Below are 57,671 nucleotides of genomic sequence, written 5' to 3'. Positions count from 1 at the left end.
AAGGCCTTGCGCATCGCCGGAATGGTGTTTTCGGGCATCAGGCCGCGGCTGCCCCGGTGGCCTTGGCGGTCGAAGGCGGTGGGAGCTTGGGCGTTGCCGCGAAGTACAACGAGGAATAAAGCCAGCAAAACAAGAAGCCGCATACTTACTGCTACGTAAAAAGTAGGTGTATCCTGGCAAGGTATAACCCCGCCGCATGTGGTTTGGCGCAGACAGTGTTACGCTATTATTAAACCTGAACTCCTTCAACGCGTGTTAGCCGCCGCCGTACAGCCAAATCTATGCGCTACATTTCCCTCGACCTCGAAACCACCGGCGGCCGGCCCCAGCGCCATCAGATTCTGGAACTGGCCGCCGTAATAGAAGATACCAAGCACCCGCTGCCACTAGCTGAGCTGCCTGCCTTCCGGCGCGTAGTGCGCCACCCCGAGTACGTAGGCACAGCCGGCGCCCTGGCGCTCAATGCCCGTCTGTTGCAGGAATTAGCCGGCAAAGAACCTAACCCCGAGCTGTGCACTCCCGAGGAACTGCTGCCTCAGCTACGCGAGTTTCTGCTGCTCCACGGCTTCCGGCCCGACAAAAAAGACTGCGTAGCCGTAACGATGGCCGGCAAAAACATTGCCTCTTTCGACCTGGGTTTTCTGCGCGAGCTGCCTGGCTATGGCACCCTGGTACGAGCCGAACCCGCCATGCTCGACCCCGCGGCTTTCTACCTCAACTGGCGCAAAGACTCCCGCTTGCCTACCATGCAAATCTGTAAAGCCCGCGCCGCCTTCGAAGACGATACCGTAGCCCATGAAGCCCTGGCCGACGCCCTAGACGTGGTGCAACTGCTGCGCCCGTTCTACGAGCTGCCGCTCTACAAAGAGGTGAAATTGTGAAGTGGTGAAATGGTGAGTTTGACGTTCTAACTGCGCAGCTAGCGCCATCAGAACATCAAACTCACCATTTCACCTCTACCAGTCGCCGCTGGCGCCGCCGCCGCCGGAGCTGCCGCCGCCGAAACCGCCAAAGCCACCGCCGCCGCCACCGAAGCCCCCGCCGCCGCCAAATACGCCGCGGCCACCGGAGAAGTCACCGAAGATGATGGGGGGAATCATGCCGCCGCCCATGCCGCGGTTGTTGCGGCCGCCCCCGCCTTTCGAGCGGAAAATCATGAACAGCACCAGCACCGCAATAATCACCCAGAACGTCCAGCCGGAGCCGCTGCTGTCGTTGCTGCGGCGCTGCCGGGGCGCGGTGGTTTGGTCGGCTTTGTATTCGCCTTTGGCCAGCGCAATCAGTTGGTCCGTAGCTCTATCCAGGCCCTGATAATACTGCTGCTCCCGGAAAGCCGGCACGATGGTATTGGTGATGATGCGCTTAGCCAGCGCATCCGGAATGGCCCCTTCCAGGCCGTAGCCAGTCTGGATGCGGGCCTTCTGCTGCTGCTTAGCTACCAGCACCAGTACGCCGTTGTTGTTGCCTTTCTGCCCGATGCCCCAGCTTTCGTAGAGCTTTTGGGCGTAGTCGGCAATTTCGTAGTCGCCGAGCGTGGGCACGGTCACTACGGCAATCTGCGAGGAAGTGGAATCGTTGTAGGCTACCAGCTTGCGCTCCAAAGCGTCCACTTCGCTGGCGCTCATCATGCCCGCCAAATCATTTACGAGGCGCGGCGGTGAGGGACGAGGGGGCGTATCCTGAGCCCAGGCGCTGAGCTGGCTTAGCAGCAACAACACCAAGACCAACTGCCGAAGCCAGGTCCGGTAAAGTACAGGGAGAGGCTGCATCATGCGCGGGGGGGCTTCGGCGTGCCACTGCCAAATGAAATGGCGTCGTCGAGTTCGTTTGTGTCAGTCACCGCGTTGTAAGGGAAATACCGTTTCAGTTGCTCCCCCACCATCTTGATGCCCTGTTCGAGGCCCACCACGTATTTACCACTCCGAAACTGGCTGAGCACGGTTTCTTTGGTGGTTTCCCAAAATTCGTCGGGCACGGCGGAGTTGATACCCGCGTCGCCGATGACGGCAAACTGCCGGCTTTGCCAGGCCAGGTAGAACAGCACCCCATTGCGCTGGGCGGTGCGGTGCATGTTCAGCTCGGCAAATACCTGCGCCGCTCGGTCGAGGGGCTCGGGGGTGGGGCAGTTGTCTTCCAGGTGCACCCGTATTTCGCCGGATGTGGTGATTTCAGCCTGCCGGATAGCAGCCACTAAGGCGGCTTCCTGCTCGGAGGTGAGGGGGTTGTTCATTTTTAGTGCTTTGTGCCTAGTGCTTCGTGCTTAGTTAAAGGGTGTTCAGGACAAAGCCCTAAGCACGAAGCACTAGGCACAAAGCACTAAATTAAAACTGAACCGTAGGAGCCTTCTGCGAAGCCGCATCAGCCTCAAAATAAGGCTTCTCTTTGAAGCCAAACATACCCGCGAACAAGTTATTCGGGAACGACTTCACGAAGCCGTTGTAGTCGTTGGTAACCGTGTTGAACTTGTTGCGCTCCACATTAATGCGGTTTTCGGTGCCTTCAATCTGGGCTTGTAGCTCCTGGAAGTTGGCGTTGGCTTTTAGCTCGGGGTAGTTTTCCGACACGGCCAGCAACCTACCCAAGCCGCTGCTCAGCTGGCTTTGCGCTTCCTGAAATTGCTTCAGGTTTTCGGGCGTCAGGTTATCGGCGTTGAGTTGCACGCTGGTAGCCTTAGCACGGGCATTCACCACATCGGTCAGGGTGCTTTTCTCGAAGTTGGCGGCCCCTTTCACGGTGTTTACCAAGTTCGGAATCAGGTCGGCGCGGCGCTGGTAGGCACTTTGCACGTTGGCCCACTGGGCTTTCACGGTTTGGTCGCGGCTCACCATGCCGTTGTAGCCGCACGACGATTGCGAGAGCAGAAGCACCAGGCCAGCGAAGTAAAGAAGGAAACGTTTCATAAAAAGAAGGAGGGAGAGAGTTGGTAAATGGAAAGTCGGTGAACAGATGAGAAGCCGGCCCGGTCCGGCCGCTTGCCGCAGCCTCATACGGTGCTTTTGCAATAGTAAATAATATTACCGTTGCATAATATTTTAGGAGTTGCAGAACAGAGCGGCTGGCTTGCGGGTTACGTGCTCTTACAATTCCACTATTTCATCGTGCCAAAGTACGAATTCACGCCCCGACGGTTGTCTATGCGGCCGCTCCCGCCGCTATTCGCTATTTTGCGGACTTACGCCACGCTCTGTTGCTCATGAAAGCTATTATTCCTGTTGCAGGTATTGGGTCGCGTTTGCGCCCACACACGCACACGCAGCCCAAGTCTCTCGTGCCCGTGGCCGGCAACACCATCCTGGGGCACATCATCGACCGCCTAAGCGTGGCCGGGGTGCAGGAATTCGTGTTTATTATCGGGTACCTGGGCGAAAAGATTGAGAACTACGTGCGCCGTGCGTACCCCCAGATAAAGAGCACGTTTGTGGTGCAGGAGCCCCGCGAAGGCATCGGCCACGCCCTGTGGCTGGCCCGCGACACGTTTCGCCACGAAGCCGACGGTATCCTGATTCTGCTCGGCGACACCATCGTGGACGTGGACCTGCCCGCCATGATGCAGACCTCGGGCAACGTGTTGGCCGTGAAGGAAGTGAAAACACCATCCATGTTTGGGCTGGTGGAAACTGCCCTTAATGGCCAGGTAACTAAAGTGGTGGAAAAGCCCCGCATTCCGAAGTCCAACTACGCGCTGGTGGGTCTCTACAAGATTGCCAATGCCGAGTGGCTGGCCGCCGCCCTGGAGCGCCTTATCAGCCAGGAGCTGCGCACCCACGGCGAGTTTCAGCTGACCGATGCCTTGATGATGATGATTCAGGAGGGGGCCGAAATGACCACCGCCGCCGTGGATAACTGGTTTGACTGCGGCCGTAAGGATTCGTTGCTGGAAGCCAACGCCCGCCTGCTCAACCGCCCTGAGTTCCTGGACCGCCGCGAGTTCCCCGAGTTTCCCGATACCATCATCATCCCGCCGGTTAGCATCGGCAAAGACTGCGAAATCAGCAACTCCATCATCGGCCCCAACGTGGCCATCGGCGACCGAACCATCGTCAAGAACACCATCTTGAGCGAGTCCATCATCGGCTCGTACAGTGAGTTGCGCTCCGCCGTCATGCACGACTGCATCGTTGGCTCCGACGCCCTGTTCAAAGGCACCCGCCACAGCCTCAACATCGGCGACAACACCGAAATCGACTATAGCTAAGCGGTGAAATTGTGAGGTGGTGAAATAGTGAATTTGATGTTCTGTTTGCGCAGATTGCGCGGTTGGAACATCAAACTCACTATTTCACCACCTCACAATTTCACCTACTTGCATCCAACGAGCCTATTTTCGGCTGAATTTGGATGATGAAGCGCTTGTTGCGCTGCTCGCGCTGGAAGCCCGTGTAGCGGCCGGCGCCGCGGTAGCCGCTGCCGCCGGGCACCAGCTCCACGTTGCGCGGAAACCGGATGCCCGCTTCGCGCCAGAGGTAGAGTACGGCCAGCGCGCGGTTGTAGCTCAACTGCCGAACGGCTTGTAAATCGGCATTAATGGGGTGGTCGGCGGGGAAGCGTGGGTCCATGGCGGCGCGGCCCTCGATGAGCACCAGGTACTGGATGCCCGCTTCCTGTTTGAGGCTCTGCATCTGGCGCAGCAAAAACCGGCCGGCTTCAATCAAAGGCTGACGTGAGGCAGCAGGTAGCTCGTAACGGCCGGGCCGGAATTCCACCTCGAAATTCAGCTCGTAGCGCTTGAAATCCTTGTTGTACACGAAATAGCGCGGGTCTTCCAGCCGCTTCAGCGCCTCCTTTATTTCATCGATTTTCCGCTTCTCCTTGAGCTGTACTTTCAACTGCGCGTTGGCGGCTATCAACCCCGACTGTTTGTCCTGGAACAGCTTGTAGCTCAGCACAAACAGCACCAGCATGGTCAGGAACAGGGCCGTCATCAGGTCCACGTAGCTGGGCCAGAAAAAATCTTTGCTTTGTTTCACCGGCGGCGGAGGTTAGCGGGGAGAGGAACCGTCGGAGCGCCGGGGCGGGGTTTTCTTGCCCAGAATAGTGCGCTGGAACCAGTTCGGCTCCAAAATGCGGTCCAGCAAATCCTGCGTGCGGTCGGTTTGTTGCAGCAGCCGGGCCTGAATCTGCTGGTTTTGTTCGAGCTGGCGCTGCATGGCTTGCAGGGCCTCGGTGTTGCGCCGGGCCTGGTCTTCCTGCAAGCGGTTGAGCTGCATCTGCTGGGTGGGGAGCTGCTGAAACGGGCTCATGTACTCCACAATCTTCTCGTAGATGTTGTCTTTGTTGAGCTGCCGGAAGTGGGCGCTCCATTGCGCATGCGCCGCCTGGGCCTGCTTCTCGAACTCCTCGCGCCGCTGGTCCAGCGCGGCCCGCATCAAGGTAGCGTCTTCATTCAGCGCCTGGTTCACGCCCTGGCTGATGTTGCGCAGCAGCGCGTGGTGCTCGCCAAAGAACCGCGCCTGCTCCCTGACGCGGTTGTCGTGCTCCTGCAAGTAGCCCGGCACCTGATTCAACGACTGTTCCAAGGCGGTAAGCCGGTTTAATAAGGCGGTAATAGTCGTTACGGTTTCGGCGCCCTTCTCCACCGACACGTTCAGCGCCTCCTGGTACCCCAGAAACTTCTCGAACGAACCCGCACTCTTGTCCACTCTATCGAATACCTTGATGGTGGCGTTGGCCAACTCGGTGTAGCCGATTTGCTGGAGCTTTTCCAGGAAATCTTTCTGAATGCTGATGTTCTCGGTTACGCGGGGCAGGAAATCGGCAATGCGGGTCATGAAATCGTCCTGCACCTTCGAGAAGAACTTCTCATTGAAGGCATCCAGCACGTTCTGCAAGCTGTTCATGCTCCGCTGCATATCGGAGTTGAGCTTGGGCAGCAGCGCCTTTTGCAGGAAGTTGTAGTAGCCGTTCTTGAGCCGGTCACGGGTGGCCCGGGCCGATTTCAGCAGTTGGTTGCCCCACAGCGTGAAACCCAAGCCAAACAAGCTGCCGCACATGGCAATTAGTACGCCGCCCAAAAAGTGCGTCACGTCATCGTTGTTGAACGACGAAGCCGCAGGGTCAGTGACGTCCGTAGCGCCAAACGGATTCACCAGGGCCAGCAAACCCAAGATGGCGCCCGCAAACGTGCCCAGCAGCCCCAGGTACAGCGGCGTGGAAATCTGGGCTTCAATTTCGGCATCCAGCAGCGCCGCTTCCCGCTCGGAAATGTCTCGCAGGGTGTTGAATTCGGCGGCGGCCCCGATGTTGGCCCGCAGGTAGTCGTTGGTATCCGTGACGATGCGGCTGAACTCCGGGCTGGTGCTGGTGGCCGTCACGGCGTCGTATTCCAGCGTCTCGTTGAAATCAGAAATAGTGGTTTGCTCCACGCCCATCTGGTTGGTGGACGGGTACATAGTTTGCACCCGCTCTATCAGGCGCCGGTTGCCAATAAAAATATACACCTGCCAGGCAATGAGCCCGAGAATCAGGAGGATTTCAATAATCTGTAAAACCATGACAATCAGTTACAAGTAGGGCTCAACGAATGATGAGCCGGGCGCGTTCCACCACCTGCCAGCCATCGGCCTGGCGCTGGAGCGTGCCCGCCGCTGCTGCTGCTACGGAGTTGATGCGGCCCACGGGCGGGTCGTACTCGAAAAACTTCTGCAAGCGGTTCAGCCCGTCGCCAATGAGCATGCTTTGGTTGACGTGCGGGTTGAGCGTGAAGCTGGCTTGGTCGGGGTTGCGCGGGTTGATGGTGAGCATCAAGGCCAGCTGCGGCAGCGGGTTGTCCACAATCTTGCGCTCCTCCACAAATGGCGTTTCCTGCACCGGGCCGTAGCGCGTAGCGGGTGGCAACTGTGCGGACGGCTGCTCATACGCAGGCTCCGGCGACGCAATAGTCCCGAGGCCAACGTTCAATAGGTCGTCGTGGTCGTCGGCTGGTGCCTGCACTGGCGGCGGGGGCGGTGGGGTAGAAGCGGTACGTCTGGGCGGTGCGGCTTTGAGGGGGGCAGCAGGTACACCTGTTACGCGTGCTTTCAAGTCGGTTAACTCCTTTTTCAACTGGTCGAGCTGTTTTTGGAGGTCCTGATTCTGCCGTAGCAGCTTCCGGTATTGGGGCGTATTCATAACAGACTGCGTTTCAGGTTCAACGGCGGGGGTAGCCACCATGTGCGACGAAGAGTGCCGCCGACGCTTGCGGCGGGCACTTTCCATGCGGTTGTACGTCAGCCCTGCGCCTACCAAGGCACCGAGCAAGGCCAACAACGTACCCGCCACGGCCGGCGACATGCCCCAGTAAGTAGGTGCTACCTGTACTGGAGCCACCATGGGCTCTGGCCCCGAAGTGGTTTCGGGTATGGTGTCCTGGTAGTCGGTCTGGGCCGGCTGCTCGATTTGGGCCGTTGCGTTGGTGGCCGGGGCCAGAGACTCATCGGGTACGGCGGCGGTATCGGCGGGCGTGGCTAGCTGAATAAACGGAGTCAACTCCGTGTTGAGGGCTACCACGTCCACGCGGGCTAGGGCGCCTACTTTCTTTTCGCGGCGCTGGGCTACTTCGTCTACAATGGCTTGGGCCACCTGCGCCGCGCTACCGGTTTGTCCTTTACCAATCCGCTCGATGACTGCGCCGCGCAGGATACCTAGTTCCGATTTGTCTTGCTTCTGCGCGAGTACCCAGTTGGTGAAGTCGGTGCCAGTGGCCCAGGGCTGGAGTGCCTGGGGCTGCTTGGGCTTCACATCCACCCAAATGCGCCGGGCGGTAACCGTCCAGATTTGGCCCTTCAGGTTATCGTCCTGGCTGGTTGCCACGGGGGCGGTTTGGGCGCGCGTTATCCCTGGCGAACCAGCCAGGCCCAGCACCATCAGCAAGCAAAGTACCCGATAACGTATCGACATAGACGAGGACTTAGCGGGCGGAATCGTGGAGCTTCTGCGACAACACGTAGAACGCGTGCTTGAGTGGCAGGAAAAACAGTGTTTCAGGAATTGGCTCGCCAGCGGGCAGTGTATTAGCGTAGCGTTGGCGGCCCAGGTTGAACGAGTCGGCTAGGGCGTCTTTCAACTCGCGCAGAACCAAACCGGGCGGGTTTTTGATGCCCAGGTTGTTTTGCGCTGCTACCAGTTCCGGGTCGGTGAGCAACAGCGTGAGGCACTTCTCCACGTTGGCCAGCACTGCGTTTTTCACGTCTTCGGTAATGTCGGACGGGAACAGCGGGTGGTTTTCGGCGGCATCGGCCGCGCCGGTGCCAATGGGCTGCACGATGGGCGGCACTTCGGCGGTGCTTTCTGCATCGAGGCCAGTAGCCAGCACGCCCCCGTTGGCGGTGGTTTGCTTTGGGTCGTCGGCCAGCACAATCTTGAAGTTGGCCGGCGCGGGTACGCCCATTACTTTGCTCAGAATCAAGCTAGCTACCTGCTCCAGTGGCCGTAAGTTGCTGGGGCACAGCAGTCGTAGGTACAAGCTGCCGCGGCCTGTGAAGCACAGGTAGCGAGGAGCGGCTAGTCCGCGCAGCGCCGTTACCTGCCCCAAGTGATACACAATGGATCCGAAGTGCAGGTAGAATAACACCCGCAGATGTTGGGCCATAAGCAGCCGCTCCCCAAACTGGAATTCCCGCTCGTAGTTGAACAGCAAACTGGCCACTTCCTCGGAGCCAAACGCCGGGTTGGCCTGCACAACGGCTAGGCACTTCACAGCTATTTCGGCGGCTTTGGTTTGCGGCAGCGGATGAGCATTGATGCTGTCCAGCCCGAAGCGCACGAGGCCGTTGTCTTTGCTGCCGCGCACGTCGGCAGCCCCGTCGCCCCACAGCTCGTTGCCGGCAAACCGGAACGAGGTGCTGAACGCCGGATGGTGCTTGCGCGGGCCGCTGGTATCGGCGGTTTGGTCGGAGTAGAACAGTACATCGGAAGTACCACCCCCAATGTCGATGAAGGCCGCATTTTCGCCGGGGCCGGGCGTCACGAGGCCGCGCCGGGTCAGGAAGAAGTACGGTGCCGACGACTCGGGCAGGTAGGTGGTGCTGCGGTTGGTCTGGAAAATCTCCCGGAACAGCGTGTCCCACTCGCGCTGGTACAAGTCGCGGCTGAAGGCCGAGAAGCTGAGCGGCGCAAACCACACCACTTGGGTGGCGCCAATGTTGCCGCCGTGCAGCGCCGCTTTGTACTTGAACAGCAGCAACATCTCGCGGAAAAACATGCGCACCCGGTGGCGGGCCGCCTCGCCGGTTTCGCCCCACTTCAGGTTGGTGTGGTACGAGTCGTTGGTTTCCTCCTCGGTGTTGATGCCGAAACCTACGTTGATGTTAGCCAGTAACTTAGGTGTCTCGATGGAAAAGCCTGCCGATTCACTGGTGGCGGTGCGGATGGGGAACTGGTACGGCGAACCGGCCGCGCCCACAAACGACGGGACGAACTCGCGCTGCTGATACCGTTGCCAGCGCCGCAACTGAATGCCGTGCGCCGGGTCGTCTTCCACGCCCCGATACAACTGCTCGTACGCGGCATAATCCGATTCTTCCGACGATTTTTTCAGCAGGGCCACCGGCGTATCATCGGGCCCGAAACCGAACGGCTGGGGCGGATGGCTGGGGCCGTCGTGGTAGGCCACATGGGTATTGGTGGTGCCGAAGTCGATGGCGAAGCGGAACTCCTTGGTGCCCTGGCGCACCTCGCGCCACTTGGGCACCACCAGCGCCCGACCCGCAGCCGGCGCGGGGTTACTGATTTGCACGTAGTCGAAGGGCGTGCCTTTCACTTCGTAGTAGGTGCTGCCTTCGTCGGTGCCGGTTTTAGCAGTGCGGCGGTAGGCCGTGGCGCTCTGCTCGGTACCCGTACTCGACAACAGCCGGCCGTTCACCCCGAATTGCAGTTCCACCGGCTTGTTCACCAAGCTCGGGTCGATGTTGTTAGCGTCCACCAGCATCACCTTGTAGAAGTCGTTGAGCTGCGGCGCGTCCAGGATTTTCACAAATGGGAATACCGACAAGCCTACGTTGGTCACCAGCAAACGGCCGAGTCCTTCGGTGCGCGGGTTGGGGTAGTAGGCGCGCTCATAGTCCACGGTGAAACCGCCGGCCACCGGAATCCGCAGCCGCACCCGCACGCATACCGGGTCTAGCTCCATAGTGAGCTGGGTAGCTAGCTCGGCCGGCGTGAAGTAGTCGAAGTACAGCGGCGTTACGGGCAGCAGCGGCCAGCAGGTGGGCTTGTAGCCGGGGGCTACTTTCAGTTGCCCAGTCACGAAACGGCTGCCATCCACCTCGTAGGGCACGGTCAACAGGGTTTCTTCCAGTAGGTCGTTGAGGGTGAGGTAGGGGTAGGCCAGCTCCGGGCCCGGCAGCGTCCGGTCGGCCAGGGCGCGCGGGTCGGCAGCCGGAATCTTGTTGCCACTGTCGCCGAGCTGGGAGTTGTTGTAGTAGAACTTGCCCGGCATTTGCAGGCCCGGCCGCAGCACCAGCGGCAGCGGGTTCGGCAGCGGCCAGCCCGGCGCGGGTTGCCGGTCGGGCCGAATGGTGAAGTCGGAGTTGCGCACAATGCTCTGGTCAGGCCGAATACGCACTGACACGCCCGCCACCACTACCGGGTTGCCGGTCTGGTCGGCTTGCAAGTCGGGGTAATCGGCTAGCTGCGCGGTGCCGTCCAGGCCCCACTTGTTCAGAATGTTGGGGTCGAGGACGTTGCGCACGGCTGGTGCCAGGCGGGCCAGAGCCGTATCCACCACAAACTGCTGGTACACGAAATCCTGAAACGCCTGCTCGCGCTGGTGCAAGCCCACGTAGCGCCCATCGAAATACTGGCCGCCACCTTCGGGCCGCTGCACCGGCAACGCCCGCACCGATGGCGCCGGGAAGAACAGCGTCAGCGGCGACGTACCACCAAGTAGCTGGGGTGCTTCGTTGGGCGTGGCGCCAGGGAAGTGCAACAGGTGCAGCTCGGTGAGGTTGACAAAGCGCTTGTCGTTCAGATACAAACGCAGCGCCTGGGCCAGCGGGCGAGTGGTCGGCTGGGCATCCAGCTTGGCTAGCTCGTTGGCGCGGTTCCAGGTACGTACGCTCAGGCGCTGGCCGGGCTGCCGCCGCTGGAAGTAGTTGAACGTCAGCTCCCACAGGTCCCAAAACTGGCCTACCAGCTGGTGATGCACAGTATCGGTGGGAGCGGAGCTGCCGGCGTTGCTCACGTAAGCCAGCGCCGTTTCTACGAGGTGCAGCCGCGCAAACGGCGACGGAATAGCCACGGCCACTCGCTCGGCCCGGCCCCCTTCGGGGTCCAGGATGCCGCTGGGGCCTTCAATTTCGTTTTTGCCGATTTTGCCGGTCCGGCCCCAGCCTTCGTGGGTGCTGGAACCAGTGCGGTGCAGGCGGAGTATTTTGGCCATTTTTTCTTTAAGCTATTAGCTGATAGCCCTTGGCTATTAGCTTTTGGTATTGATTCTCGTTGTGGCGGGGGCCTCACCCCCTAGCCCCCTCTCCTAGGGGAGAGGGGGGACTAGCTTCTAGCATACTAGAACTAAAATCTATTTCTAGTTCCCCTCTTCTTTTCGGAGAGGGGCTAGGGGTGAGGTGCCCTCTGCAACGAGCTTCTATGAGTATTGCAGCTTGGTATCCACCACTTTATCGGTGGCCTTGTTGAAGGCTTCCACAATCCAGCGAAGGGCACGGGAGGCGTCGGGGTTGTCGAGGTTGGTTTTGCCCACGGCGTCGTTCAGTTCGGCCCGCAGCACGTCGTCGGTGAGGCCTTTGTTGAAGAAGCCGGTGGCAATGATTTTGTCGGCCACCATCTTGTTGAAGTCGGTTTCGTCGGGGTGCAGGGCCCCGAAGCGCCGCTCACTCACGCCCAATTCGCGCAGCCAGCTTTCATACTCCGTGAAGAAGTCGGTGAGGTCGGCGAGGGGGCCGGTGCTGGCGGGCAGGTGCTGAGCCAGCTTGCCGCCTTTGTAGAGCGGCGCGTTTTTCTCTTCCAGCAAGTGCTGCCGGAAATACTTCGCGAAGTAGTGAAACTGAATCATCGGGCGGGCCACGTCGCGGCGCAAAGCCGGGGGCAGCTGCCCGAAATCAAACGTGGCCTTGTCTTCCTTCAAGCCAAACTCGTGGTAGGCCGGGCTGCCCCGGTCGAGCTGATTGGCGGGCTGCCCCAGGAAATGCGGCACCGACAACGCGCCCAGCAATTCCAGCAAATGAGCCTGGTTGCGCTGCTCGGCCCGACCGGGGTTGTTGGGCAGCGGCTGACCGGCCTGGTCGCCGAGGTAGTACAACGACTCCAGCCCATCGAGGTGCTCGGCGTAGTAGCTGAGGGCCGTTTTGGTTTTGGTGATGAACGTGTTGGAGTCGATGAAGTCCTGGCCATCGGCTTTTTCCTGGGCCGAGGGCTGTTGCAGCTTGAAATACGGCAGCAGCACCAGTGCCCCGGCCGGTACCTTGGCCCGCACTGAGGGCTGCGGCAAATCCACGTCCGGGTCGCGCAGGTTTTTCACCAGCAGCGGGAACCCAGCCGCCCCTGTACCACCAAAAATGCTGCTCACGAAAAACACCCGGTCCTCGGAGTTGAGGCTTTGCGCCAGGTAGCGCATTTCCGGCGCCTGCACCAACGAGTTCAGTACCACGCTGCCCACGTTCGGGGAGCCGCGGAAACCCAAATCCAGACTGGCGTTGAGGCTGTCGGGGGTGAAGAGCAGGTCGAGCAGGCCTCGGGTTTCCACCGAGGCCTCGTTGTAGTGAATGTAGTCTTTGAACGACTGATTGATGCCGCCGAAGTCGTACACAAACGAGTCGCGCAGGCCATCAACTCCGGCAGTGTTCAGTTGCGCCAACGTGGTGAGCGGCTGCCCGAAAAAGCCCTGGCCTTTTGGGTGCTGACCATCCTGATACAGGGCGTTATGGATGCGGGAATAGCGCTTCAGCAAATCCACGGTGCGCGTGACGTCCCCGTTCTGGGTGTCGGGGTCAACTAGCACGGGAACCACTTGGTCACAGTCGGGCAGGCGCATGCCAGCGGCCAGCAGCATGGTGAGGGAGCGAAGCACCCGCGCCCCGGTACCACCTACGGCAAAAATGAAAAGACGAGCCATATTCTGGAATTGGAAAGGAAGTCGGAGTTAATATTTGGCTGAAAGCCCGTCATGCTGAGCTTGCCGAAGCATCTCTCCCGCTTCGTTACAACGGTTTAGGCGAAGCGGGAGAGATGCTTCGGCAAGCTCAGCATGACATATAGTTTGGCAACGTCAGCACGCAAGATGTCTCACTCTGTTCGACATGACGTGCCTAAAGTGCTGATGCTGCTAAAAAGGAGTGCGGCGGGCGTGATGGGAGCCCCACTTCAAGGCCACGGAGAACAGCACGAACCACAACGGCGCTATCCAGGTGTTGGTCAGGATGAAGTAGCGCATGTAGGGGTCGGAGGTGGCACCCTGGCCGATACTTACCTGCCACGCCAGCAGCGCGCCCAGACCAGCAACCAGCAAAAGCACCAGCAACCAATGAATGGGACGGTACAGCCCCAGGTGGGTAAGGGCCGGAATGAAATGGTTGAAAACGTAATAAAACACCACCACCAGCGCCAGTACCGTCAGGACGGTGTAGAGGCCGGTGGCGTTGAAGATTTCTGCTTTATAGAGCCCGTAGAGCGGGGTTTTGCGGTCATAGAGCAGCCCAATGGCAACGGTGTACAGGCTGTTGAAGAATTGCTGCATACAGGGATGAGAAGATTAATCTTGATTGGAAAGGGAGAACGAAGCCGTGAATACGGTGGGCAGCTGTTGTGGGAAGGCGTCGCGCAGCCCGGTCATGATTTCCGTGAGCCGGTACGTTTGGTTGAGCGGCCCGGTGCGGTTGTCGTTTTCGGTGCTCCACTGTGTTACCCAGGCCGGAACGTTCGGCGCCGGTAAGCGCAAGGTGAGCGTAGCCGGTTCCTTGGGCAAGCTGGTGAGGTGCACCCGCACGGTGTGCGTGTACGCCGCCAAGCTAGGCGTGCCGCTCACGACTTTCACCGAGTTGGGCACCAGCTTCGCGGCGCCACCGGGCAGGTCGGCTTGCAAGTTGCGGGCCAAAAAGCTGGGTTCCCGCCAAGCGGCAGGCAGCTGCGCTAAATCGAGGGCAACGGTGAAATCCACGCCGTCCTTAACGTCCGACACTTCCAGATTCGTACTTACACCGGCTCCGGCGTAGGAAATAGAGCCGCTGCCCTCGCTCGTTGGGGCTAGCGGGCTGGTGGCGGGCACCTGCGTAAGTACCGCTGCGTAAGGCACTTTCGGGAAGCTCAGCCCGAAATAGGCTTGCTGGGTTTTGGCGTCAACGGCCGGGGCCACTTCGTTGAGATACCGCCCCACGGCCGCGGCTGGCCCGATGATCCAGATGTAATACGGTCGGCTTTCCCCTTTCAGTTGAATCCGTTCTTTGGGCGTTTTCACTGCCGGGTGGAAAGTGCCGTAGAACGCCGAGGTTTCGGCCAGCACGGCCACGGCCAGCTGCTTGCGGGTGGCAGCGGCCAGCGCATCGGTGATGCGGACGCCCATAACGGCTACGTCGGCTTGGCGCTGGGGACCGTAGATGAAGTCGGAGATGACCACATTCACCTTTTGGGCGGCGTTGGGCTGAGCCAGAATGTTTTCCAGCATGGTAGGTAGCTCGGTACCCAGGGCCGCCTCCTTGGTGTCGCCTTGCACTACATCCCGAAAGTGCGCGTAGGTGCTGGTTTGAGGCGTTTTGTTGAGCGACAGCCAGAACTGCGCCTGCTCCACGGCGGGGTTGCTGTTGGTGCGTGAAGCCAGCAGGCTGATGCGCTTCTGGAACGCCGTGGGCTCGGTGGCCGTGGTATTAACCGGCATAAAGCCCTTCATCCCCCCCGACAGCTCCAAAAACACGTTCACCTGTAGCGGCGCGGCCTTGGCCGGCGTGGTTGCTGTGGCCGGCGGGGTAGTAGTGGTGCCGGGGTCAGTGGTTTCGGTGCTGGCAGAGTCGGTGCCGCAGCTGCTTAACGCTACTACCCCCAGAGCGAAAGCGAAATACCAACTTCTTGCGGCCGCTAGCGGTGAAGAAAAAGAAGTGCGCCGCTTGCCGCGCAGAAACAAAGAAACTTCCGACATAGCAGAACCAAGGTTTAGGGTAGCTATTTACAACGAAAATCCGACAACGAAAGTCTAGTGAAAGCGCACGAAATAAAGTGCTGACAGCCATTTGCGTTGGCCCTGCGTAGGAGCCAGGTGGTACGCAATAGGGTTGGATGTTCTATCTTGGAAGCTCCTTCTCGCCTTTCCCGCCTCTTTGCACATATGAGATATTTCCTGTTAGCAGCTCTGTTGCTGAGCCAACTACTGACGCTGAACGCCGCCGCCCAAACGCCCCTCGGCCAGCCCACCCTCGATGAGCAAAAGGTGCAGGTATGGTGCGCAACCGCCCGCTTTGTGTATGAAGACAACGGCCGGCCCAACCTCAAGAACACCTTGAAGTGTGGTGGTACGCTGAAGGAGTTCGAGAAAAGCATCCGGGCTGATAGCCAGCGGGTATTCAGCGCGTTGTACCAGCCGTTGGAAGGACGTGGTGCCATTTATAAAGGGCTGGGCTCCAACCCCTCAAGGCTGCAAAAGCTGAAGACGGAAATCATCAACCGCCTGAAATCCTCCCCGGCCCGCCGCGCCAGTACCGCCCGCATGGCCCGGCTGGCTACCCTCGAAACGGCCCTCACCAACTACGTAGACAACGGCACGCCCATCAGCAGCCAGGCCGAAGAAGCCACTGAGGCCGCCGCCGACCTGGAAGGCGAAGAAATGGCTACCGACAACCCCACCGATGCCGGGCTAGCCGAAGCCGGCGTTGCGCAGCAGCCCGAGCCCGCCCAAGGTTCCGGCGAGGGGCTGATGAGCAAGCTTTTCGCGCCGTTGGCCTTTGTGCTGGCGTTGCTGAGCTTGGTGCTGTACGCGCTGATGCGCCGCAACCTGGCCGTTTTCCAGCAGGAACTAGCCACCCGCATGACCACCCGGCAAGATGAAATAATGGCTTCGCGCCCCGCTCCGGCAACTGTTGCAACGCCCGCCGCTACGCCCGTGCAAACCATAACGCCGGAGCTGCAACTGGAAGTAGAGCGCCTGGTGCAGCAGCGCGTAGCCGCCGAATTGGCTAAGCGGGAGTTACTTACCGAAACCCCGGATGCTCCGGTTGCTACCCCCGAGCCGGTTGCGCCCACCCCCGTAGCGCCCCTCACGGCAGCTATGCCAGTAGCCACCGTGGTTCCTGCTCCCGCCGTTACACCACTTGTGCCCGAAGTAGTTACCGAAACTTCTGCTCCCTCACCAGCGGTTGAAGCCCCTGCGCCTCTAACCGAAATACCCGCCCCGCCCGTGGTACTGCCGCTTGGCTCGCCGGCTACGGCTTTGCGCGAAGAATTTGAAAGCGTAGTGACGCCCACTCCCGTAACTGAGTCGGAGTCGGAACCAGCAGCAGCGCCTCAACCCGAGCAAGCACCCGCATCGGTAACCACGATGCGCTACGCCAGGGCCTCGGCAAACGGCACGCTCAACGAAGCGGATTTCACCGATGAACTGCAAGCCGACAGCGTGTACGAAATCTACCAGGACTCGCAGTGGCCGGCCCTGGCCACCTTCCAGGTGAGCATGGAGCCGGCGGTGCAAACCTACCTGCTGCAAATAGCCCCGCCGGAGCTGCTGGCCGACGCCTGCGAGTATGAGTCGCCCACCGGCCCGGTTTCCGAAATTCTGACGCTGGAAGAAGGTGTGCTCCGCAAAGTAGCCGAGGTGTGGCAAATCGAGCAGAAGGCGGTGGTGCAGTTTGAGGGGTAGGGTGAATGTAGCTTTTAGATTAAGATCAGTAAGAATACTGCCCAACTCCTAATTGGTCATCCTCATTGAGGTATACAATCCAATAATCGTCCCCGGTTTCGTAACGCCAAGGACCGTGTTCCTTGATTTGTTGACCTTGACGCACTTCATATTTGTCGTTAGGATACAGATGTATCGTACAGTCAGAACAATTAGGGTAGGAAGTAAGACTATAGGTTCCTATATGTTCAGCTTTGCCTGACTCATAGTTGTAATGCATCTTACCAGCAAAGCCAGCTAATAATGCAACACCAGCAAGAAGGCGAATAATAGCACCTCCTCTGCGCACTGTTGAATTTGGCTTTAACCACTGAATTAACCAATAAAGAGTATATCCACTCAGTACGCTATAAATAAAGTAGATGAATGCAGTACCGAGAGCTGCCATAGTCACTGAGTGTAGTTGCTGCTATAGATACTTAGTTTGCGTTTGTTAACTCAACAAAATACCTGATTTATCTTCGGCCTTCTCTTTGCCAACTCTTTCCATGCAAAAACGACTACTGCCGGCGCTGGTCCTGATGCTGCTGGCGGGCTGCCGCTCGTCGCAAACGTACTCGCCTTCCACTGCTGGTACTTCTATTCCTGCTTCTTCCCGAATACCTGTGCAATACCCTGAAACCCGTAAATCCGACCACGTAGACGACTATTTTGGGACGCCCGTACCCGACCCGTACCGCTGGCTGGAAGACCCCGATTCGCCGGAAACCAAGGCTTGGGTGACGGCCGAAAACAAGACCTCGTTCGGCTACCTCGAGCAGATTCCGTTCCGTGACAAAATCCGGGACCGGCTCACCACCATCTGGAACTACGAGCGGTTTGGCGTGCCCCAGGAAGAAGGTGGCCAGCTCTACTTCTCGAAAAACGACGGCCTCCAGAACCAAGCGGTGCTCTACACCCAGCAAGACGGACAGGAAGGTCAGCCCGACGTGCTGCTCGACCCCAACAAATTCTCCGCTGATGGCACTACCGCTTTGGCCGGCACCTTCTTCTCCAACGAACACCGCTACATGGCCTACGCCACCAGCGGCGGCGGCTCCGATTGGCAGAAGTACAAGGTGATGGACCTAAAAACCCGCCAGCCCCTCACTGACGAGCTGAATTGGGTGAAAGTATCGGGCGCGGCCTGGTACAAGGATGGTTTCTTTTACAGCCGCTACGACGCGCCTAAAGCTGGCCAGAACAGCCTGGCGGGCAAAAACGAGTACCACAAAGTGTACTACCATAAGCTCGGCGACGCCCAAACCAAGGACCGGCTGGTGTACGAAGACCAGAAAATGGCCCTCGGTTTCCGTACCGTGGGTACCACTGAAGACGAACGGTTTCTGGTGCTCTACCTCACCGATGGCAAAGCCGACGGCAACCGCCTCTCGGTGCGCGACCTGACCGACCCCAAGCAAGCCGACAGCTTCACGCCGCTTGTCAGCAGCTACGAACACAACAACTCGGTGGTGGGTAATATTGGCGGGCAGCTGCTGGTACTTACCAACTACAAAGCGCCGCGCTACCGCGTTGTGCTCATCGACCCGAAAAAGCCGCAGGAAACCAACTGGAAAGAGGTATTGCCCCAGACCGAGCAGAAGCTGGAAGGCGTAGACCAAGTGGGCGGCTACCTGGTGGCTTCGTACCTGAAAGACGCCAGCAGCCTGATTAAAGTATATACCGAGAAGGGCGAGTTCAAGCACGATGTAGCGCTGCCCGCCATTGGCACGGCGGCGGGTTTCGGGGGCAAGCGCACCGCCAAAACGGTGTACTATGCCTTCACCTCGTTCACGTACCCGACCACTATCTATAAGTACGACATTGCCAGCAACACCAGCACCGTGTTCCGGGCCCCGAAAGTGGACGTGAAACCCGAGGACTACGTGACCAGCCAGGTGTTCTACGCCAGCAAGGACGGCACCAAGATTCCGATGTTCATCACCCACAAGAAGGGAGTGAAGCTCAACGGGCAGAACCCTACCTACCTCTATGCCTACGGCGGATTCAACGTTTCGCTCACGCCTTCGTTTTCGGTGGCGCGCATGCTGTGGCTGGAAAATGGCGGCATCTTGGCCATTCCCAACCTGCGGGGCGGTGGCGAGTACGGCGAAGGCTGGCACAAAGCCGGCATGACGCCCAACAAGCAAAACGTATTCGACGACTTTATTGCCGCCGCCGACTACCTGAAAGTGCAGGGCTACACCAACACCGAGCGGCTGGCTATTGCCGGCGGCTCGAACGGCGGTTTGCTGGTAGGTGCCACCATGACCCAGCGCCCCGATCTGTGCGGCGTGGCCTTCCCGGCGGTGGGCGTAATGGACATGCTGCGCTACCAGAAGTTCACCATCGGCTGGAACTGGGCCCCCGAGTACGGCACCAGTGACAGCTACGCGCAGTTCCAGAACCTGTATAAGTTCTCGCCGCTGCACAACCTGAAGCCCGCGGCCTACCCCGCCACCATGATAACCACCGCTGACCACGACGACCGGGTGGTGCCCGCGCACTCGTTTAAGTTTGCGGCCACGCTGCAAGCCGCCAACACCGGCCCGCGCCCCCAGCTCATTCGGGTGGACGTGAATGCCGGCCACGGCGCCGGCAAAAGCACCAAGCTCCAGATTCAGGAATGGGCCGATATCTGGTCGTTTGCCTACCAGAACATGGGCCTGAATCCGTATAAGAAGTAGTGCTTAGTGCTTGGTGCTTAGTGCTTAGGATGTTCTGATTTAAAGAGAGATTCCAAGCACTAGAGCATCGGATATAAGGTGCTATTATATAAGAACGACCTACGCACTAAGCACCAAGCACTAGGCACTATCAACCCTCTCCCGTATCTTCGCGGCCACAACGCGCGTAACTAGTCTGCATCTTTTAGTTTCCACATGAAAAAAACGTTTCTGCTCGGTCTGTTGGCCGCTTCGCTGATGCTGTCCGCCACGTCGTGCAGCAACCCCGATTACACCAAGGAAGAGGATGCGCCTACCAAGCCCCTGCCTCCCATTCCGGCCGCTCCCGACACAACTGGTGGTAAAGCTGCTCCCGAAAACCCTGCTACCCGCGAAATAACGGCCCCCAACGCCACCGAAGACATCAAGAAAATGCAGCCCGTTATGTAGGTTGCTGCATAGCTGATAAACACAGAAGGAGCAATGGCCGCCACGCGCCGTTGCTCCTTCTGTGTTTAGCGGGTAGTAAGATGTGGGTAGTAGGTAGTTGGATGTTGAACCAGGTCTTGCTGCTCACAGCTTCTATCTTGCCTGTGCTTTGATTGAATTCACTTTCCTTTCTATTGACCTTTCCCCGATGTCAACTATTATCCGCCGTGGCCGCGAGGCCGATTTGCCTCAGGTGCTGGCCCTGATTCAGGAGCTGGCCGAGTATGAGCGGGCCCCGCAGGAAGTCACGAACACGCTGGCCGATATGCAGCGCGACGGATTCGGGCCGGACCCCATCTTCAGGTTTTTCGTGGCCGAGCAGGAAGCTGGCCCTATCGTGGGTATTGCGCTCTACTACACCGCCTATTCCACCTGGAAGGGCCGGATGCTGTTCCTCGAAGACCTGGTAGTAACCGAAGCCACGCGCGGCACCGGGGTTGGCAAGCGCCTGTTTGATGCCGTGGTAGCGGAAGCCCGGCACACCGGCGCCAACCGTATGAAGTGGCAGGTGCTGAATTGGAATGAGCCGGCCATCGGTTTCTACAAGCGCGTAGGAGCCAACCTCGACCCCGAATGGCTGAACGGCAACCTCAACGCCGAACAGCTGCAAGCTTACGGCGGGGAAGTGGTGAGATAGTGAAATGGTGAGGTGGTGAGTTTTATGTTCGGTTAGCGCCAACTGCGCGGTTAAAACATCAAACTCACCACCTCACCATTTCACTATCTCACCATTAGCTCACTATTTCCAGCATGGTACGGAACGAGGCGTAGCGGCCACCGAACTGCTTCTCGATTTCTTGGCGGAGTGCTGGCGCGGCTACTTGCTGGTACTCTTCCAGCTGGTCGAGGCTGACGCAGTAGTATTGGGCGGCGTAGGTGATGCCGTTGTCTTCCTCGTTGAGCAACCGGCACAGCTGGCTTTTCAGAAAGAAGCCGGTGGCCATTACCTCGGGCATGTGGGTGTCGCGCATGTAGTCCACCCACTGATCGGCAATTTCCGGGTCGAGGCTGGTGGTAACGTTATATAGAATCACGGGTGTTGGGGCTTGGGGTGTTGGGTCTGGAATGATGTTTCGGCGAGTAAGCGGCCGGCTAATGGCTACTTACGGCAGCGTACGAGAAGCTACAACGCAAAAGTCGGCCAAAAAATCCAGGGCCTTGAGCTGTCAAGCCCCAAAACCTAGCCTCATACTCGCATGTGGTCGAAATGGAAGTCCTCGATACGGGCCTGGATTTCCTTGGATGACAGTTTTTCCCTGATGGCGGCTTGCACCAATGCGGGCAGTTCGGCGTCGCCGGCGAAGCGCAGGGCCAGAATCTGGCTGAGCTGTAACTGGCTTTCCAGGGGCCGGAAGCTTTGGCCGGTGGCCTCGAAATACTGCTGGCGCACCTCCAACCGAATAATACGGTCCTGAAGCGTGAGGGCGTAATGCTGGCGCAGCATCAGAAGCACGCCAAAGCTTGCCACGGCCAGCGCCATCACCGTAAACCACAGCCGCGAATCCTCGGAATCGTCGCCGAAAACGGCCGCGTACCGCCGGATGCCATACAGAGCCAGAATAAGCAGCATGGGCAGCAGAATAAAATGGTGCCAGACGTACACCATCGGTTTGTTTTTGGTTGGTTGGGTGGCCATAGCGGGGCAGAAATGGTAAAGGAAAACGGTAGAAGGTAGATGCAAAAAACTCCGACGCAAAGGCCGGAGTTTTTGTATTGTGGGAAAGCAGAAATGGCTAGCGGGCGGCCTTGGCGGCTTTTTTCGCTTCGCGGGCTCTGCGCTTTTCCATGCTGGCGGCCTCTTTGGCAGCTCTTTCCTGACGCTTAGCTTCCTTGGCGGCATCTTTCTGGCGGCTCAGCTCCAGCTTCTGCTCTTTCATCTGGCGCTTCTGCTCACGCATAGCGTTTTTTTGGTCCTTGAGTTGCGCTTCGGTCTGGCTAACGTTGCTGCGCGAGGAAGCGGTTTGCTGTTTCTGTGCTTCGAGGGCTGCTTTGGCGTCGGCGGCGCGCTGCTGCTGCATTTGCAGACGGATCTGCGTGGAGTCGGTGGGAGTCGTTGTTTGCGCCAGGCTGGCATGGCTGCTCACGATACCAACTGCAAAAGCCAAAAGGGCAAGAATCTTTTTCATGACTACTTAGAATGGAGTTTATCCTGATACGGCTGCCTCGCGTCTAAGTTGATTTTGCTATGTTATTCCTCCACATAATCCAGTTCTTTGCCGTAGCTCTCCGGCAAGGAGCTAACCGCCCAAAAGGCCATTAGCAACGATACCACGGCCAGCACGGTAGCACTACCAATGAGGCCCAGCGGAGCTTTGAACAACTGAAACAGGAACGTAAGCAGCACCACCGAACCCCGCGCAAAGTTGGGTGCCGTAGTAGCTACCGTGGCGCGCAGGTTGGTACCAAACTGCTCGGCCGCCACCGTCACGAACAAAGCCCAGAAGCCCACGGTAAGCCCCAGCACGAAGCATACCGCATAGAACGTGCTGGGCGAGGCGCCCCGCATCCCATACAGATACACCGCCACCAACGCCGAGCACAGCACCAGAAACAGCTGCAGTGCCCGGTTGCGGCTGCGCATCAGCTGGCTGATAGTGCCACTGGCAAAGTCGCCGAACACCAGCCCAAAGTAGCACCAGAACACCCCCAAGCCCGCTGAAACCGGCCCGGTAATGCCTAGCTCCGCGCCAAACTCGGGGGCCAGCGTAATCAGGATGCCCACCACAAACCAGAGCGGTACTCCAATCAGCAGGCATTTGAGGTAGCGCGCCAGCCGCGGCCCGTTGGTGAACAAGCTCAGGAAGTTGCCGCGCGCCACGCCGCTTTCCTTGGTCTGCTGAAACATGCCCGACTCGTACACGCTCACGCGCAACACCAGCAGCGCCAACCCCAGGCCGCCGCCAATGAAGTAGGCGTTGCGCCAGCCCCAGCCGGAGCCCTCGCCAACCCAATACGCCAGCATGGCCCCGCTCACGCCCACAGTGGCCACTATCATGGTGCCATAGCCGCGCTTTTCCTTGGGCAAGGTTTCGGCTACCAGCGTAATGCCGGCTCCCAACTCGCCGGCCAGCCCTACGCCGGCTATCAGGCGCAGCCAGGCATATTGGTCGAGGGTTTGCACGAAGCCGTTGGCAATGTTGGCCAGCGAATACAGCAGAATCGAGCCAAACAGCACCGACAGCCGGCCGCGCTTATCCCCCAGGATGCCCCACAAAATACCCCCGAGCAGCATGCCGCCCATCTGCATGTTAATCAGGAAGATACCCTGATTGGTAACGGCATCTTTGGCTGTAATGCCCAGCTCGTTCAGGCTTCTCACCCGCACAATGCTGAACAGAATCAGGTCGTAGATGTCAACGAAATAACCCAGGGCGGCCACAATAACAATGGCCGAAAAGAGCTTGGTGGGGGGAGGGGTGGGGGAGGTAAGGGAAGCAGACGGCATACCGGGCGCAAAGAAATGTTCGATGCAGATTACGCAAATTTCCCGGCAGGTTGCGCATGCGCAGCGGCCTCGTCGCAGCAGCCGTGGGCACCCATGGCGGGGCTTACGTCTTCGAGTTGCACGGTGCAGTGGCTGATGTTGAAGGCGTGCACCAAATCGTGCTGCAACTCGCCCAGAAAGTGGTTGTGGTCGGGGCCGGCGGGGCGCACGAGGTGGGCTGTAAGGGCGGTATCCTGGGTGCTGAGGGGCCACACGTGCAAATCATGCACGCTTACCACACCGGGGCGGGCCAGCAGAAAAGCCCGCACGGCGGCCATATCAATGCTTTCGGGGGCGGCTTGCAAACCGAGCTGCACGGTTTCGCGCAGCAGCCCCCACGAGCTATACCCAATCACTGCCAGAATCACGAAGCTGATAACGGGGTCGAGCCACTGCCAACCGGTAAAGTACACCAGCGCCCCGCCCACCACCACGCCCACCGAAACCAGCATGTCGGTAAGCATGTGCAGGTACGCGCCGCGCACGTTCACGTCGCCTTTCTGCCCGCTGCTGAACAGCCACGCCGTGAAGCCGTTAATCAAAATGCCCAACCCCGCCAGCGCCATCACCACCGGGCCATTTACGGGTGTAGGGTGGCGCAGGTGGTCGATGGTTTCCCACAGAATAAAGCCCAACGCCAGGTACAGTAGCGCCGCGTTCAGCAACGCGGCCTGAATGGTAGCGCCTTTGTAGCCGTAAGTGAACCGCTCGGTGGCTTGCCGCTTGGCCAGCCACGCCGCGCCCCAGGCCAGCGCCAAACTCAGCACGTCGCTCAGGTTGTGCCCGGCATCGGAAAGCAGTGCTGCCGAGTTGGCCCACAAACCGCCCGCCGTTTCGCCGGCCACAAACAGCAGGTTCAGGATGATGCCCCACTTGAAAGCGCCGCTGAAGTTGCCATCGGGCGGCGGGCCATGATGGTGATGCGCGTGGTCGTGTCCGTGGTGGTGGTCGAGTCCGTGGGCCATAGACAGGAATGTACGAACAAAAGACGTTTCGGGTAGGGGCGGGGCTTGCCTCCGCCGGTGTCAGGACGTTACTTGTTGTGCTTGCTGGGCGGCGCAAACGAGGGGCGGGGGCAAGCCCCGCCCCTACACTCCTGGCGGTTACCGGAAGCTCAGCGGCACTACCACCCGCACACTCACGTTGCGGCCCTGGTTAAATACGCCGGTGCGGCCGTTGCCGGGGTTGTAGGCGGCGTATTTCAGGCGGCTCAGGTGGCTCTGGTAGCCTACATCAAATAGGTTGTTGGCCGTCAGGTACACCGAAAATAGCGTCTTGTCTTCTGTATTTGTCACGTCGGAGCCCAGGCCCAGGTTCACCAGCGTGTAGCCGGGCGTGCGGGTTTCGGTTTCGAAGGCCGAGAATACGCGGTTCTGCGCGAAGGTGTGCTCCACGCCGCCGCGGGCGTACAGGTTGCGCAGCCGCGTAGTGCCCACCTTCCGGAAATTCACCCGCAGCTCCGACTGCAACCGGTCGGCCGGAATAAAGGGCAGGTATTTCTGCCCGGCCGGTTGATCGAACTGCATGGCCCGCACCATCGAAAACGAGTTTTCGAAGTGCAGCCAGTCGAGCGGGTGGGGGTGGAGGTCGATGGTAACTTCGCCGCCGGCCAAGCGGGCATTGCCCTGGCCGTAGCGGAACACCGGGTCGCCGGTGGTGGCTACGGAGTCGGCGGTGCCGCTGGCGTCGAGTAGCTTGGCGGGGAAAATGTAGTTGCTGATGCCGTTGCGAAACGCGTCGAAACTCAGGCCCACGTGGTCGGAAGTATAGCTCAGGCCGCCGTCCACTTGCAAGCTGGTTTCGGCCTTCAAATCCGGCTCGCCTATTTCGTAGCGAATAGTGCCCTCGTGCTGGCCGTTCGAGCCCAGTTCGGCAATGTTTGGGGCCCGGAAACCACGCGCCACGTTGGCTTTCAGAATCAGATTGTCAGTTAGGCTGTAGGCGCCGCCGAGGCTGCCGCTCACGTTGCGGAAGGTGCTCTGGAACCCCGGAAACTTCTCCTCGCCGCTGGGCGCGGGCTGTTCGTCCTCGTTAAGGAAAAGCTGGTCGGCGGTGATGCGGCGCAAATCATAGCGCAGGCCGCCGCCGAGGTCGAGCTTGCCGAAGGTTTTTTTGGTGACGCCGAACACGCCGCCATCAGTGAGGCGGTAAGCCGGAATCAGGAACTCGATGCCCTTGTTCTGGTTTTCCTGGCGCATGCCGCTCACGCCGAAGGTGGTTTGCCAGCCGTTCCTTTCGGGCAGGAAATACCGCACTGCATAATCCACGGTGCGCAGCTGGAAAAACAGCGAATTCTCTTTGGCATCGGCCGGGTTACCGAATTCGCGCCGCAGGTTCTGCTGCCAGCCTACGTTCAAGGTCAGGCGGCTTTCCCCCAGGATAAAGCTGTTATCGGTGCCGATGCGCAGATGGTTGATTTGCTGGCGCGGCACCGCCAAGCCGTAGCCGCGCAAATCGGCATCCGTCACGGGCAAACCTACAATATTGTCTGGGTCGCCGCCAAAGGCTACTGGTTTCAGAAAGTGGCCGGTGAGCGTGTCTCGGTCGCCTTCCACGAGGCCAAGCTCCTGGTTGAACGAGTTGAAGGTAAGGTGCGCGTAGCCCCAGCTTTTATTGACGCCCACGTAGCCGCTGCCGTCCAACTCCCGAAACCCCGAGTTGTACACGCGCCCGTCGTAGCGGTTGCGGTAGTTGCCGGCCAGCTTGCCCGAGCCGCGTACCAGCCAGTTCAGCCCGTTCAGGTTGCCGGCATTCATCAGGGAATAGCCTTGCAGGTAGTTGTTGGTTTGGTAGTTGGCCGCTACTGAACCTAGAATCCGGCCTTCGTCGACGGGCTCGGGCGGCAGGAAGTTGATGACGCCCGCCAGCCCATCGGACCCGTAGAGCAAGCTGCCCGGCCCCTTGATAATCTCCACTCTGTCAATGCCGTACTCGTCGATTTCGATGCCGTGCTCATCACCCCACTGCTGACCTTCCTGCTTGGCGCCGTTGTTGAGCGTAACCAGCCGGTTGGAGCCCAGGCCTCGGATAATAGGCTTGCTGATGGCGGCACCCGTGGTAATCTGACTGAGGCCGGGGGTGTGGGCAATGGCATCTACGGCGTTGGTAGCGGCCGTTTGGCGCAGCCGGGTTTGGTCCACCACGCTGGTAGGCACCGGCGAGCGGCGCATTTCCGTGCTCGCCGACACGCCCGTTACCACCACCTGCCCAATTTCGGTGGCGGCTGGCGCCAGGGCCACGGCCAGAGGCTGTCCGGTGCCGGTATCCACGGTGCGCACCACGGTGGTGTAGCCCACAAAGCGCACCTGCATCAGAAACCGGCCGCGGGGCAAGGCCGCAAACTGGAAGCTGCCATCGGCGGCGGTGGCAGTGGCTTGTTTCAGGTCGGGGAAGTAGATGGTAGCCCCCGGCAGGGCCTCGCCGGAGCCGGCATCGGTAACGCGCCCGGTGGTGGGCACCGCCGCCGAAGTGGCCCGCACGGGGCGGGGGGCGGGGGCCGCCGTTTGGGCCAGCACACTCCCGGCTTCCAGCAGCAAACCGGCAGAAAATAGTAGAGAACGAACCATAGCGAAAAGGTAATCGGCTGACATGAACGGGAAATGAGGCATTAGGATGCACCCACCAGGAAACAAGAAGGCTCCGACCACCCGGCCGGAGCTTTCCCCACGTTTCTCCAAAACCAAACCAGGAGAAAAAAGCGCGAAGCCGTTTGCAGCCAGCCCCGCAATACTTAGGGTAGGAGGGTAAGAGGGGGTGAGGGTGAGAGGTAGCAAAGTAGCAGTCAGCCATAAGCCAACATCAGCGTACACCAGCCATCATCCTACTTCCTTACTTCTTCAACCCATACCCTCTCACCTTCCTATCCTCATACCCTATCTTATCGCACCGTAGTGGGGAAGGTCACTTCCACGTCGGTGTCGCCGGGGGCGAAGGTGCCGTTCTTGGTGCCGGGCTGGTGGCGCAGCGTGATTTTGAGGTTGCCGGTGGCGGCGGCCGTCGTTACCACGCGGGTTTGCAGGCCGATTTCCAGGTTGTTTTTGTCCCGGTCGGTGCGCGTTACGGTCAGTAGGTTGGCCGGCGTCGGCTCGAACCAGAACAGGTGCTCGTCGGCTTCCTCCAGGATTTCGGCCGAGGTGTTCACCGCTGGGTTTTTCGTCTCGTCGAGTAAGCTCAGGGTGCCGGTGTAGGTGGTATTAGCCGCCAGCGTGAGGGAGCCGATAACCGGAGCCGTGCCCCCGTCGCCGTCCAGGTCGCGGTAGGTTGCCGATACGGGCGCGCCGCCGCCAACCGGGGTGAGGGTGTACGTCAGCGTCGTGATTTGCTCGTTGTCGTCGTCGGGCGTGGGGTCGTCGTCGTCGTTGTTGCAGGCCGTGAACAACGGAGCTACGGCCAGCAACGCCAGCAGCATCATACGGAGCGGATTTTTAACAGGAGTGTGCATAAGCTGAAAAATGATGGAAAGGAAAATGAAGTTGTGTCGCGAAAAAAGTAAGGAAGACAGCCGCCACCACCAGCGCATCGAGAGGCGCGTAGCCTAGAGCGGTAGCGTTAAAATTCCAGCGGCACCCGCACCCGCAGCGTCACGTTACGGCCCATTTCGGCGGTGAAATAGCGGTAGCGGTTCAGATAGTCGCGGTAGCGGGTGTTAAGGAGGTTGGAGCCCGCCACGCTGAGGTCAAGCGGCAGGCGACCCCAGTGCATGGTGGTGCCAGCTTCCAGCCCCAGCAGCGCGTAGCCCCCCGGCGGTAGCTTGTAGTCCCGCTCGGCGTAGTTGTCGGGCACGCGGGTTTGGCGGGCCACCGCGTAGCCGCCCAACTGCACATAAGACTGGCGGAAATGCGTGGCTGGCTGGTCGAGGAAGTCGTAGCGCAACGAGGCTTCCACCCGGTCGGCGGGCATGAAAATCTGCCATTGGTCCTGGCGCGTATCACGGGCCCGCACTATCGAGCCTTTGGCGCCTAGCAGCCAGCGCGGAGCCAGCTTGTACGTGCCCGCTACATCCACCCCCCGAAACGTGGCATCGGTTTGCTGGTACTGCCAGCTAATGAGCGCCCCCCGAATAGTTACCACCGCCGGCAGAATGGGCACCTGGTAGATGAAGTCGGTGATGCGCGTCTGGTACACGGTTATTTCGCCGTTTAGGCGCGGGTTGTCGTGCCAGGTAGCTGTCAAGCCCACGTTGAGGGCGGTTTCCGGCACCAGCGCCCCGTTGCCGGGTACTAAGTCGTAGCCCAGTTCGTACTGCGCGTTGTGCACCCCGTCGCTGAACCGTTCGTTGGCGGCCGGGGCGCGGCGGGTTAGGCCCGTGGCCAGGTTAAGCGTGAGGTGCGTGGACGGGTCGAAAGTGGCACCCAGCGAGGCTGCCGGCGTCACGTAGTGAAACTGGCGCCGGTCCACGAAATAGGCGCCGGTGCTGTCCCGGTCGCCGCGCTTCACTTGCAGCTTGCGCTGGTCGAGGCGCAGGCCGGCTTCCAGGAGCCACTTGTTGCGCTGCCATTTTTCCAGCCAGAAAGCTCCCACCGCCGTGTTGGTGTAGAACGGAATGAACTGCCGGCTACCGTTGGCGTAGCGGTTGAACTGGTAGGTGCCCGCCACCCCCACGCTGCCGGTCAGGTTGTACCAGCGGTGGTGCTCCCATAGCAGCTCGGCGGTGCTGGTGCGGTTGGTGTAGCTCAGCTCCGGCTTATTGAGGCTCGCCAGATTGTTGTTGCGCGGCCGGAACTTGTCGTACTCATCCCGGAAGTCGGTTTGCTGGGCCACGGTGGCCGTCAGGCGGCCCGCGCTGCCGGTTTCCACGAAGCCCGTGACCTTGGCCACATCGTGCCGTACCTGCTGATACGCCCGCTCTATGTCATAGCTGAAGCCCGAGGTTTCCAGCGGTTTGTCGCGGGCAATGGCCAGCTGCAAATCAGTAGGGTTGCCAACGTGCGCCGCCGGCAGAATCCCGATTCTAGTGTTGAACTGGCTGTAAAATGCTTCTATGCCGTAGGTTTCCTGGCGCCAGCCCGCCGCCGCCGAGAAGTCGTATTCCTGAAAGCCCGAGTTCTTGAGGTAATAGCCCGGCGCCCGCAAGGTGCCCGCTCGTTTGGCCGTGCCCTGCACCCGCCAGCTCAGCGCTGGTAGCTGGCGCAACTTGCCTTCCACCGTGCCCGAGGCCGCGCCCAAGCCGTTGTTGCTCATGCCCACCAGGTTCAGCTCACCGCCGGTACCCACCGAGTCGCGCAGGGGCTTGGGCTCCACCAGCACCACGCCGCCAATGGCATCGGAGCCGTAGCGCACACTGGCCGCGCCCTTCACCACCTTCAGGCGAGAGGCAATAAATGGGTCGATTTCCGGGCCGTGCTCCTGGCCCCACTGCTGCCCTTCCTGCCGCACGCCATTATTGAGAATGGTAAGGCGGTTGGAATGCAGCCCGTGAATCATGGGTTTGAAGATGCTCGGCCCCGTCTGGATGGCCGTTACTCCCGAAATCTTCTGCAACGCTTCGCCCAATGCTTGCCCACGGGTCTGTTGCAACGCCTGGGCGCTGAGTGTAGCCGTGGGCTGGGTGGGCGCTTGCACCCGCTCACCGCGCACGGTAGCGCCACGCAGGGCCACCGCATCGGGGTGCAGCTGGAAATTGCGCACCACGGCCCGCTCCAGGCGTAGCTCTGCCGTTTCGGACTGGTAGCCCAAAAACGAAACGCGCACGTGGTAGAGCCCGGCGCACAAATGAAAATGGAAGTTGCCGGCCGCATCGGTTTCGGTGGCTTGCTGGGTTTCCAGCACCACCACCGTTGCCCCCGGCAGGTCCGCCCGCGACTCATGGTCGGCGACGCGCCCGCTCAGCGACAGGGTACACTCCGTTGGAGCCTGGGCTCGGCCAAGCTGGGCCACACTTAGCGTTAGCCAGAGTAGCAGCCGCCAGCCGCGCCGCCCCGCTCCCGGTGCGCCCGGAAATCGGAAAGACATAGAAAAAGGAATGCCGGTGAAAACTAAACCGGTCGCCGTAGCCACCCGCCACAGAAAGCAGGGCTATTCCGCTCACAAAAAGGGAAAGGTTGAGTGTGCATCTTTTAGCTCGGAAAAGTTGCAAACAGCTACAAGCAGCCTATGGGCTTAGCCCCGGCAGGGCGGGCCGCGCAAGTCGGCCGTGGCGTGCGTGCCCGACCGCCACACCGAAGCCGCGGGCTCGGAAGCAGTGAGGGCATACGCCGCAAAATACGGCGGCAGCTCCACCGGCGGAGCCGGCTGGAACGGCACATCGTAGAAATGGTCGACGTCGCAGTGCTGGTGCTTGGCACTCAACACGGTCTTGCCCTTTAGCGCCCCCGGTGCCTGCGTCGGCTCCTCGGTGGTATGCTGGTGGGCGTGCAAACTCAGGATCCACGCCTCCGGCAGCAGCACCCGCGTAAAGCAGAGCAGCAGCACCAAAGCCAGCCGGGACCGAAGAGTTTGCATATGCAACAATGTGTCGAAGAGAGGCAAAGGTACACGGGAAATTGAAACTTGATTCAATTTCAAGTAAAAACTACTTGTGCATTGGCTCACGCTTAATGAAAGCGTAACTCCTTGGCAATGTGGTGGCAATAAGCCCCACCGACCTTTGCCTCGTTATCAGCGCCATCTTATTTGCCTTTGCCATGAAACTGTTTGCTGCCCGTTTGCTTCGTCAGTTGGCTACTGCGCTTCGGCCGGTGCCAAGCCGCCTCACCCGCAACTCCGAAGAGCTATTTGTGTGAAACGCGGCGCTGCTACAGCTTCATTCTGCTACCGCCCCCGCGGCTTTGCGTACTGGCGGCCAGCTACTATTTTCCGCGCTGATCCGGCCGGCGGAACTAAGCTGGCAGTGAGTGAGGCAGATGCTCCGAGGAACGTATTGAAGCCGAGCGCCGGTAGTGTCAAATTGCTAAAAGCAGCCTGAAAGCTCAACGCTGTAATCAATAGGTTCATCGTTTAAAAGTTCAATGCAAGCGAAAAAGTGCAATTATAGATTTCACTGACTTATACTTTTGTAGCACGTAGGATGGCCGACAAAGGCCCCCTGTGTTGCTCATGATTTGTAATCTGGATTCTCTGTGTCTGCAATTTTATCCTAGGCTCCGGCTGCTGCGCTGGGAGTGGCGTGGGCCTATGTCGTTGGGCCGGTTTCAGGTGGCATTCAGTCAGATGCTGGTATTCGCGTCGCAGCACACGCCTAACCGGTGGCTGATTGACCTGGCCACCATGCCGCCGCTTGGTATCGACGAGCAGGAATGGCTAAGTGAAATGTGGCTGCCCTGCGCCCAAAACTTATCGTTGCGGCACTTGGCGGTAGTGCTACCCAATAGCCTGCACAATCAGTTGGTGATTGAAAACGTCATCCAGGACGGGCGGCAGTATTTCAATGCCAACATGCAGTTCTTCGCCGACTCCACCACCGGCCTCGACTGGCTCACCGGGTCGGCCCAACTTATGCTGGACTTGGAACGGGAATGGCAGGCCGCGCACATAATTCACCTGCAAACCTGAGTGAAGCGTCCTACCAGTAAACGTGGTTGGAGCAGTTTCAAAGTTAGGGTGCGGTAGGGGCGGAGCTTGCCCCCACGCCGGCGCCATTTCACCGATTCCGTTCGATGACGGGCAGGGGCAAGCCTCGCACTTACCGCACCCTGACTCCAAAACCGCTCTAGTAATTGCTGGGCTAGTTGTAGCGGTTGGGTTTCTGCCAAAAGAGAAGCAGCGGAAAATGGAAGTAGCGCTTTAAGTGTCACTTTGACAGCAGTATCAGGCTGGAATAGGTTTTGAAACGGGCCGAAACCGAAGCCGCTTCCTAGCGGAAGCTGGCATATCGTCCGGATAGTTACGTTTTTACACCTCACAGCCCACGTGCCATGCAAGAGAAAGGCAGTATCTCGATTCACACCGAGAATATTTTCCCCATCATCAAGAAATTTCTGTATTCCGACCACGAGATTTTCCTGCGAGAACTGGTCAGCAATGCCGTAGACGCCACCCAGAAACTGAAAAGCCTGGCGCAGCTGGGCGAGTACAAAGGCGACCTGGGCGAGCTGAAAGTGCGCGTGACCGTGGATAAAGAGGCACGCAAAATCACGATTTCCGACCGCGGCCTGGGCATGACGGCCGAGGAAATCAAGAAGTATATCAACCAGATTGCCTTCTCCGGAGCCACCGAGTTTGTGGAGAAGTACAAAGACAAAGATGCCGCCGCCAAAGACCAGATTATCGGTCAGTTCGGTTTGGGTTTCTACTCGGCCTTCATGGTGGCCAAGGAAGTGGAAATCTGGTCGAAGTCGTACAAAGACGACACCCTGACCGCCCACTGGATTTGTGATGGTAGCACCGAATTCACGCTCGACGAGCCCACCGGTGAGCACGCCAAAGCCGAGCGCGGCACCGACGTGGTACTGCACGTAGCCGAAGACTCCGACGAGTTCCTGGAGGAAGCGCGCCTGAAAGGCATCCTCACCAAATACTGCAAGTTCCTGCCCGTTGAAATCGAGTTCGAGGGCGAGGTTATCAACCAGACGGCCCCCATCTGGACCAAGCAGCCCGCTGAACTCACCGACGAAGACTACACCAAGTTCTACCAGGAACTGTATCCGTTTTCGGAAGCCCCGCTGTTCTGGATTCACCTCAACGTGGACTATCCCTTCAACCTGACGGGTATTCTGTACTTCCCAAAGGTGAAAGACGAGTTGCAGTTCCAGCGCAACAAAATCCAGTTGTACTCGCGCCAGGTGTTTATCACCGACGAGGTGAAAGACGTGGTGCCCGAGTTCCTGATGCTGCTGCACGGCGTCATCGACTCGCCCGATATTCCGCTGAACGTGTCGCGCAGCTTCCTGCAAGCCGATAGCAACGTCCGCAAAATCAACAGCTACATCACCAAGAAAGTAGCCGATAAGCTGGCCGAGCTGTACCGCAAAGACCGCACAGGCTTCGAGGAGAAGTGGTCGGACATTGGCCTGTTCGTGAAATACGGTATGCTTTCCGACGAGAAGTTCTATGAGAAGGCCAAGGATTTTGCCTTGGTGCAGAACGTGGCCGGCAAATACTTCACGCTGCCCGAGTACCAGGAGTTCGTGCAAGCCAACCAGAAAGACAAGAACGACCAGACCGTAGTGCTCTACACCACCGACGCCGAGGCACAGCACGGTTTCGTGCAGGCTGCCCAGGACCGGGGCTACGATGTGCTGAAGCTCGATGCCGTGCTCGACCCGCACTTCATTGGGCAGCTAGAGCAGAAGCTGGAGAAAACCTCATTCAAGCGCGTGGATGCCGACACCGTGGGCAAGCTGATTGAGAAAGACGAGCAAACCGAAAGCGTGCTCAGCGACGACGACAAAACCAAGCTGCAAGGCCTGTTCAAATCGGCCATCAGTAACGAGCAGATGCACGTGCAGATTGAGGCCCTCTCGCCCCAGGATGCGCCGGTTATCATCACGGTGCCCGAGTTTATGCGCCGCATGAAGGATATGCAGCGCACCGGCGGCGGGGGCGGCATGCAGATGTTCGGCAGCCTGCCCGACAGCTACACGGTGAGCGTGAATGCCAACCACCCTATTGCCCAGCGCGTGCTACGCGCCGAAGACGAAGCCGGGCAGAAGCTGGCCCGCCAAGCGTTTGACTTGGCATTGCTGGCGCAGAATATGCTGAAAGGAGAAGCGCTAACCGCGTTTGTGAAGCGTAGCGCCGATTTGTTGGCCGCCGAGTAGTTCTTAAGAGTTTAAAGAGTACAAAGCAGTACAAAACCCCAATGGCTATCGGTCGTTGGGGTTTTGTTTTTGCTGCCGGTATTCAGCTTCAGCGAATGAGTTTTATTTGAAACAAGTCCGTTGACAAGTGATTCACGAAAAGAAGTAGCCCATTCAGACGGTAGGCCGGTTGAACGTAGCGCTTTGCGGCGGCTGGAAACAAGCAGTTAGAAACCAAAAATCAGCAACTTCACTCAGGGCACCAAATCCCTATATCTTTACGTTTGATGCTGCGAAAACTGCCTGTGTTCTTTCCAATGCGCCTGTTCCGTCTTACTACCTTCCTGCTGTTGCTGAGTAGCCTGGGGGCTTGCTCTAAAAAAACGGTGTCGTTCAACAGCCGCACCGAGCCACCCGCCGTGGCTCTGGCCGATACGCTTACCAACTCCAGCGACACCACCAAAACGCCGTCGTTGGTGCCCAAGCAGGTGGCGCTGACCAAAGAGCAGGAAAAAGCGGCCAAAGACAAAGAGAAGGCCGAACAGCGCAAGCCCAAGAAAAAGAAGAACGTCTTCCTGGGGGAGCGAATCAAGAAAGCCTACACCAAGTCGGGGCCGAAGGGCAAGAACCAGGTGCTGGAGGTGTTCTACTACTTGAAAACGTTCAAGGAGCCTAATGCCTATTCCACGGCTATCTACTATTTCAACCCCCGCAAGCGTAAAATCTTCCGGGCTAACGGCGAACTGAACCCAGCCGCCGATAAGGTGTTGCATGGCCCATACAAGAAGATGCAGGGCGGTAAGGTCATTGAAACCGGCTTCTTTGCCATGGGTACCAAGCACCTACGCTGGGAGAAGCTCACCAAAGACAACACGCTGGTTAGCAAGATTCACTACGAAATGGGTTTCCCCCGCGACGCCAACGTGACTTACTACGACGCCAGTCAGAAGCTGGTGAAAGAGGTAGTACCTTATGTAAACGGCAAGCTGGAAGGCGACTATGCCCGCTTTCATGAAAACGGCCAGCGCGACTGGGACGGCAATTTCGAGAACGGCAAGCGGGTAGGGGAGTGGACCAAGTACTGGGGCTTCCGGAACCGCCGCCACTACGTGTACGAATACGGCGAATCGGGCTACGACCCTGAGGTAGCTGAGCCAGTACTTATCAAGGAATACAACCGCAACGGTGTGCTGGTCTACGAGAAAGACAAATTCGATAAGCGCGACGCCGTAACCGACCGGCCCGGCAACACCAACACCCGCCGGAATTAGTAGCTGGGCTATTCATATTCAACAGTCAGCCCTCAATAAAACGCATCCTCGAAGTGCTCGATACGTAAGCCGTCGGCGCTGGGCGTAACGGCCAGAATATCGAAACGGATGTCGCCGGTCCAGTTGAGTTGTTCTTGTAACTGCTCGGCGGCCAGCCGGAAGAGCTGCTTCTTCCGTTCTGTCACGAAGGTTTCGGGGTAGCCGAACTGGTTGGAGGAACGGGCCTTCACTTCCACAAATACCAAAAGTTCCTGGCCCCGTTGCACCACCAAGTCTACCTCGGCCCGCTTGTGCCGGTAGCTGGTATGAAGCACCTCAAAGCCGAGCGCCACCATAAAAGCAGCGGCGGCAGCTTCTCCGGCGTGCCCAAGTTCGTGTGCTTTAGAAGGCATGGTACAAGTTGGGCGAACCCAACAACGAAAGACGTTGATAACGGTTTCGGCGCCGAGGGTTCAGATTGAGTTTGGTGCTTAATCTAGTAACTTTGCGCGTTTTCCGGGTTAAGCATCAGTATAAATGGGTGTTGGCAAAAGGCAATGCAGAGCAACTACTCTGCTCCATCTGCTGTCTGAACTTTTACTGGTTGCTTAGCGGGCAACATGGAGAAGTTGGTTGAGTGTAGGTTAGTTGCTAATAGGCGGCTGCGTTTTAGCTTTAGTTTGTTGCCATGGATAGTCAGTATGCGGAGTCAGTGCCAGTAACCCTTCCAGATTCGGTGGTAACAACCGCCGCTCAGAATCGGACTATTCAGGTGCAGCGGCTGGGGCTAGTACCGTATGCTGAAACTTGGGCGTATCAAGAGCAGTTACTAGCCGATACGCTGGCGTACAAAACCCGCAACCGGCAAGCCCTAGAAGCTGGCGCTACGCCGGAAGCAACGCCTAATTACTTGCTGCTCTGCGAACATCCGCCGGTATATACCCTCGGCAAAAGTGGTAAGCCCGAGCACTTACTTCTGACGGAAACAGGCCTAGCCGAGCACGGCGCTACCTTCCACCGCATCAATCGGGGTGGCGACATCACCTACCATGGCCCCGGCCAGCTGGTGGGCTACCCTATCCTCGACCTCGACAACTTCTTCACTGACATTCACCGTTACCTGCGGCTGTTGGAAGAAGCCGTTATCAGCACCCTCGCCGATTATGGCTTGCGCGCTGGCCGGATTGCCGGCCTGACCGGCGTTTGGCTGGACTACGAGGAGGGAGCCGCTAACCCGCGCAAGATTTGCGCCTTAGGTGTGAAGTGCAGCCGGTGGGTAACCATGCACGGCTTTGCGTTCAACATCAACACCGACCTCACGTATTTCAACCACATTGTGCCGTGCGGTATCCCCGACAAAGCCGTGACTTCGTTGCAGGCTGAGCTGGGGCATCCGGTGCCACTAGCGGAAGTGCAGGACCGCCTGTTGGTACACATTGCACAACTCTTCGACGCCAACCTGACCGAGCTATCCGCTCCTTATTATATAGGAGTAACTAGCTGAGCGAATGTAATTGTAAGAGTACCTCCTAGTTTATGAAAGAAGATATCAATTTCGACCCGGTAGAAGGTGTTTCGGTGGCCATAGTGCCCGACGAGGCAGCTGCCACCGAGGATGGCAAAGCGGGCTGGCAGGTGTACTTGCTCAACCACAATGCTTATCCACTGCAGAACGTGATTGTCAACTCCAACGGCTACGGCACTACCCCCGAGGGCGAAGCCGTACGCACTTCTACACTGCGGCACGTTTTCGTGGAAGTAGAGCCCCACACAGCCGTGCCCGTCGAGCCCATTGACCCTGATTTGTTTCATCTTAACAATCAGTACTGGGTGAGCTATTACCGCGACGCCCAAATCTTCGATAAGAAGTTCATTTTTGTCCCGGATTCCATTGTGCCGGCCAATCTTACGCCGATATCCTTGCTTGGGCGGGAAGGAGTACTGCACGGTTAAGCCCGCATTGCGTCAGCCGCGCGGGGGCTAGACTCAGCTATTGTTTTATTTAAGTTGCGTAATGAATACTCTCGGCATTCAATTGAGCTTGTCCTTTCTGTGGGCGTTTCTGGTGGCACTGTTTGCGGTGCCATCTATCATTTACATTGCCCACCTGAAAAACATGCTCGATACGCCCAACGTGCGCACGGTGCATGAGTCCCTGACGCCGCGGCTCGGGGGAGTAGCTATTTTCGCAGGCTTCATGTCGGCCCTCACCATCTTCGCCGACCTCGACAACGGTATTCAGCAACTCCTAGCTGGTTGCATTGTGCTGTTCTTTGTGGGCCTGAAAGACGACTTGGTGACTATCTCAGTAACCAAGAAGTTTGTAGGTCAGCTGCTGGCCACCGGCATCGTCATGATTATGGCCGATGTGCGCCTAACCAGCTTTCAAGGCATTCTGGGAGTACACGAGTTGCCAGTGGGTATCAGCTACGCTTTCACGTTCGTGGTAATTGTGGGCATCACCAACGCCATCAACCTTATTGATGGGCTCGACGGGCTGGCTGGTAGTATTGTTATCATCATTGCCAGCACGTTCGGTTACTATTTCGTGCGCTATGGCGGACCCAACTACAGCAACTACGTATTCGTTTCGGTGTGCCTGATTGGCGGCATCATCGGCTTTCTGCGCTACAACTTCCACCGGGCCAGCATCTTCATGGGCGACACTGGCTCGTTGGTGTGCGGCTTCATCGTATCGGTCCTGACCATTCAGTTCGTGGAAATGGGCTTGAAAGTCGGGCAGCCGTTTGGTTCTTCGGCGCCGTCAGTTGCCGCGGGCATTCTATTTGTGCCGCTCTTTGATACCCTGCGGGTATTCATTCTGCGCATGCTGGCTGGTCGTTCCCCTTTCTCGCCCGATAAAAACCATTTTCACCACCGTATTCTGGCAATGGGGTTTCAGCAGATTGGAACCGTACTGCTGCTTGGCGCGCTCAACATCATTGTAAGTGTCTGCGTCATCAACTTTGCTGAAGTTGGTAATACCCTTTTGATTGGCGGGCTTATTGGGTTTTCGGTGCTGCTGAGTGTGTTCCTGGGCGTATACCGTAGCCGTAGCGCCACCGAGCAGCAGCGGGTGGCCTCTTGAAGTTGAGTTGGGCATGAGCCATTTTCTTACTAGCAGCCGCTCTTTCTGCACTCGTATTCAGCAGTGTCTGTTTGTGTGGTTGTTTGCGCTAGCAACCCTGGTTTCAGCTCAGGCTGCTGAGTATCGCCCCTTGCCCCTGGCTCCTCGTAGTGGTCTTTCTGCTGACTGGCTTATTCACGACGCCACTCGGAACCGGCTAGTGCTTTATCTGCCGGATTATCACGCTCCTGCGCATGCATATTATCAGTGGCTTTCTCTCAATCCAGCGCGCCCCTTTCTAATCAGCTTTGCAGCACGTGAAGGCCAGAGCTTGTTTCTAGACAACCGCTTGGTTTTTACGGCTGCCGCCACGGCCTCTTATACACTGGACTTGGGTCGGTTGCTTCCGAAGGGAACAGGTTACGGAACGCATCTGCTCTGCGTGTGGCACCCAGAGGTAGCCCCCAATTTGAGTTCTTTTACTGATGCGCTAGTAAGAGCTAGCTCTACCGCTATAAATAAGCCTGTTCGTACGGCTTTCGCCCAACCATTAACGCGTAGCCACCCAGGAGAGAATGTATTCCTTTGCTTTCTGCTTCTGATTGGGCTGCTATATGGTAGCATCAGGGCTACTTATCAGCCAGGCTTTGCCCGAATTTATCAGCTAGAAGGTTTGTGGAGTCGTTCCACCGCCCAGCAGGATTTTCTGGTAAAGCCCACGGTAACTTGGCTGAACATCCTGCTGGTTTTGGTGTTCTCCTTGTCCTTTGCGTTGCTTTTGGTAGCCATCCATACCAATGTGCAAAACATCGTTATTCTGCGGCGCCTGTTCGATGTGCCAGAATCAGCGCTGGTAGCGCGGGTGTTGCTCTATACCAGCTTGATAGCAGGGTTTATACTCGGGAAATATCTATTTCTGGAGTTGCTTGGCTACATATTTGATGTTGGCGAGTTGGTATTAGTGCAATACCGCGAATTCATTCGTACCATCTTATTCCTAGGGTTGTTCTTACCCATGGTAATGCTGCTCTACCTAGGGCTCAACCAAACGCTTCCCGAAACTGTACTTTGGGTTTCTAATGGGGTGGTTTCCTTGCTGTTGATAGGCACCGTTATCCGTGTCGCACGCACACTCCACCGAAAGGCTTCCCTCTTAAATTTGCATTTGTTTTCATACCTTTGCGCCACTGAAGTAATTCCTTTAGTAATTCTGCTCAAACTCATAGTTTTTACCTACTAAGTTCCTGCTTTTCAAGGCGGGAATAGGCTGTTGCCAAATTTTCTTATCGACTTAGACTTACCCTTTCCTTTACCCTATGGCCGAGAGCAAAGACAAACCGGGGACAGGCCGCCATGCCAAGCGAATCTCCAGCATTCTTGTCACCCAGCCTAAGCCTACTACCGACGTATCGCCCTATTTCACCATTGCCGATAAATACGGTATCAAGGTGGATTTTCGCGAGTTTATCGAGGTACAGCCTGTATCATACAAGGACTTTCGGAAGGAGAAGATTAACATCCTGGAGCACACGGCTGTCATCTTCACCAGCCGCAACGCCGTCGACCATTTCTTCCGCATTTGCCAAGAGGCTAAGCTGGAAATGCCGGCCGAAATGAAATATTTCTGTATTTCTGAGCAAACTGCTAACTACTTACAGAAGTACATTGTGCTTCGTAAACGCAAGCTATTCGTTGGGCAGCGCACGGCAGTCGACCTTTTTGAAGTAATCAAAAAGCACAAGAGCGAGAAATTTTTGTATCCATGTTCGGATATCCGCAAGGATGATATTCCAGAATTCATGCGGGCCAACAATTTCAAGTTCACAGAAGCTGTCATTTACCGCACGGTTGCCAGCGACCTTTCTGACCTTAGTGATGTGAAGTATGACTGCATTGCCTTCTTCAGTCCTTCCGGCATTAGTTCGCTCTTCATCAATTTTCCTGATTTTCAACAAAATGGCACTAGAATAGCCGCTTTCGGTCCTACAACCGCCAAAGCAGTTACCGATGCTGGCTTAGAGTTGGATATCGAAGCGCCGCAGCCCAATGCGCCTTCCATGACTGGCGCTATCGAAGCATACATCCGAATTCACCACGGTCCGGACATCGGAAAAGAGAAAAACAAAAACGGCAAACAGAGCGCTTAATGCGTCTGGACGGGGAAGCAGAAACATCTGCTTCCCCGTTTGTTTTTTACTTAGGATTTGTTGCACAGGGTTTTTTGCATACATTTGGAAACCTCTTCCATAGACCCACCCTAGTCGTAATACACCTTAAATCAGTTGTTTGTATGAAGGTAACTTTACTTTCCACCCTCCTGTTAACGACCATTGCAGGAACTACTTTCGCCCAACAGCAGCCACAGTTCACCCACTATGGCTTCAATGGGATGTACCTCAACCCCGCCTATGCCGGCATTAAAGGGCAAGGCGAGATAACGGCAATCGGCCGCTATCAGTACTACAACTATGGTGCAACCTTCGACCAAGGAGGTGAGCCTAAAACCTACATGCTGACGGGATCCTTCCCGGTGCAAGTGCTAGGCGGTGGTATCGGTTTCCACGTATACCGAGACGAAATTGCGCAGTTCGAGATGACAAACGCGCAAATCTCTTACTCTAAGCACATTGCAGTAGGCGAAGGGAAATTGGGCATCGGTATCCAAGGGGTCTACAATTACCTCGCTAAGGGTGAATACCGGTTTATTGACGAAAATGACTCGAGCATTCCGCGTGACGGCTCCGACAGCAAGTTTGATGCAGGTGTTGGGGTATGGTACGAGTCGCCAACCTTGTATGCAGGTTTGAGCGTAAACAACCTACTTCGCTCTGAATATGCTTTCCAGAGTGTAACTGGTGGCAATAGTGCGAGGTATATCGGTGAAAATCATTCTTATTTCACCGTCGGATACAATATTGAAGCATCTTCGTCCGTTGTAATTACTCCTTCGGCATTAGTGAAGATGGTAATGCCCGGGAAGTTTGGTGATGATGGAAAGTTCACGTTCAAGAATAACTCGTACGAAGCAAACGTTCGAGCCACATTCAATGACAAGTTCTGGGGTGGTGTAGGATATCGTTACGACGAATCATTTACGGGTATGGCTGGTTTGGCGCTTGCGAAAGACAACGCGTTGCGGATAGGCTATGCTTTCGATTTTATTGCATTCAACCAAGATGCTCGGGCTCTTGGTTCGCACGAGATTATGCTCTCGTATCGGTTGGCTAAGCCCAACCTCAATGGCCGTCCAGCCATTCGCACACCACGCTACAGCTTCTAAGCTCGTCGCTGGCGGTGGGTCATTCCGGCGTTTTGATTGCGTGGAGAAAGGTTTTCTAAGAAGCGGGCACTAACTCGTTGCTTTTCATCGTTTAGCTGGCATCTCTGCCAGTTCACAGACAAATGAACGGCATTGAGCGTTTGGCTTGCGCACGAACGTAAGTTTCGTTAGATTTGCCAATCCTAAAAATTGTAATCTTCTGGTATCGCCGCCTCATCAGTCATTTTACTTCCTCACATGAATAAGTTTTTCGTATTGCCTCTCGTCGCCTTTTCGGCACTGCTTCTAGGGGGCTGTGGTTTTGGCAAAGGACCGCAAGGCGACCTGGTTGGGGCAGAGGATCGGCCCGAATTCAATCCGCAAGAGGTACCTTATGGGATGGTGCCTTGTCCCGGTGGTACATTCCATATGGGCCAGACTGATCAAGACATCTCGGCTTCCATGGTAAACATGAACAAGCAGGTAACTATTGCCGGCTTCTACATGGATGAAACGGAAATCACCAACAACGAATACCGTCAGTTCATGAATGCCATCCGGCAAGATTCGATTGATGTGCTGGGTGAAGAGTATGTGATGACGGAACTTTATCCCGATACTACGGTATGGGTGCGCGACTTCACCTATCACATGGGCGACCCATTGATGGAGTATTACTATACGCACCCAGCCTTCGACGATTACCCAGTAGTAGGGGTTGACTGGTTTGCGGCTAAGTACTTCTGTAACTGGCGCACCAAGCACAAAAACACCGCTAATGAAGAGGCTGGGGTAGCGGGTTTCCCGAACTTCCGTCTGCCTTCTGAAGCTGAATGGGAGTACGCAGCTCGCGGTGGCCGTGACCTCGCTACCTATCCATGGGGTGGCCCTTATCTGCGGAACTCTAAAGGCTGCATGCTGGCTAACTTTAAGCCGGGTCGTGGCGACTACGCTTCCGATGGTTATGCATATACCTCGCCAGTAGGCGCATTCTTCCCCAACGATTTTGGCCTGTACGACATGTCGGGTAACGTAGCCGAATGGTGTGATGATGCTTATATGGAAGCTTCTGTACCAGTGGTTTGGGATATGAACCCAACCAATCCTGATGATAATGAGCCGCGCAAAGTAGTGCGTGGTGGTTCTTGGAAAGATATTGCGTATTTCCTCGAAACCGGTACCCGCAACTTCGAATACCAAGATTCTTCTCGTTCGTTCATTGGCTTCCGTACTGCCATGATTCAGATTGGTATGGGCACGAACAGCCGCTTGAACTAAGTTTAATTCTACATATTATAAAATTCCCTCACCACCCAGTTTTTCTTTTTCCTCCAATCACCAACCTCTTCTTTCAAACAACCAAATCACATGGCAGCTAAAGGCGGTAGTTTTTTGTATGATGTGCTGATGCCTAAAGTTTATGGCATCGGGGCCGCAGTAGTAATTGTAGGTGCTCTATTTAAAATTCAGCACTGGGAAGGTGCCAGCGAAATGCTAATCGTTGGCCTAGGTACTGAAGCGTTAATATTCTTACTCAGTGCATTTCAGCCTGCTGAGAAGACCACAGACTGGTCACTTGTATATCCTGAGTTGTCGGAAGGCTACGACCCTTCTACTGGCAGCAACAAAGTAGTAGAGCAGAGCAACAGCAAAGGTTTGACCAAGAAGCTGGACGATATGCTGAAAGATGCCAATGTAACTCCAGAGGCTATTTCTTCACTGGGCCAAGGCTTGAACCGCTTGAGTACTACCACTCAGCAACTATCTAAGCTTGGTGATGCTACCAACGCTACCGATGAGTACACGGCTAAAGTTCGTTCGGCTGCTACGTCGCTGGAGCGCATCAACGAGGCGTACTCCAACACGGCTCAGGCAATGAGTGCTATGTCGGATGCCACAAAAGATGCTAAAGAATACCATATCCAGGTGCAGACGGTTACCAAAAACCTGGGCGCTCTGAACGCAGTGTACGAAATGGAATTGCAGGATGCCAATACGCACCTCAAGTCAATGAACCAGTTCTACGGCACTTTGAGCCAGGCTATGCAAAACCTGACCGAAGCCGGCAAAGACACCGAGAAGTTCAAAGAAGAGGTATCGGCTCTCACCGGCAACCTGAACTCGTTGAACCGGGTGTATGGCAACATGTTGAACGCTATGCGTGCAACCAGCTAGTTTTTAAGACAGCAGAAAAATCTTCGGGCCCACTATAAATTAGGTAGACGCAATGGCGGGAGGAAAAGAAACCCCACGGCAGAAGATGATCGGCATGATGTACTTGGTACTGACTGCTCTTCTGGCTCTGCAAGTAAACTCAGCAATCTTGCTGAAGTTTAAATTCCTTGACGATAGCCTTTTCGGAATGAACGAAAAGGTATCTAAGGACCATGATGGTACTGTAAAAGGTATTGCGGCACAGGTTGAAAAAAACCGCAATACATCCAAGGATGTAGCCATTCTAAAGCAAAGTGAAGAGGTTCGGACCCGTACCAAGCAGATGATAGATTATCTGCGTGGTGTTCGTGACAAACTCGTAACGGCCACGGAAAATACCAAAGGCAAGAACGAGTATAAGAATATGAGCGCCGAAGACAAAGTTGCTACTACTATGCTTGGTGGTAAGCGTAACGGCGCTGCCTATGATATGAAAGAGAAGCTTAATGCTTACTCAACTTATATTAAAGGAATTGTGCCAAGTGCTACGCCTTTAGCGCTCGATGCGAAAGACGATCCAACGGTAACCGACCCGGAACAGCGTAGCAAAAACTTTGCTGAGTTGAATTTCGAGAACACTCCATTAGTTGCTGCTCTCGCTACTCTTTCTCAGAAGGAAACGGAAGTGCTGAAGTACGAGTCTGATGCACTAACTAAGTTGTCGCAGGAAGTTGGTGGTACCATCATTGTATTCGATAAAGTGGGCGCTTTCGCTAGTGCTGAGTCGAACACAGTGGCTGCTGGTACTAAGTATAAAGCAGAGCTGTTTTTGACGGCTTCAGCTTCCGGCCTTAAGCCATCTATGACGCTGAATGGCTCCCCGTTGGCTGTTGATGCTACTACTGGCAAAGGCAAAGTAGAATTTACAGCTCGTCCGGGCAACTTTGATGCTGCTGGCAACGCTAAAGCTAACTGGACTGGTACCATCCGCTTCAAGCAAAACGGCCGTGATACTACTTTCAAAGTTACTGTGCCTTACACGATTACTAAACCTGTGATGCAGGTGCAGTCGGCTTCGGTACAGGCGCTGTATTTCCGTTGCGGTAACAAGCTGAGTGTACAAGTACCTGCTTTGGGTGCTCAGTATGATCCTAGCTTCTCGGCTTCGGGTGCTGCCACCATCAAGGGTTCGGCTAAAGGTGAGGTAACGTTGGTACCAAACTCGAAAGAAGTAACTCTGAACGTAAGCAGCGGCGGTAACGCCATTGGTTCGCAAACCTTCCAGGTTCGCCCGATTCCTAAGCCAGAAATTAAGTGCATCGTGGGTGGCCGTGAGGCTAACGAGAAGCAGGGCACGCCAATCACGGCAGTACGGAACATGCAACTGCGTGCCGTACCAGACGCTGGTTTCGCTACGTTCCTGCCGGAGGATGCACGTTACCGTGTGTCGCGCTACGAAATCACGCTGGTACGCGGCAAGCGCCCGGCCATGCCAATGATTCCGGTTAATGGCCCGACTGTTGACTTGAGTAGCGTAGTAAATAGTGCTCGTGAAGGCGACCGTCTTTACATCGAAGTAAAACAAGTGCAGCGCATGAACTTCCAGAATAACACTGAGGACGTGAATGTGTCGAAGCAATTCAATATTCCGCTGCTGTAAGCGTTATTCCACTGAACTAACTGCAGCTCCTTTTTGATTATCCCGGTATGAACAAATTCTTTTCTCTCGCCGCTCTGACGGCTGGTCTGATGCTGTCAGGGGCAGCGTCGGCACAGGAACAAGCCACTACGGCGAGCAGCAACGGCTCGTATCGCCCGATTCCGAATTCGGATATCATGTTCCGCAAAACGATTCTGCGGGCCGTTGATTTGCGTGAAAAGCAAAACAAGCCGATGTTCTCGGAAGGCAAAGAAATCAGCCGGGTAATCATTGATGCCGTGAAGCGAGGCGAGTTGATGGCTTACCGCAATGATTCGTTGACCAGAACCTTCACCCCAGCCGAAGTGACAGGCAATATGTCCTACGCTGAAGCTAGTGCGGGCCTCAGCGACGAAGAAAGAGCAGCAGGCTTCTCTGACGAATCGGCTGACGATTGGGGCGCTCCGAAGCCTAAAAAGGGCAGCAAGCCAGTTGCTAAAAAGCCAGCTCCGCCGCCTAGCTACGAGTACCGTTACAAGGACTTGTACCAGATGGAATTGAAAGAGGATATGATCTTCGATAAGAAACGGTCGAGAATGTATCACGACATCAAAACCATCACCTTAGTAGTTCCTTCCACGTTGGCTTCCAATACTTCGGGTATTGAAAAACCAATTGCCACGTTCAAGTACAGTGACTTGGTGAAGGTGTTCCGCAATAATCCGGATAAGGCTATCTGGTTCAATTCGCAGAACGATGCCCAACACAAGAACTTAGCTGATGCGTTTGAGCTGTGGTTGTTCAATTCGTACATCGTGAAGGTTTCGAACCCGAATGATGCTCGTCTGGACGAAATCTACGGTGGGCAGCAGCAAGGTATTCTGGCTTCGCAGCAAGCAGCCGCTGACCTTATTGAGTACGAGTATAACCTCTGGAGCTTCTAGAGCTACGAAGGTTCTAATCTTAGACGAAAAAGCCCCAGCCAATACGGCTGGGGCTTTTTCTTTGCCTTCTATTCAGGAGAAGCTTGTTCTTGCTGAGAGAAGTAGTTGATCAAGACTCGAGCTTTTGCTTTGCCTACTTCCGATACTAGCTCCGCTTCACTCAGTTCTCTGATCTTCTTAACCGATTTAAACTTGCTCAACAATTTATCGGCAGTAATGGGGCCAAGCCCCTTAACATCGGTTAGTTCCGTCTTGAGCGTAGCAGCGTCGCGGCGGCTGCGGTGGAAGGTGATGCCGAAGCGGTGCACTTCGTCGCGCATGCGCTGAAAAAGGCGTAATGACTCGCTTTTCTTATCGATGTAAAGTGGCAGAGGGTCGTTGGGAACGTAGATTTCTTCGAGGCGTTTGGCAATGCCAATCACGGCTATCTGACCCCAAAGGCTAAGGTCTTTCAGTGCCTTAACAGCCATGCCCAGCTGTCCTTTGCCGCCATCGATAATAATGAGTTGGGGAAGTGAAGCGCCTTCGTCAACAAGGCGGCGGTAGCGGCGCGACACGACTTCGTACATGGAGTCGAAGTCGTTGGGGCCTACCACGGTTTTGATATGGTAATGGCGGTAGTCTTTCTTGCTAGCCTTAGCGTTGCGAAAACACACCATGGCAGCCACCGGATTGTCGCCCTGGAAGTTGGAGTTGTCGAAGCATTCGATGTGCTTAGGCAGCTCCGTTAGGCGCAAGTCTTTCTTGATGGTTTCCATAATCCGGACCTCATTCAGGTCCTTGCTGCGCTCATTCATGCTCTCCTTTTCCTTGCGCAGGTACAGCACGTTCTTGATGCTAAGCTCCAGCAGCTTGCGCTTGTCGCCGATTTGTGGCTGCGTGATGGTGACGCCAGGCAGGGGCAAGACCGGCAAGGCAACATTGGTGAGAATTTCCTTGGATTGGCTATCAAACTCTTGGCGCATTTGCATCAGCATTACGGCCAAAATTTCCTCATCGGGTTCGTCGAGTTTCTTTTGTACCTCTACCGACTGCGTGAGAATGATAGAGCCGTTCATTACCTTCAAATAGTTGATGAACGACAGCTTTTCGTTGGAGGCAATACTAAAGACGTCAATATTGGAGAGCGACGCGTTGACGATAGTGCTCTTAGCCTGAAACGCATCCAGCCGGTCGAGCTTCTGCTTGAATTGATGGGCTAGTTCATACTGCATTTCCTGTGCTGCCTGCGTCATCTTCTCCCGGAAGTATTGCTTAGGAATACTCAGGTTGCCATTAAGAATCTGCCGGATCTGCTGGATGTACTGGTTGTAGGTTTCTTCATCTTGCAGGCCCTCGCACGGACCTTTGCAATTACCCAAGTGATACTCCAGGCACACCTTGAACTTGCCAGCAGCTATGTTTTGCGGGGCAAGATTATACGTGCAGGTACGTAGCGGGTACAATGCCCGAATCAGCTCCAATACCACGTTTAGTGAAGACCCATTGGCATACGGCCCGAAGTAATGACCGTCGCCGGGGACTTTGTTGCGCGTGGGAATAAGGCGCGGAAACCGTTCGTTGGTTAGCAGCAGGTAAGGATAGGTTTTGCCATCCTTGAGTAGGATGTTGTACTTGGGCTGATGCTGCTTAATGAGGTTGTTTTCCAGCAGAAAAGCATCTGATTCACTATCTACAATGGTGAATTCGATGCGCTTAATATTCTTGACAAGCTGCTGCGTCTTTTTGTTGTGGTCCTGCTTGGTGAAATAGCTGCTCACCCGCTTACGCAAGTCTATGGCTTTACCCACGTAGATGATGCCTTCGTCGTCGAAGTACTTGTACACACCTGGGCGGTGCGGCAGCTGGCGAATCTGGTCTTGTAGATGGGCTTGGGCGGCCATAAATAGTGGGTTTGCGCTGGTAGTTGTGGTACGCTGATTCAAACAGGTAGTTCGAATAGCAACAAGAAGGGTAGAATATGCTACCCAACCTGCTTAAACAAGAAATGACCAGCAAAAGTCGCTGGTCATTTCTTGTTTTATGTTGCAAGCAACAAGCAATTAGATATCCTCGTTGTTAAGGTCGTCTAAGTCGGCCTGGTTGAGTTTCTGGTCGTACGGGATAGTGTCGCGCTTGGCGCCGTTGTAGTAGCGTGAGCAGTCTATTTCCACACTTAGGGTATCGGGCCTTGGAAAAGGCTTTTTGTCGATGTCGATGTTTTTATCGGCGTACACCTTCTTCATAAAGATGCCATAGAGCGGCAACGCCAAGCGGGAGCCTTGGCCGTACGCGCCAGTGCGGAAGTGGATGCTCCGGTCTTCGCCGCCCACCCACATGCCACAGACGAGGTTGGGCGTGAGGCCCATAAACCAGCCGTCGGAGTAGTTGGAGGTAGTACCGGTTTTGGCACCCATTTCATAAGGAAACTTGAAACCGCCTTTCAGAATGATGCTGGTGCCGCCTTGTTCTTCGGTTGCGCCCCGCAGCATATAGGTCATCAGGTAAGCAGTTTCTTCGCTCAACGGCGTGCGGGTCCGGGGCACAAATTCACGAAGGACGTTCTGGTTTTTGTCTTCGATGCGCGTTACCATGATGGGCTGGGTCCAAACGCCCTTGTTGACAAACGTGCTATACGCACCAGTCAATTCATAAATACTAACATCGGAAGAGCCAAATCCAATGGCGGGCACGGCGTCAATAGGCGACGTAATACCCATGTTTTTGGCGTAGGTGGCAATTACATCAGGGCCTATTTTCTGTACCAGCCAGGCCGTAATGGAGTTCATGGACCGAGCCAAGGCTTGCCGCAGCGTGAAGGTGCGACCCGAGTACGAGCCCTCGAAGTTGCGAGGGGTATAGGCCGGGCGGCCCCGCTCGGCCGGGAAGGTAGTAGCTACGTCGGGGCGCTGGTAGCAAGGGGAGAAGCCCTGGTCGATGGCGGCTACATACACGAACGGTTTAAATGTGGAGCCTGGCTGACGCTTGCCTTGCTTTACGTGGTCGTACTTGATGTATTTGTAGTTGATGCCGCCTACCCAGGCCTTTATCTGGCCGTTCAGGGGGTTCATGGCCATAAAGCCGGAATGTAACAGCCGCTTATAGTAGGCCAATGAGTCCATCGGCGACATATTCACTTCCTTTTCACCCCCGTTCCAAGTGAAGACTTTCATCTTGTACTTCTTATTCAAGTAGTACTTGATGGAGTCTTTGTTGCCATCGTAGCGGGCATTTAGCGACTGATACCGAGCCGTGCGCTTGATAGAGTTGCTCAGGAAGTTTGGAATCACGCGGCCGTTTTCGTCACGCCACGGCTGCTGACCTTTCCACTGCTGATCAAACCACTTCTGTTGCAGCTTCATGTGCTCAGCCACGGCGGCCTCAGCATATTTCTGCATCCGAGAGTCGATGGTAGTGTAAATCTTCAGGCCATCGGCGTAGAGGTCGTGCTCGGTTTCCTTGGCCCATTCGCGCAGCTCTTTGCTAAGCTCGGTGCGGAAATACGGCGCAATACCCTCGTTTTGGTTTTCCACCTTGTAGTCGAGCTTGATGGGCTTGGCTACAGTGGCAGTGTACGTGGCTTCCGGAATGTAATTGTACTTGCGCATTTGGCTCAACACCCAGTCGCGGCGGCGCTTGGAGCGTTCTGGGTTGCGCACCGGGTTGAACCACGAGGGGCCGTTTACCAGCCCTACCAATAGCGCCGATTCTTCTAGTTTCAAGTCACGGGGGTGCTTGTTGAAGAAGGTTTTCGCGGCTACGTTAATCCCGAAGGCATTTGAGCCAAACTCGGCCGTATTGAGGTACATGCGCAGAATTTCGCGCTTGGTATAGTTGCGTTCCAGCCGCACGGCCAAAATCCATTCTTTGGTTTTGGTGATGACCATGCGCAAGCCGGGCACATCGTTCAGCTTGCCGTCGTTGAGGTCTTCCCGAGTGCGGAACAGCATCTTGGCCAATTGCTGGCTAAGGGTAGAGCCCCCACCGCTTTTGCCGCCGCCTACCAAGCCTTTCACTACCCGTGCCATGGCCTTCGGGTCGATACCGGAATGCTGCTCGAAGCGGGCATCTTCGGTAGCAATCAGGGCATCGATGGTGGTTTGGGCTAGCTCCTCGTAGCTAACAGGCGTGCGGTTTTCGCGGAAGTATTTGCCCATAAGCACCCCGTCGGCTGAATACACTTCTGAGGCCAACTCACTGCGCGGGCTTTCCAACGACTTGAGGTTGGGCATTTGCCCGAACAGGTTCAGGAAATTGACGCTAACCGCCAGAATGTACAGCAAGAAGGCAAAAAAACCACCGCCAAACAGCACCCACAAGGTGCGCGTGAAGGCAGTAAAGCGGCCAGACCGCTGCGGTTTACGGGGAGTGTTTTTAGACTTAGTGGCAGGTTGAGCCATTTTTTGAATTAAGAACTAGAAATTAAAAACCAAGAATTGAAAAGCTTAGCTGGACTCTGGCAAATGGGTCAGCGGAATGTTCTCAATAGCGTGCCTCTTAACCTCTAATTGAATTTAACGGTATTTCTGCTCGTAAAAACGCTGGTATTCCTCTACGTCGCGGCGCTGGAGCAGCAGTGGTAGGTTATCAATACCGACAACCAACGTTTGGTAACCCGCGCCCCGCAGTCGGCTTAGCGGCGATTGAGGCCCGCGCAATTTCAAGGCGTATCCTTGAGCCACTTTGGCGCTGGTTAAGCCCTGTATGACTACTAGTTCCAACGATTCGCTGAGGGGTTGTTGCTGCACTTGCAAGTTGCTGGCTTTAAAGAAACGGCTGTTGTAGGTGCCAAGCTGTGCTGGCAAACCTTGCAACGGAACGGCTGCTTTCGGAAAGACCAGAACCACCGCGTGAGCACCTGCCGGGTTAAGCGTAGCCGCATAAGGCGAAGCTGGAGTAGCCGGAGCCGGCGGGGCAGGGGTGGTGGCAGGCTGCGGCGTAGTAGCGGATGGCGTGGGAGTTGTGGTAGGGGTAGGAACCGGAGGCGTAGTGGCTGGAGTATTTGCTATGGGAGCAGATTTTGCAGGTTTTTTGCCTCGGGCGCGTGCTTGAGCCGCCGCCATCCGAGCTGCTTTCACAGGGTCGATGGCCGGGGCAGCCGGAGTAGCTGCCGGCACTGCCGATGAGTCGGCGGGAGTAGTTGACTTAACTGCTTTATCAGCGGGCTGCTTACCCGATTCGGGAGTAGCCGGAGCTTCCACTTTGGGTGCTGGAGTGGTAAGAGTTGCTTTAGGCATTACAGGCGTGTCATAAATGATGCGGACCCGGTTGTTGACCTCGCCAGGGCGGAACATAGACACGGTAGGTTTCTCCGTGGAAGCCAAAGCCCCCTGAATTTCGCCGGTGCTGTATTTCTGGTAGGACGTCAGCAACGTACGAGCCTGCCCGGTTAGAGGCGACTGAGGATAGTCCTTTAGGAATTTCTCTACCGCAGCCTTGGCCACGGGTGGCGTTTGGGTGCGCGTATCCAGCAGCGCGTTCAGGAAGGCTATTCGGTCGTTGAGGTCGTTTTCCGGAAACTTCTTGGCGGTAGCGGCCAGCAGCGCCGAAGCCTTTTTGAAGTCCTGGTTTTTATAAAGCACGAAAGCTGAATCCACCTGAATGGCTACTTCCTTGTTCACCAACGACGTACGCCGTAAGTATTCAGGGTCGGCGGCGAGCCGGGCGTAGGCAGATGTTGGAAACTCCTGGCGCAGCTTTTGGGCGTAGATTTCAGCCTTGGCCAGCTCTTTCTGCTCTTTATAAATAAGGTACAGGCTGTAGTAAGTTTCCGGCGAATGAGTGGTGCGCGGGAAACGCGTGAGCAGCTTCTCATACGTTTCGGCGGCCGGTACTTGCTCCCGTAGCTGCTGGTTATAGATGCCGCCCAATGCAAACAACGCCTCTTCTACTTGCTTCTCCGAAACCGCCATTTGTGCGCTGGTGAGCGGCAGCGCCTGCCGATACTTCGCTACCAAGGCCTTGCGCTGAGTGGCTGGGTCTGCATCTGCGGTAGCTTGGCCTAGGCCATCCGTGGCGCCGGCGGTTACTTTGCTTTGGTTGGCCCCCGCAATGCTAACCGGCACATTGCCGCCATTAGGCGTGACGGGCGAAGAGCTGACTACCGTTACGGTACGCCAGTTGTCTTGTAGCGGCCGGTCGCCCCATTTGCGAATGAAGTCGGCCCGGGCGGTACTCATGGCCGTAGGGTTGTCGAAATACCACTTGGCCCCGGTACTGCCATTAATGAAGTCTTCTGAGTTTATGTCGGTTTGTAGGTCGCGAGAGGTACTCACGCCCGTTGCGGTTTGCCGGTTGTTGTCGCGCTCCTGTTTCAGGGCAAGCGCCTCAGCGGCTTTGCGCTTTGCTTCCAACTCGGCGTCGGCAACGGCCGTTAGGCGCGTGCGCAACTCCACGGTATCCAAGCGCGCCAGCGTCTGCAGGCTGTCCTGCGTTTCAATGATGGTGGCCTGCTGGGCAAAATCTTTCAGAATACCCGCCCGCTCTGAAATGGCTGCATAATCAGGTGCTTCCTTGGGTAGGCTTTGCACCGTGCTATCATAGTAAGCCGCCGCCAAGCGGTATTTCTGGAGGTTCTCGTAGTAGATGCGCCCCGCCAACAGATACGTGTACGACTTCTGGGCCTTGTTGCTGCCGCCCGCCCGTGCCGACTGCCGAAGCAGCGCTAGTGCTTCCTCGTAGCGCTGCTGCCGATAATTGAGCCGCGCCATTTCATAGTAGATTTTGTCGCGGTACTCTTTATTCTTAGTGTCCTTCAGCAGCTTGGCGAAATACTTATCGAGCCGGGTTTTGTCGTCCTGGTTCAAATCGGAAACCTGGCCCAGCATCAGTTTCGAGAAGAAGTCTAGTTCATAAGGTGGGTTCTTCTTCAGAATCTTATTGAGTTCCGCGTAGGCTTTCTTGTCTTCACCCTGCGCCTGATACAGCTGGGCCAGAATGTAACGGGTGCGCGACTGTTCGTTCTTGGGCTCCACCAACGGCACGGCCTTCTCCAGGTTCTCAATGGCCTTGGCTGGCTCGTCTATTTTGAGGTAGTAGTCGGCGCGGGTTAAGAACAGTTCCTTGGCGTTGCTCTCCCGGCCTTCTTCTTTATCCAACACGTCGGATACCGCCTTGGCATTTTCCAGCTCCTTGGTTGCCAAGAAAGTGCGCATCAGCCAAATCAAGGCTTCATGCTTAGCATTCGGGTCTTTGCTGGTGCTGTTAACGTATTTGAAAGTTTTGGCCGCGTCTTCGTACTCCATTTTATAGAAGCGGCTCTTTCCAATCAGCAGGTAGGCGTCGTCGGTCCAGTCAGAAGCCGACCGGTACTGAATGGGCAACGATGCTTTCTTCACCACATCTTCCAAATCGGTAGCCACAGTGGCTACGGTAGCTTCGTCCAGTGTCGGGAATAGAGGCAGCGTGCGGTTGTAGTCGTTCTGCCGCGCCGCGTACAGCTTGGCCTCTACCGCGCGTAGTTTCTCCCGGCCCAGAAAGTAGCCATTGTCGCGGGCTACTACGTTGTCGTAGGCGTGGCCTACCATGCTACGGCGCTCCGAGGCACAGCCACCCATGCCAGCCATAAGCAGCAACGCAGCCACCGGAACGGAAAACAGGCGAAAAGTCGAGTATCGAGTCAAGGCAAGAACAGGTCGGAAGTACGGATTTACAGCTACGCCAACGCACGTAGCCGACCAAATTGTTCAGGCTGCGCACCGTTGCGTATAAGTCACAACGTCATTCAGTCAGTAAAATTACGCTTTTTCTCAGCCCTTGCCGGTGCTTTGCTTATCCTACTGTCACCTGGGCCCAACACAGGCGTAAGAAGCCTGTATTACCAGCTTTATTCCACCCACTATGCCTGCCACTCCCTCCCCTAACTCGCAGCGCCCACGCGGCAATAATTTCATTAAATACTCTGGTCTGGGCCTGCAAATGCTGGCCGTTATTGGCTTAGGGACTTGGCTGGGCATTTGGCTTGATGGCCGTTTCGGTATTAGCCCCTGGGCAACCATCGTGCTGATGCTGGTATCCGTATTTGCGGCCATGTATCAGGTGATTCGCTCAGTGTCGAACGAGTAGCGCCTATCACACAGTAGATGAGCAACAAATGAAATGATATTACACCAAAGGATATTTCTATTCTTTTGCTTACTACCTTTGTGCCCCCTTTTTAAGGGTGTTTTAATCTATAAGCTCGTTTCCAAGTATTCGGTTTGCTAAGGTTCCTCGGTCATTTGCTACTGCTGACTCTGCTGCTCTACGGTACGCTGTATTTGCTGCATGCCCGCTATGGTACGGCTGTTGTGCATCCGTTGGCATCTTACGTGCTGGGGTATTACGCCGCACTCACGGCTGCTACTTATTGGTTTACGGCACGGCTCGTACGCGCCAACCCCAACAATTTCATGGTGGCCTACTTCAGTTCGATGGTCGTGCGGCTACTCCTCTCGGCTGTAGTTGTGCTCGTGTACCTGTACACCGGGGGGGCGCATGAAGGCGCGGGTACCTATGCCTTCCTCGGGGTGTTCTTCGTCGGCTATTTTCTCTACTCCGGGTTTGAAGTCTGGAGCGTTCTGAGTAACTTGCGCCCGTTTTCAAAACCGGGTGAAATCACAAAATGAATTTTCAGTGAACCTCACCTTAAGCCACTCTGAATGAAGCGCTTACTGATAGCACTTTTCTGTATTCTCACGCTTCCCGTTTTCGCCAACGAGCCTGCCGCTACAACGGCCGAAGCCACCGATAAGGAGGCTTTCAGCCCCGGTGAGATGATTCTGCACCACATCGGCGACTCGCACGAGTGGCACTGGTTTTCCACCGACCGCGACGACCATTACACTACGTACCTACCCGTCATTGCGTATCGTCCTAATAAAGGTTTGTCGGTTTTCTCTTCGCGCAACTTGGCCGAAGGCAAGGAATACGACGGTCTGAAACTGGAGCATGAGCATCTGGAAGCCGAAGACGGTAGCAAGGTATACGATTTTTCGATTACCAAAAACGTTGCCTCACTTATGTTGAGCGCGCTGTTGCTGGTAGTGGTATTCACAACGGTTGCGCGCGGCTATGCCAAGCGCGGTACCGGAGCACCAAAAGGCATCCAGTCGTTCTTCGAGCCTATCATCGTATTTGTGCGCGACGAAGTAGCCAAAAAGTCTATCGGCCCGAAGTACAAGCGGTATATGCCGTATCTGCTCACGGTTTTCTTCTTTATCTGGTTCAATAACCTGCTCGGCTTGCTTCCAGGTGGCGCTAACCTCACCGGCAACATTGCCGTGACCCTGACGCTGGCCGTGTTGACTTTGCTTATTACACTGTTCAGCTCCAACAAGAACTACTGGCACCACATCTTCGCTACGCCCGGCGTACCGAAGGCATTGCTGCCCATCATGATTCCGGTGGAACTCATCGGTATCCTCGTAAAGCCTTTCTCGTTGATGGTTCGTCTGTTTGCTAACATCACGGCGGGCCACATTGTAATCCTGAGCTTCATCTCGCTCATTTTCATCTTCCGCAACGTTGGTGTTGCGCCGGTTACGCTTGCTTTTGGCTTGTTCATCAACATGCTTGAGCTGTTAGTAGCCATCCTGCAGGCGTACATCTTCACGCTGCTCACGGCCATGTATATCGGTGGCGCAGTGGAAGAGCACCACGATGCCGACTACCAGATGGGTGGCGGCGACGGTGCCGACAACGCCCACGCCAACCACGCCCACTAAGCTTTTTAACTCTCTTTTTCGTTTTTCACTTCCCCAAAACTCTGTTTTATGCTTCTTTCTCTGTTGTTGCAGATTGCTAATTCCGCTGGTCTGGCAGTATTTGGTGCCGCTATCGGTGCTGGCTTGGTTGCTCTTGGTGCTGGTCTGGGTATTGGCCGCATCGGTGGTCAGGCTATGGAAGCCATCGGCCGTCAGCCGGAAGCTTCAGGCAAAATCCAAACTGCTATGCTGATTGTAGCTGCTCTGATTGAAGGTCTGGCGCTGTTCGCAGTAGTAGTTTGCCTGCTGATTTCGTTCAAACTCTAGAGATAGAGGTAGTCTAAGGTCAGCCCGCTGCGCGCGTCGCTTCGGCGCACGGCGTGGCGGGCTGTCTTGGCTTTTGTTGGTAGTACGTGTTGGACAGTCTGGTAAAGGCTTACCCCGTTTTCGGCGCCCCACCTGACTGCCTATCCGATACCAGGTATTCACTACGCACTACACTACTCTCATGCAAATTGTAACCCCCGAGTTTGGCCTGATTTTCTGGCAGTTGGTGATTTTCGGCATTGTGCTGCTTTTGTTGCGCACATTTGCTTGGAAGCCTATCCTGAGCGCCCTCAACGAGCGGGAAGACTCTATCGAAAACGCGCTGCGTCTTGCCAGTCAAGCCAAGCTGGAAATGCAGGCTCTCCAAGCTGGCAACGAAAAGCTATTGGCCGAAGCTCGTTTGGAGCGCGACCGTATTCTGAAAGAAGCTACCGACGTTTCCAACAAGCTGATCGAGCAAGCGAAGAACAAGGCAACCGAAGAAGGTGGCCGCATGATCAACCAAGCTCGCGAAGCCATCCAGAACGAGAAAAACGCGGCTTTGGCCGAAGTGAAAAATACGGCTGCTCAGTTGTCTATCGATATTGCCGAGCGCATCCTGCGCCGCGAACTATCTGATAATGCTGCTCAAAAGGAGCTCGTTAACTCGTATTTGAAAGAAGTAAAGCTCAACTAGTAATAGGTATTGGGTAGTAGGTATTAGGACACAGTTGATCTGTTGTCAATCCTACTACCAACTACTGATTACCTACTACCATTCCAATGTCTGAAATACGAGTTGCCTCCCGCTACGCCAAGTCCTTGCTTGATCTGGCCGAGGAGCAGGGTACGCTGGAACAAGTGAAAGCCGACATGGACTTATTCAGCAAGACGCTGACTGAGAACCGTGACTTGCGTTTGTTGCTGCGTAATCCCATCGTCAAGCACGACAAGAAGCTGGCTATTCTACGCGCTGTATTTGGTGGTAAAGTGTCACTTCTCACCGAGAAGTTTTTCACGATTATCACCGAGAAAAACCGTGAAAGCGCGCTGGAGTTTATTGGCTCCGAGTTTCTGATTCAGTACAATGCCCTGCGCGGCGTACAGGTAGCCGAAGTTACAACGGCCACGCCATTGAGCACCTACCTGCGCGCTGAGTTAGAGCAGATGGTGCGTCAGCAAACCGGCCTCCAACAAGTTACCCTCACCGAGAAAATAGATGAGTCGCTCATCGGTGGCTTCGTGCTGCGCATCGGCGACCAGCTGATTGACGACTCGGTGAGCTACCG

At 56.3% G+C, this 57,671-nt stretch carries 50 protein-coding genes (2 of these 50 cut by a window edge); 25 read left to right on the top strand and 25 right to left on the bottom strand.

Annotated features, from left to right (window positions below; translation table 11 throughout):
• A protein-coding gene (locus J0X19_RS10095; protein WP_206984233.1) for a glycerophosphodiester phosphodiesterase family protein crosses the window boundary here: on the bottom strand, window positions 1–143 show its 5' portion. 733 nt of this gene lie to the left of the window's left edge; the window shows 143 of its 876 coding nt (coding positions 1–143); it begins with the start codon at window positions 141–143; its stop codon lies beyond the left edge, outside the window.
• A gap of 138 nt (window positions 144–281) precedes the next feature.
• Here J0X19_RS10095 and J0X19_RS10090 point away from each other — a divergent pair, with 138 nt between their 5' ends.
• Window positions 282–881 carry a 3'-5' exonuclease family protein gene (locus J0X19_RS10090; RefSeq protein ID WP_206984232.1) on the top strand — a complete coding sequence of 200 codons (600 nt, stop codon included), beginning with the start codon at window positions 282–284 and terminating at the stop codon, window positions 879–881.
• Window positions 882–956: 75 nt separating this feature from the next.
• Here the strand turns inward: J0X19_RS10090 and J0X19_RS10085 are convergent, their stop codons facing one another.
• The 3 genes from J0X19_RS10085 to J0X19_RS10075 form a co-directional block, all read right to left on the bottom strand.
• A complete protein-coding gene (locus J0X19_RS10085; RefSeq protein WP_242582411.1) occupies window positions 957–1,772 on the bottom strand; it encodes a TPM domain-containing protein in 816 nt (271 codons plus the stop codon).
• Window positions 1,769–2,230: a TPM domain-containing protein gene (locus tag J0X19_RS10080; protein WP_206984231.1), complete on the bottom strand. Its 462-nt coding sequence runs from the start codon at window positions 2,228–2,230 to the stop codon at window positions 1,769–1,771. Before J0X19_RS10080 ends, J0X19_RS10085 begins: the two co-directional genes overlap by 4 nt.
• 91 nt (window positions 2,231–2,321) lie before the next feature.
• Window positions 2,322–2,900 carry a LemA family protein gene (locus tag J0X19_RS10075; RefSeq protein ID WP_206984230.1) on the bottom strand — a complete coding sequence of 193 codons (579 nt, stop codon included), beginning with the start codon at window positions 2,898–2,900 and terminating at the stop codon, window positions 2,322–2,324.
• Between the two features lie 293 nt (window positions 2,901–3,193).
• On the opposite strand from J0X19_RS10075, the gene J0X19_RS10070 reads away from it, so the two are divergent.
• Window positions 3,194–4,195, top strand: a complete 1,002-nt coding sequence (locus J0X19_RS10070; RefSeq protein ID WP_206984229.1) for a sugar phosphate nucleotidyltransferase — start codon at window positions 3,194–3,196, stop codon at window positions 4,193–4,195.
• Between the two features lie 100 nt (window positions 4,196–4,295).
• Here the strand turns inward: J0X19_RS10070 and J0X19_RS10065 are convergent, their stop codons facing one another.
• From J0X19_RS10065 to J0X19_RS10035, 7 genes are all read right to left on the bottom strand, one after another.
• Complete coding sequence (locus J0X19_RS10065; protein ID WP_206984228.1) at window positions 4,296–4,967, bottom strand: hypothetical protein; 672 nt, start codon at window positions 4,965–4,967, stop codon at window positions 4,296–4,298.
• Window positions 4,968–4,979: 12 nt separating this feature from the next.
• Complete coding sequence (locus J0X19_RS10060) at window positions 4,980–6,491, bottom strand: hypothetical protein (protein ID WP_206984227.1); 1,512 nt, start codon at window positions 6,489–6,491, stop codon at window positions 4,980–4,982.
• 22 nt (window positions 6,492–6,513) lie between these two features.
• Complete coding sequence (locus J0X19_RS10055) at window positions 6,514–7,875, bottom strand: hypothetical protein (RefSeq protein ID WP_206984226.1); 1,362 nt, start codon at window positions 7,873–7,875, stop codon at window positions 6,514–6,516.
• A gap of 10 nt (window positions 7,876–7,885) precedes the next feature.
• Window positions 7,886–11,356, bottom strand: a complete 3,471-nt coding sequence (locus tag J0X19_RS10050; protein WP_206984225.1) for a hypothetical protein — start codon at window positions 11,354–11,356, stop codon at window positions 7,886–7,888.
• 204 nt (window positions 11,357–11,560) lie between these two features.
• Window positions 11,561–13,045 (bottom strand): hypothetical protein, encoded by a 1,485-nt coding sequence (locus J0X19_RS10045; protein ID WP_206984224.1) that lies wholly within the window; start codon window positions 13,043–13,045, stop codon window positions 11,561–11,563.
• Between the two features lie 210 nt (window positions 13,046–13,255).
• A complete protein-coding gene (locus tag J0X19_RS10040) occupies window positions 13,256–13,666 on the bottom strand; it encodes a hypothetical protein (RefSeq protein WP_206984223.1) in 411 nt (136 codons plus the stop codon).
• A gap of 15 nt (window positions 13,667–13,681) precedes the next feature.
• Window positions 13,682–15,058, bottom strand: a complete 1,377-nt coding sequence (locus J0X19_RS10035; RefSeq protein ID WP_206984222.1) for a hypothetical protein — start codon at window positions 15,056–15,058, stop codon at window positions 13,682–13,684.
• 186 nt (window positions 15,059–15,244) lie between these two features.
• Here J0X19_RS10035 and J0X19_RS10030 point away from each other — a divergent pair, with 186 nt between their 5' ends.
• The gene (locus J0X19_RS10030; protein WP_206984221.1) at window positions 15,245–16,768 is read left to right on the top strand and encodes a hypothetical protein; all 1,524 of its coding nucleotides are present in this window, start codon (window positions 15,245–15,247) and stop codon (window positions 16,766–16,768) included.
• A gap of 25 nt (window positions 16,769–16,793) precedes the next feature.
• Here the strand turns inward: J0X19_RS10030 and J0X19_RS10025 are convergent, their stop codons facing one another.
• Complete coding sequence (locus J0X19_RS10025; RefSeq protein ID WP_206984220.1) at window positions 16,794–17,195, bottom strand: hypothetical protein; 402 nt, start codon at window positions 17,193–17,195, stop codon at window positions 16,794–16,796.
• Between the two features lie 100 nt (window positions 17,196–17,295).
• Here J0X19_RS10025 and J0X19_RS10020 point away from each other — a divergent pair, with 100 nt between their 5' ends.
• The 3 genes from J0X19_RS10020 to J0X19_RS10010 all read left to right on the top strand — a co-directional run bounded on the left by J0X19_RS10020 (window position 17,296) and on the right by J0X19_RS10010 (window position 20,578).
• Window positions 17,296–19,473 carry a prolyl oligopeptidase family serine peptidase gene (locus J0X19_RS10020; protein ID WP_206984219.1) on the top strand — a complete coding sequence of 726 codons (2,178 nt, stop codon included), beginning with the start codon at window positions 17,296–17,298 and terminating at the stop codon, window positions 19,471–19,473.
• A gap of 195 nt (window positions 19,474–19,668) precedes the next feature.
• The gene (locus J0X19_RS10015; protein WP_206984218.1) at window positions 19,669–19,902 is read left to right on the top strand and encodes a hypothetical protein; all 234 of its coding nucleotides are present in this window, start codon (window positions 19,669–19,671) and stop codon (window positions 19,900–19,902) included.
• Between the two features lie 187 nt (window positions 19,903–20,089).
• Window positions 20,090–20,578 carry a GNAT family N-acetyltransferase gene (locus J0X19_RS10010; RefSeq protein ID WP_206984217.1) on the top strand — a complete coding sequence of 163 codons (489 nt, stop codon included), beginning with the start codon at window positions 20,090–20,092 and terminating at the stop codon, window positions 20,576–20,578.
• Between the two features lie 94 nt (window positions 20,579–20,672).
• Here J0X19_RS10010 and J0X19_RS10005 read toward each other — a convergent pair whose 3' ends face one another.
• The 9 genes from J0X19_RS10005 to J0X19_RS09965 form a co-directional block, all read right to left on the bottom strand.
• Window positions 20,673–20,975, bottom strand: coding sequence for a DUF4286 family protein (locus tag J0X19_RS10005; RefSeq protein ID WP_206984216.1), 303 nt, complete (start codon window positions 20,973–20,975; stop codon window positions 20,673–20,675).
• Window positions 20,976–21,127: 152 nt separating this feature from the next.
• A complete protein-coding gene (locus J0X19_RS10000; RefSeq protein ID WP_206984215.1) occupies window positions 21,128–21,577 on the bottom strand; it encodes a DUF6526 family protein in 450 nt (149 codons plus the stop codon).
• Window positions 21,578–21,674: 97 nt separating this feature from the next.
• A complete protein-coding gene (locus tag J0X19_RS09995) occupies window positions 21,675–22,067 on the bottom strand; it encodes a hypothetical protein (protein ID WP_206984214.1) in 393 nt (130 codons plus the stop codon).
• 62 nt (window positions 22,068–22,129) lie between these two features.
• A complete protein-coding gene (locus J0X19_RS09990; protein ID WP_206984213.1) occupies window positions 22,130–23,386 on the bottom strand; it encodes an MFS transporter in 1,257 nt (418 codons plus the stop codon).
• Window positions 23,387–23,415: 29 nt separating this feature from the next.
• Entirely contained in the window at window positions 23,416–24,390 is a 975-nt protein-coding gene (locus J0X19_RS09985; RefSeq protein WP_206984212.1) for a cation diffusion facilitator family transporter, read from the bottom strand.
• Between the two features lie 138 nt (window positions 24,391–24,528).
• Window positions 24,529–26,991 (bottom strand): TonB-dependent receptor, encoded by a 2,463-nt coding sequence (locus J0X19_RS09980; protein ID WP_206984211.1) that lies wholly within the window; start codon window positions 26,989–26,991, stop codon window positions 24,529–24,531.
• A 311-nt stretch (window positions 26,992–27,302) separates the two neighbouring features.
• Entirely contained in the window at window positions 27,303–27,866 is a 564-nt protein-coding gene (locus tag J0X19_RS09975; RefSeq protein WP_242582408.1) for a hypothetical protein, read from the bottom strand.
• 107 nt (window positions 27,867–27,973) lie between these two features.
• On the bottom strand, window positions 27,974–30,376 hold the full coding sequence (locus J0X19_RS09970) for a TonB-dependent receptor (protein ID WP_206984210.1): 2,403 nt from the start codon (window positions 30,374–30,376) through the stop codon (window positions 27,974–27,976).
• Window positions 30,377–30,523: 147 nt separating this feature from the next.
• Window positions 30,524–30,865 carry a hypothetical protein gene (locus tag J0X19_RS09965; protein ID WP_206984209.1) on the bottom strand — a complete coding sequence of 114 codons (342 nt, stop codon included), beginning with the start codon at window positions 30,863–30,865 and terminating at the stop codon, window positions 30,524–30,526.
• A gap of 594 nt (window positions 30,866–31,459) precedes the next feature.
• Here J0X19_RS09965 and J0X19_RS09960 point away from each other — a divergent pair.
• The 3 genes from J0X19_RS09960 (at window position 31,460) to J0X19_RS09950 (ending at window position 35,372) form a co-directional block, all read left to right on the top strand.
• Window positions 31,460–31,915, top strand: a complete 456-nt coding sequence (locus J0X19_RS09960) for a hypothetical protein (RefSeq protein ID WP_206984208.1) — start codon at window positions 31,460–31,462, stop codon at window positions 31,913–31,915.
• Between the two features lie 362 nt (window positions 31,916–32,277).
• Window positions 32,278–34,122, top strand: coding sequence for a molecular chaperone HtpG (gene htpG, locus J0X19_RS09955; RefSeq protein ID WP_206984207.1), 1,845 nt, complete (start codon window positions 32,278–32,280; stop codon window positions 34,120–34,122).
• Between the two features lie 296 nt (window positions 34,123–34,418).
• Entirely contained in the window at window positions 34,419–35,372 is a 954-nt protein-coding gene (locus tag J0X19_RS09950; protein WP_206984206.1) for a toxin-antitoxin system YwqK family antitoxin, read from the top strand.
• A gap of 32 nt (window positions 35,373–35,404) precedes the next feature.
• Here J0X19_RS09950 and J0X19_RS09945 read toward each other — a convergent pair whose 3' ends face one another.
• Window positions 35,405–35,764, bottom strand: coding sequence for a YraN family protein (locus J0X19_RS09945; RefSeq protein ID WP_206984205.1), 360 nt, complete (start codon window positions 35,762–35,764; stop codon window positions 35,405–35,407).
• Between the two features lie 275 nt (window positions 35,765–36,039).
• Between J0X19_RS09945 and lipB the strand changes: the two genes are divergently transcribed.
• The 10 genes from lipB (at window position 36,040) to porN (ending at window position 46,414) form a co-directional block, all read left to right on the top strand.
• Window positions 36,040–36,855, top strand: a complete 816-nt coding sequence (gene lipB / locus J0X19_RS09940; RefSeq protein WP_206984204.1) for a lipoyl(octanoyl) transferase LipB — start codon at window positions 36,040–36,042, stop codon at window positions 36,853–36,855.
• A gap of 32 nt (window positions 36,856–36,887) precedes the next feature.
• Window positions 36,888–37,304 (top strand): hypothetical protein, encoded by a 417-nt coding sequence (locus tag J0X19_RS09935; protein ID WP_206984203.1) that lies wholly within the window; start codon window positions 36,888–36,890, stop codon window positions 37,302–37,304.
• Between the two features lie 61 nt (window positions 37,305–37,365).
• Window positions 37,366–38,439, top strand: coding sequence for an MraY family glycosyltransferase (locus tag J0X19_RS09930; protein WP_242582405.1), 1,074 nt, complete (start codon window positions 37,366–37,368; stop codon window positions 38,437–38,439).
• Window positions 38,440–38,452: 13 nt separating this feature from the next.
• Window positions 38,453–39,658, top strand: coding sequence for a DUF4271 domain-containing protein (locus J0X19_RS09925; RefSeq protein WP_206984202.1), 1,206 nt, complete (start codon window positions 38,453–38,455; stop codon window positions 39,656–39,658).
• Window positions 39,659–39,734: 76 nt separating this feature from the next.
• A complete protein-coding gene (locus tag J0X19_RS09920) occupies window positions 39,735–40,565 on the top strand; it encodes a uroporphyrinogen-III synthase (protein WP_206984201.1) in 831 nt (276 codons plus the stop codon).
• Between the two features lie 143 nt (window positions 40,566–40,708).
• Entirely contained in the window at window positions 40,709–41,698 is a 990-nt protein-coding gene (locus tag J0X19_RS09915; protein ID WP_206984200.1) for a PorP/SprF family type IX secretion system membrane protein, read from the top strand.
• A 237-nt stretch (window positions 41,699–41,935) separates the two neighbouring features.
• Window positions 41,936–42,955 carry a T9SS ring complex lipoprotein PorK/GldK gene (gene porK / locus J0X19_RS09910; RefSeq protein ID WP_206984199.1) on the top strand — a complete coding sequence of 340 codons (1,020 nt, stop codon included), beginning with the start codon at window positions 41,936–41,938 and terminating at the stop codon, window positions 42,953–42,955.
• Between the two features lie 90 nt (window positions 42,956–43,045).
• On the top strand, window positions 43,046–43,852 hold the full coding sequence (gene porL / locus J0X19_RS09905) for a type IX secretion system motor protein PorL/GldL (RefSeq protein WP_206984198.1): 807 nt from the start codon (window positions 43,046–43,048) through the stop codon (window positions 43,850–43,852).
• A gap of 52 nt (window positions 43,853–43,904) precedes the next feature.
• On the top strand, window positions 43,905–45,491 hold the full coding sequence (porM, locus tag J0X19_RS09900; RefSeq protein WP_206984197.1) for a type IX secretion system motor protein PorM/GldM: 1,587 nt from the start codon (window positions 43,905–43,907) through the stop codon (window positions 45,489–45,491).
• A gap of 47 nt (window positions 45,492–45,538) precedes the next feature.
• Window positions 45,539–46,414, top strand: a complete 876-nt coding sequence (porN, locus tag J0X19_RS09895) for a type IX secretion system ring subunit PorN/GldN (RefSeq protein WP_206984196.1) — start codon at window positions 45,539–45,541, stop codon at window positions 46,412–46,414.
• Window positions 46,415–46,482: 68 nt separating this feature from the next.
• On the opposite strand, the gene uvrC is transcribed toward porN, so the two are convergent.
• The 3 genes from uvrC to porW all read right to left on the bottom strand — a co-directional run bounded on the left by uvrC (window position 46,483) and on the right by porW (window position 54,015).
• Window positions 46,483–48,297, bottom strand: coding sequence for an excinuclease ABC subunit UvrC (uvrC, locus tag J0X19_RS09890; protein ID WP_206984195.1), 1,815 nt, complete (start codon window positions 48,295–48,297; stop codon window positions 46,483–46,485).
• A 159-nt stretch (window positions 48,298–48,456) separates the two neighbouring features.
• On the bottom strand, window positions 48,457–50,793 hold the full coding sequence (locus tag J0X19_RS09885) for a penicillin-binding protein 1A (RefSeq protein WP_206984194.1): 2,337 nt from the start codon (window positions 50,791–50,793) through the stop codon (window positions 48,457–48,459).
• Between the two features lie 114 nt (window positions 50,794–50,907).
• A complete protein-coding gene (gene porW, locus J0X19_RS09880; RefSeq protein WP_206984193.1) occupies window positions 50,908–54,015 on the bottom strand; it encodes a type IX secretion system periplasmic lipoprotein PorW/SprE in 3,108 nt (1,035 codons plus the stop codon).
• Window positions 54,016–54,232: 217 nt separating this feature from the next.
• Here porW and J0X19_RS09875 point away from each other — a divergent pair, with 217 nt between their 5' ends.
• From J0X19_RS09875 to atpH, 6 genes are all read left to right on the top strand, one after another.
• On the top strand, window positions 54,233–54,457 hold the full coding sequence (locus tag J0X19_RS09875; protein WP_206984192.1) for an AtpZ/AtpI family protein: 225 nt from the start codon (window positions 54,233–54,235) through the stop codon (window positions 54,455–54,457).
• 155 nt (window positions 54,458–54,612) lie between these two features.
• Complete coding sequence (locus tag J0X19_RS09870) at window positions 54,613–54,999, top strand: hypothetical protein (protein WP_206984191.1); 387 nt, start codon at window positions 54,613–54,615, stop codon at window positions 54,997–54,999.
• A 33-nt stretch (window positions 55,000–55,032) separates the two neighbouring features.
• Entirely contained in the window at window positions 55,033–56,097 is a 1,065-nt protein-coding gene (gene atpB, locus J0X19_RS09865; protein WP_206984190.1) for a F0F1 ATP synthase subunit A, read from the top strand.
• A gap of 48 nt (window positions 56,098–56,145) precedes the next feature.
• Window positions 56,146–56,403, top strand: coding sequence for an ATP synthase F0 subunit C (atpE, locus tag J0X19_RS09860; protein WP_088845349.1), 258 nt, complete (start codon window positions 56,146–56,148; stop codon window positions 56,401–56,403).
• A 181-nt stretch (window positions 56,404–56,584) separates the two neighbouring features.
• On the top strand, window positions 56,585–57,079 hold the full coding sequence (locus tag J0X19_RS09855; RefSeq protein ID WP_206984189.1) for a F0F1 ATP synthase subunit B: 495 nt from the start codon (window positions 56,585–56,587) through the stop codon (window positions 57,077–57,079).
• 86 nt (window positions 57,080–57,165) lie between these two features.
• Window positions 57,166–57,671: the 5' portion of an ATP synthase F1 subunit delta gene (gene atpH / locus J0X19_RS09850; RefSeq protein WP_206984188.1), read on the top strand. Its footprint extends 55 nt past the window's final position; the window shows 506 of its 561 coding nt (coding positions 1–506); it begins with the start codon at window positions 57,166–57,168; its stop codon lies off the right edge, out of view.

The sequence above is a fragment of the Hymenobacter telluris genome (assembly GCF_017313265.1).
Taxonomy (GTDB): Bacteria; Bacteroidota; Bacteroidia; order Cytophagales; family Hymenobacteraceae; genus Hymenobacter; species Hymenobacter telluris.
The sequence above is the reverse complement of the archived record's forward strand: the minus strand, read 5'-3'. Positions and strand labels throughout refer to the sequence as shown.

Coding starts and splice junctions, on each gene's coding strand:
- J0X19_RS10090 (WP_206984232.1), top strand. CDS start 282: ATGCGCTACATTTCCCTCGACCTCGAAACCACCGGCGGCCGGCCCCAG.
- J0X19_RS10085 (WP_242582411.1), bottom strand. CDS start 1,772: ATGATGCAGCCTCTCCCTGTACTTTACCGGACCTGGCTTCGGCAGTTG.
- J0X19_RS10080 (WP_206984231.1), bottom strand. CDS start 2,230: ATGAACAACCCCCTCACCTCCGAGCAGGAAGCCGCCTTAGTGGCTGCT.
- J0X19_RS10075 (WP_206984230.1), bottom strand. CDS start 2,900: ATGAAACGTTTCCTTCTTTACTTCGCTGGCCTGGTGCTTCTGCTCTCG.
- J0X19_RS10070 (WP_206984229.1), top strand. CDS start 3,194: ATGAAAGCTATTATTCCTGTTGCAGGTATTGGGTCGCGTTTGCGCCCA.
- J0X19_RS10060 (WP_206984227.1), bottom strand. CDS start 6,491: ATGGTTTTACAGATTATTGAAATCCTCCTGATTCTCGGGCTCATTGCC.
- J0X19_RS10055 (WP_206984226.1), bottom strand. CDS start 7,875: ATGTCGATACGTTATCGGGTACTTTGCTTGCTGATGGTGCTGGGCCTG.
- J0X19_RS10050 (WP_206984225.1), bottom strand. CDS start 11,356: ATGGCCAAAATACTCCGCCTGCACCGCACTGGTTCCAGCACCCACGAA.
- J0X19_RS10045 (WP_206984224.1), bottom strand. CDS start 13,045: ATGGCTCGTCTTTTCATTTTTGCCGTAGGTGGTACCGGGGCGCGGGTG.
- J0X19_RS10040 (WP_206984223.1), bottom strand. CDS start 13,666: ATGCAGCAATTCTTCAACAGCCTGTACACCGTTGCCATTGGGCTGCTC.
- J0X19_RS10035 (WP_206984222.1), bottom strand. CDS start 15,058: ATGTCGGAAGTTTCTTTGTTTCTGCGCGGCAAGCGGCGCACTTCTTTT.
- J0X19_RS10030 (WP_206984221.1), top strand. CDS start 15,245: ATGAGATATTTCCTGTTAGCAGCTCTGTTGCTGAGCCAACTACTGACG.
- J0X19_RS10025 (WP_206984220.1), bottom strand. CDS start 17,195: ATGGCAGCTCTCGGTACTGCATTCATCTACTTTATTTATAGCGTACTG.
- J0X19_RS10020 (WP_206984219.1), top strand. CDS start 17,296: ATGCAAAAACGACTACTGCCGGCGCTGGTCCTGATGCTGCTGGCGGGC.
- J0X19_RS10015 (WP_206984218.1), top strand. CDS start 19,669: ATGAAAAAAACGTTTCTGCTCGGTCTGTTGGCCGCTTCGCTGATGCTG.
- J0X19_RS10010 (WP_206984217.1), top strand. CDS start 20,090: ATGTCAACTATTATCCGCCGTGGCCGCGAGGCCGATTTGCCTCAGGTG.
- J0X19_RS10000 (WP_206984215.1), bottom strand. CDS start 21,577: ATGGCCACCCAACCAACCAAAAACAAACCGATGGTGTACGTCTGGCAC.
- J0X19_RS09995 (WP_206984214.1), bottom strand. CDS start 22,067: ATGAAAAAGATTCTTGCCCTTTTGGCTTTTGCAGTTGGTATCGTGAGC.
- J0X19_RS09990 (WP_206984213.1), bottom strand. CDS start 23,386: ATGCCGTCTGCTTCCCTTACCTCCCCCACCCCTCCCCCCACCAAGCTC.
- J0X19_RS09985 (WP_206984212.1), bottom strand. CDS start 24,390: ATGGCCCACGGACTCGACCACCACCACGGACACGACCACGCGCATCAC.
- J0X19_RS09980 (WP_206984211.1), bottom strand. CDS start 26,991: ATGGTTCGTTCTCTACTATTTTCTGCCGGTTTGCTGCTGGAAGCCGGG.
- J0X19_RS09975 (WP_242582408.1), bottom strand. CDS start 27,866: ATGCACACTCCTGTTAAAAATCCGCTCCGTATGATGCTGCTGGCGTTG.
- J0X19_RS09970 (WP_206984210.1), bottom strand. CDS start 30,376: ATGTCTTTCCGATTTCCGGGCGCACCGGGAGCGGGGCGGCGCGGCTGG.
- J0X19_RS09965 (WP_206984209.1), bottom strand. CDS start 30,865: ATGCAAACTCTTCGGTCCCGGCTGGCTTTGGTGCTGCTGCTCTGCTTT.
- J0X19_RS09960 (WP_206984208.1), top strand. CDS start 31,460: ATGATTTGTAATCTGGATTCTCTGTGTCTGCAATTTTATCCTAGGCTC.
- htpG (WP_206984207.1), top strand. CDS start 32,278: ATGCAAGAGAAAGGCAGTATCTCGATTCACACCGAGAATATTTTCCCC.
- J0X19_RS09950 (WP_206984206.1), top strand. CDS start 34,419: ATGCGCCTGTTCCGTCTTACTACCTTCCTGCTGTTGCTGAGTAGCCTG.
- J0X19_RS09945 (WP_206984205.1), bottom strand. CDS start 35,764: ATGCCTTCTAAAGCACACGAACTTGGGCACGCCGGAGAAGCTGCCGCC.
- lipB (WP_206984204.1), top strand. CDS start 36,040: ATGGATAGTCAGTATGCGGAGTCAGTGCCAGTAACCCTTCCAGATTCG.
- J0X19_RS09935 (WP_206984203.1), top strand. CDS start 36,888: ATGAAAGAAGATATCAATTTCGACCCGGTAGAAGGTGTTTCGGTGGCC.
- J0X19_RS09930 (WP_242582405.1), top strand. CDS start 37,366: ATGAATACTCTCGGCATTCAATTGAGCTTGTCCTTTCTGTGGGCGTTT.
- J0X19_RS09925 (WP_206984202.1), top strand. CDS start 38,453: ATGAGCCATTTTCTTACTAGCAGCCGCTCTTTCTGCACTCGTATTCAG.
- J0X19_RS09920 (WP_206984201.1), top strand. CDS start 39,735: ATGGCCGAGAGCAAAGACAAACCGGGGACAGGCCGCCATGCCAAGCGA.
- J0X19_RS09915 (WP_206984200.1), top strand. CDS start 40,709: ATGAAGGTAACTTTACTTTCCACCCTCCTGTTAACGACCATTGCAGGA.
- porK (WP_206984199.1), top strand. CDS start 41,936: ATGAATAAGTTTTTCGTATTGCCTCTCGTCGCCTTTTCGGCACTGCTT.
- porL (WP_206984198.1), top strand. CDS start 43,046: ATGGCAGCTAAAGGCGGTAGTTTTTTGTATGATGTGCTGATGCCTAAA.
- porM (WP_206984197.1), top strand. CDS start 43,905: ATGGCGGGAGGAAAAGAAACCCCACGGCAGAAGATGATCGGCATGATG.
- porN (WP_206984196.1), top strand. CDS start 45,539: ATGAACAAATTCTTTTCTCTCGCCGCTCTGACGGCTGGTCTGATGCTG.
- uvrC (WP_206984195.1), bottom strand. CDS start 48,297: ATGGCCGCCCAAGCCCATCTACAAGACCAGATTCGCCAGCTGCCGCAC.
- J0X19_RS09885 (WP_206984194.1), bottom strand. CDS start 50,793: ATGGCTCAACCTGCCACTAAGTCTAAAAACACTCCCCGTAAACCGCAG.
- J0X19_RS09875 (WP_206984192.1), top strand. CDS start 54,233: ATGCCTGCCACTCCCTCCCCTAACTCGCAGCGCCCACGCGGCAATAAT.
- atpB (WP_206984190.1), top strand. CDS start 55,033: ATGAAGCGCTTACTGATAGCACTTTTCTGTATTCTCACGCTTCCCGTT.
- atpE (WP_088845349.1), top strand. CDS start 56,146: ATGCTTCTTTCTCTGTTGTTGCAGATTGCTAATTCCGCTGGTCTGGCA.
- J0X19_RS09855 (WP_206984189.1), top strand. CDS start 56,585: ATGCAAATTGTAACCCCCGAGTTTGGCCTGATTTTCTGGCAGTTGGTG.